Here is a 47,193-nt window from a genome sequence, read left to right on the forward strand (position 1 = left end):
CCCGGTAGATTACCGGGTTCATGCCCTCAAGGCTGCCTAATTAAATAAAGTGTCTAACTTTTTGGGTTCACTTCAAAAACTAGAGTCCTCTTTCAAATAAAACAATCTTAACCAAGAGCTTGTAAAGCCCCTGCCGTAATCGGTTTTGTCCCTATTTACTTAAAGGGGTCCTACCACATAGCCATCAAGGTAAGATATCATAATACCCCCAGAACGAAAATTTTGTGTATCTTACTCGTTTTTATCGTTTTGGGGTAACTCGTTATTGCTAGCTTGATGGCGATGTGGCTGTACCCCAATCGGAGATAATGTTGCTGGATGTTATAGCAATCCAAGTCCAGCAACTACTCCTGCTATAATTGCAATTGGGCCAATTACTCCTACGATTTGTTTTACGATCATTATTCAATCCTCCATTATTTTATTTAGTATCTTTTTCCCATGAACCGTGACGCCGTAAGTCTGCGTCACCTTTAATCCTATTTTTCTTTAAATCTTTGACGAGCGCTTGAACGCCTCCATAGAACATTGGGTTATCATTAGTTTCCAAATCATACCCATATGTTTTTAGCTGATCTTTTGTTTGTTCATTCAATTCAGCTTCTGAATAAAACTTATGCGACTCGAAAATCACTCGTTTGCTTTCAATGGATTTCTTAATTGATTGGTTATTTTCAAAATAGTTCCCCATTACTTGCATTAGCACTTGTGGAATTCGATTTCCACCCGGTGTACCGATGGCCATTATCCATTCGTCACCTTCTCGAATAATAGTTGGCGCTGTGAACGTTCTCGGGCGCTTTCCTTCTTCGATTTTATTAATTCCTTCACCGAACGTACTAAGCGTATTATTTAAAAAGAAACCATCTACATATTTACCGCTTCCGAAAAAGTTACTGAGTGTGTTCGTTGTAGAGACAACCGTTCCATCACCATCTATGACAACGAAGTGGGTTGTACTTTCGTGCTCTTCCACGTCACTAACTTTCGTTTTGTTAGCTTGGGTTTCATTAATTTGTTTAATTAATAAATTTACGTAGTGATCATCCACCCAGTCATCAGATGCTTGTTTAATAAATGATGGGTCAGCCATCTTTTTCAAACGATCTTGATACGCCACTTTCGAAATTTCACTGAGATAATGATAGAAAAGGCTTGGGTGTTTCTCTTTTAAACTCAAAACATCTTCTTTGTCGGCCATTTTCAACATTTGAATTAATGTTGCACCTGAAAACGGAGGAGGTGCGCTGATGATTTCATGCCCTTTATAAGTCGTCATTAAAGGCTTTCGTTCCACAGGCTTATACTCACGTAGATCACGTACTGAAATTTCTGTTTCACCCTGTATTTCATCTGCAATTTCACCTTTATAAAAAGCATTTGGTCCTTCTTCTTTGATGGTTTGCAACGTGTCTGCTAACTCCGACTGCTTTAAAGTATCACCAGTATCAATCGCTTTTCCATTTGAATAAAAGCTTTTTAGTTCTTGCTCATCAATGTTGCCGCTATACGATATGAGATGATCATGCAAATCTTGATCCACCGTAAAACCTTTTTCTGCATATCCAATAGCAGGATCAATTAACTCATTCATCGGCAACGTCCCATATTTGTGATGAATATAATCCATACCAGCGACGAATCCTGGTACACCTACTTCTTCACCTTTATCATCATTAGGTGCTACCTCTCGGTAATCAATAAATGTCGGAGAGGCATCGGCACGATCGATTAACATTCCTCCGCCTCCGCCAATTCCTGAGGCATAAGGTTCAACAACTCCAAGCGTATACGAAATCGCAATAGCAGCATCAACAGCTGTTCCCCCGTTTTTTAATACATCCATTCCAACTTTCGTTGCAAGCGGATCTGATGTACTAACCGCATATTCTTGTTTCGGAAACATGAATTGATAAGCATATACACCGACTACGAGTGAAAAGATGAGAATGGATGCGATTATTACGTTTCGTTTTTTCATCATCTTTCACCTCCTTCATGTACAGACCTACTGAAGTTCGTTTGAATATACTTCTTATTATTAACAGGCGTATCATTTGTTTGTTTATTTTTACGTTCTTTTGCTCGTTCCACAACGTGTGAGTGATCTAACTTAATTTCAAATTTATCTTTCTTTTGTTCTAAACGTGCTTCGTTTGATGCATATTTCGTTAAATCATTATAAAAAGATAAGTCACCCAAATACTTCTCTTTTAATGAATCAATATATCCTTCAAAATTAAAAGATACATATCGAATAGGTGTTACTGGTGTGAAAAAAGCTGGCATATTAAACCCTCCTTTAAATTTTTAAAGATGCGAAATTATCCACATCGATTTAAAACGTTTTTAAACGGCTTTATTTTTGTTTTTAGAACATTTAAGACTCATACCCTTACCTTTGACCAAAAAGTCCCGCAAAATCGATTCTGTGAAGCCGTTTTTTAGTTATCTGGGTTATAAACCGATAAATGGTGACGGATCAATCCGAGATCCATTTTGAAAAATCTCAAAATGTAAATGTGGACCCGTTGACGAACCCGAGTTGCCACACTTCCCGACTACATCACCCATTTCCACAACCCAGACTTACACTTAAACCGGATAAATGGGCGTATGTCGTTTTAGAACCATTTCCATGATCCACCCACACATAAAGTCCGTATCCTTCTTTATGATTATTCGGGTTTTGCCAACCGGCATAAACCACCTTACCGTCTTTTGAAGCTGGGACCGATTGGCCAATACTACACGCAAAATCAATTCTATCTGCATTTCCTAGCCGATCCCCACCTGGATATGACCAACCAATCCAAGTTAAAACCATGAATTGCAAATGTCCGATTGCCCCGACCGAGGAAACCATAGTTTCTAATGTTGAAAACCTGGTTTCTACCCGGTGATGAGCCGCAAGCAGATTCCACGGAACCCCGTATTTTTCTTCAGCAGCTTTATAAACGGGAAGGTATTCAGCAGGGATTTCATTTTCTCCAATTTGCGAAATCTCCCCTCCAATGATCTTTGTTTCACCTTCTTCCGTCATCGTTCCAAAGATCATGAGAAACATGAACATAAACCCGAATAACAGAAGAAGCATAACCAGCAAAGGCGAAGAAGCTAACAAACTGCCCCCAATCAACCATTTCCACCACTTAGATCCTTGGTTAACTTCTTCCTTGCCAATTGATTCAACAGCAGCCTGTTCACTCATCGATCCTCACCCCGTCCACATTCCAAGTGTCGCCATTGGCTTTAAGTAAGACAGAATAGGGAGTGATAACCTTTTGCTTTTTCCCTTCAGTATCGGTTTGCTCGCTTGTTACTTCAATATTCCATATTTGCGTTTCTTCTTGAAAATCCCCTGGTGTAGCAGAAGTATTTTTCACTTCAATTTTTTGACCGTCTAACGTTCCCCTTTTAGGGGTTCCACCACATGCCCATCAAGCTAAGGGCAAATCATTTCCCCAAAAGCGAAAAAAACGCTATCCTTTCTGTAATATCATGGAAAGGCTGGTGTTTTTTTATGAGTCGCGAAATTTCAGACGAACTTACCCTCTTTTCACAGGAACTACAACGATCCTTGGCTCCACAAGCTCTCCAAGAGCTAGCTAAAAAGGTAGGTTTTGTTCAAAGGACGAGTAAGTACCAAGCTAAAGATTTAATAGCGTTGTGCGTGTGGTTAAGCCAAAAAGTAGCGAGTACTTCCCTAACACAGTTATGTAGTTGTTTAGAATCTTCAACGGGAGTCTTGATAAGTCCTGAAGGACTCAATCAACGATTTAATCCTTCGGCTGTCAAGTTCTTAGAACAGGTATTTACTTCCTGCTTACTCAAAAGCTATATGCCTCTCAGGCTCTTCCTCATCGTTACGCTTCTCAGTTTCAGCGTATACGAATCTTGGATTCTACGACCTTTCAACTCCCAGACATGTTTGCCTCAGCCTATCAAGGATCTGGAGGCAGTGGTCATACAGCTGGCGTAAAGGTTCAATTAGAATATGATCTCCTCAGTGGTCAATTCCTGCACGTTCACTCAGGACCTGGTAAACAAAATGATAAAACCTACGGTTCTACGTGCTTACAAACGGTAGAAACGGGTGACTTATGTATACGTGATTTAGGTTATTTTGACTTGAAAGATCTCTATCAAATGGGTAAGAAAGGAGCCTATTATATCTCTCGCTTAAAATTAAACACTCGGATTCATCTGCGAAATTCTAATCCCGAATACTTCAAAAATGGAACGGTCAAAAAACAAACCGAGTATATTCAATTGGATATGGAAGAGATTATGCATCAATTAAAACCAGGACAAACCTATGAGATCTCTGACGTTTACATTGGCCAGTATCAAAAGTTGCCGACTAGAGTCATTATCCACCGGCTTACGGAAGAACAAACCCGAAAACGGTGGGAAAATCAAGCCCTAAAGGAGAAAAAGAAAGGGATTGTCATGAAAGAACGCAGTAAACGATTGAGTGCTATGAATGTATACATAACCAATGCTCTACCCGAAGATGTTGCAACGGAACATGTTCACGATCTTTATTCCTTACGTTGGCAAATCGAATTACTCTTTAAAACTTGGAAATGCTTCTTTGAAATAGATGATTGTAAAGAGATCAAAAAAGAGCGATTAGAATGTCATCTCTATGGTCAACTGATTGGCATTCTTCTCTGTTCCTCTACCATGTTTCAAATGCGACAACTACTCCTCATCCAGAAAAAACGAGAACTTAGTGAATATAAAGCTATTTATATCATCAAAGACTATTTTTTACTGCTGTTTCAAGCGATACAAAAAAGCACCCAAGAGCTATCAAAGATTCTACTTCGCCTGTTTGTCCTCCTACAGAAAAACGGGCGAAAATCCCACCGTTATGAGAAAAAGACAGTCTTTGATATATTGGGTGTTGTCTATCAGTATACCATGTGTCACAAGAGTGCAGCATAGCGAAAAAAAATGACCTATCAGAGGCTTATTTGGCATGTCTTTCTTTAATTGCATGAACGATTATCTTGTAGAAATAGATCTACTTTAAGTACTCTTTGGTGTTAGCTTGATGGGCATGGGGTGCCGCCAACATTTTGACATAAAACCCATGTTAATATAATAAATGGAAATGAAAAACTGGTTTCTCCCACGCTAAGTAGATATCAGCATCATTTTATATCTTTAATGGTCGTATTCAAATCAAATGAATATTCTCCAAGTAAATTTATATGTTCCCAACCTAGTCCCTTTGCTTTTAATATTTTTGTGGCCACTGTAAGGTAAACTAGTATGTCGACAGTCTGACAGCCATTTTAATGGTTGTTTTATTATTGTACATTTAATTTTATTGTTCATGCGTCCAAGTGACTGATTCACCTGTTGATGGGCAGCTTGGGAACTTTTCTCCTTGCTGAAGCACCACATGTTCTCCATCTGCATCTAGATAATGTCCTGATTCCATAACAGTTTCTCCAGTTCTATGAACGTGGCTTGCATGAGTCCAGGTTGTAGAATTTCCTGTGGAAGGACATTCAGGAAATGTTTCCCCTTGATGCAGTTCTTTTTTTTCTCCAGTAGTACAAATGTAAGCACCAGCTTCTGATACAGTTTCTCCTGTGTGGTGATGGTCTGTGATGTGAGTCATAAGAATTCCTCCTTTTGATTTAACTAAACAACAACTGATAGTTTCTCACAGACCCATTAAATTATTCATATTAAATGAAGGAAGAAATCGCAAGAAATAATGAATCCCCACGATTCCCAAAAGCACGATAAAAGCTACTTTTCCTTTTTGGAGGCTTTTCTAAAATATAAAACAAAAGGAATTGCCTACCCACTCCTCCTCTACCACTAGTTATATTAAATTCCTTTTTTGGTATTTTGTGTTTTTATAAGAACCATAGACACAATAATCAAAGTAAAAGCCGTTAAGGCTAAAAAGGGGATCGTTACAAAACCAAGCCAGTTGATATATTGGGCATTACACGGGACACCGTTAACACAAGGCTTTATTTCTGCAAAGCCAGGAACTTTTTGTATCAAGTAATGATAAATAGAAATAAACCAACCAATAATTGCCATAGGCAATACAAACTTCTTTACTGATGAGTCATTTTGAAAGGTGCCAATCCCAAGAATTAAAGCTAAAGGATACATTAATATCCGTTGGTACCAACATAGTTCACATGGAATAAAACCACGTATTTCACTAAAATAAAGACTCCCTAGCGTAGCCACTGTTGAAACAAGCCATGCTAAATAGAGAAAAAATTGTCTATTGAATCCGGCCTTAGCCTCCTTCATTATTCATTACCTTCTAGTTCTTGCTCAATAAGGCTTTTTATTTTTTCATAATCAAAAGGATCTTTTAGCATTGTCCCATTCACCACTATTGTTGGAGTTTGCTGTATCTTAAACTCTTCTACTAATTCTGTATCCTTATTTACTTCTCCCATCACTAACTCCTGTTCAATATCTGATTCCAATTTATCTGCATCAATGCCAGGTATAGCTTTAGCTACTTCTAGTATTTTCTCTTGCGTTATCCATAATCCATCATGATTTTGACTTGGCTGTTCCTTAAATAACCCTTTGTGAAATTCCCAATACGCATCTGGAGAGTTTTTAAATACTGATTCAGCAGCGACTGCACCTAACTGTGATTCATCTCCATGAAATAGTACATTTATATAAGAGAATTTCACTTTTCCATTATCGACATAATCTTCAACTAATTTAGGGAAAACCGTTTCTCCCCATGCCTTACAAGATGGACATTTAAAATCACCAAACTCTACAACGGATATAGGGGCATCGGCTTCCCCTATAGTCGGTTGTCCTTCAATAGGCGGCTTTTTTCCTGTGGTAGATACATTGGTTGTTTTTGAGTTCAAATTATTGATAACAACTAGTGCAGCGATTATAGCCAATATAACAGTGGTAAGTATAACTGCAATTTTAAAACTAGAATTCTTACTTTTCATCTCATTTCACCTCTTATTGTATTTTTAAATGATGCAAACTTTATTGGATGCTGACCATTAAAGTTAAATAACCCGTTACGACGCATAGTATGCTCATTGTGAAACTCAATAGGATAGGAGCCTTTTTTATGTATGACAATATGGTTAACCCTAAAAAGGATAATCCGGCTATCAATAACATCGCGCTATCAATGCCTAAATCTAGGACAATTTCTAAATCACGCGTTATGGTTCCCTGATAGAAAAGGTCAAACAATCGTGAAACTCCTGAAGATGCTACTGTCGTTTCAACACTAAAATAGCGAAAGTAATATACCGATAAAATAAACTACTAAGGTTTTTGGTACCTAATTCCCTATTTTTAAGTACTATAGGATCGATATTTGATTGATCTTGAATATCTATTGTTTCCATTTTACCCCTCCACCCATCCGTATATCTTACTTAAAGAATCAAACTTTTGGTTTATTTTTCTAGTTTAGAGTAAATGATTGGACGTCACCAAAAAGTATCGCCATTTTATATGTTTCCATTTTTGCAGTCTTAGCTACCTTCTTTACGACAGTTAAATATTCGTAAACGAAAACACTCTAATTAGATTCACCAATTACCCCAAATACATGTGTGAATACAAAAATCCGAAGAGAAAACGGTTTCATTTTTTTAAAAAAATAGTCATGTTAATACAGCTTGATATACAAATCTATTTTCGTTTGGCTGTATTGTCTTATTTCATCGTTTTATGATAATTCTGTTCTATTTAATAGTAATAGATTGAGAGACATTGTTTACAGTAACTTAGAAGCCTTGCTTTTGGTAGAACAATTTCAGTTGTCATATAATTTCTCCTTTATTAAAATTATTTCTAAAATGAAAAAAACGATGAAATTGTATTTTGTAAAATATTTATATTTAATAATAGTAATTGTTAGTGTATACACCATGTCAATAGCTTACAATAGGTTAGTTTTCGAGTATTATATAAAAAAAATGGTGTTAGACCATATTTTTGCAGGGGGGCTGCCTAACGAAATAACTTGTCTAACTTTATGGGGTCAGTACAAAATGAGTGCTCTTTTCACTTCCACCTTATCGCTCCGTCACGACCCCTTGTACGTTGCGACATTTAATTCATAAACTCTTCCAGATCCCGACGACACAATTCTACTTTCTTTTTTACCAGGCTTCTTTCTCTGGTCATTCGAGGGTTTCATCGTTCTTACCAAAAACAACAACCGATTATTCGAATGCTTTATTTAAAATCTTTCCTAATTTCATGAACAATCTTTAGTATCCCAATTTTCGTCTTAACTATTTCGATTTTCAGATCCTTAAAATATACCCACTTTAGCTAAAGTGGCCTACTTATACTTATTTAGTCCCGAATTTAATTGTGTAAATAGTGATTTTTCAATGGAGAAATACTACTCTTTGGGCTGGATTATAAATTGTTAGTTAACAAAGTCGAATAAGAAATATGTTAGTACAGCACATTTCTTATTCGACTTCATTTTCCTCCATCATTCCACTTGCAAACAGCAACGATGCTAAAGCCCAGAATAAATTAGTACTTTGTTGATAATGCTGGTGGACCAGAACGTGGTCCGAATGGGCCTTCGTCTAACCATTTTCCTAATTTCGGAATATGCGGCGCTAAGAAAGCACTAATTTCTCGTTTTAGCTTAATCTCTTCATTTGTACCTTGAATATGTTCAAGAGCTAAGTTTGAACATTCACGATTATATAAACCTGCGCTTAGACGCTCATTCGCTGCTGCTTCAATAGCTGTTCGAGCTTCTTCAACCGTATCAGCTTTTAATGCGTGTGCAATACCTTGTACACCTACTATTGCATCAGGTACCCCAGAGTTTAATCCGCGCGCGCCGAATGGAGCGAATAAATGGGCAGCTTCACCAGCTAAAATGACGCGACGATTTTCATCTGTGTAGCTTTCTGCAACTACTTGATAGAATGTATAGGTTGAAATCCATGTAATACGTTCTGTATATTTCGGATCCATTACTTTTGGAAGCCATTCGCGTACGCCTTCTTCTGAACCGTAGTACGCACGATCATCTTCATCAAATAGCTGTAAGTCGATACGCCAGCCACCTGCAAATGGTACATACATCACATTACGGCCACCAGCATCTGGATGTTGATAATGGAAAATACGTTCCACTGGAAGTGGACTTTTTTCGTCTTCTTTTACATCCACTACGACAAACGCATCACTTGTACGTGGCCCTTTGAATTTGATGCCGACAGACTCTCTTACCTTAGAATGTGCACCATCTGCTGCAACAACATATTTTGCTTTCCAAGTACTCTTTGCGGTTTCAATTATAACGCCTACATTTGAAGGGACTACGTCTTTCACGGGTTCTCCCCATATAAACTCTATATTGGCAGCTTGACATGCTTTAAATAACGCTTTTTCAATTTCACGTTGATGTAAACTTGAGAACGCTGGAATCGTATTTGGTGCTGGTGGCTCATAAACACGTTTATAGATCGATTCGCCTCGATAGCACGTTTTCTTGACAGGCCAAACCACACCGATATTCGCTAATTCAAAACCTAAGCCTGGAGAAATACTTTCTAATAGTTTTAAAGTTTCTTTATGAATATAAATCGCGCGACTGCCTGCACGTTCACGTCCTTCTGGCTCTGCTTCAATAATTGTTGTCTGAATACCTTGGCTGTGTAGTGCAAGGGCAGCCGTCATACCAACTGGTCCTGCACCGATAACTAATACTTCACGTGTGTTTGTCATTTTTACCTACTCCTCTAATCATAGTTTATTTTTCACTTGTTCTGGAATTGCTACTGCCTTTGCACGCCCTTCTGCTGTTGAAGCCCATACTCGCATTTCATAGCCTTCCGCCACAAGTTGATCTTCACAATAAAATTGATGTGATAATTTGAACACTTTTTCTTTTAATAGTACGACTTCTGAGTACACAATCAGTTCTATATTGTATAGAACGGGTCGTTTAAACTCACAATGCGTTTCAATTAAAGGTAATGCCACATTCTCTTTAAATAAAACATCTGTGGGGTGTCCAATCGCTGAGAAAAATTCATGTGTTGCTTCATCCATCCATTTATAAAAATTTGGATAATATACAATGCCCGCAGCGTCCGTGTCGCCCCAATGTACTTTTACTTTATACTCCATTTAACAACCTCCTTCTTATACAGTTACTTTAGATGTACGATTGTCAATAACGCGACGAGCCTTCATTGTAAAACGGGACAAGGAATTGTCTTTCACTTGCTCCACTTCTATTCGTAGACCTACACGTTTGCGTAATAATTGTGCCAAAATTGGTATTACTTCTTCTCGCCTTTCAATTTGAATTTTCACTTGATTCATTTCAAAATCTGTATAGTAAATAATTCGGAAATTTTTTAATCAAATCGAATTTACGAACAATGGCTTCAAGGGATGAAGGATAATTCCATACTATTCCCTCCTACTACTCTTCTATTAATTAACGTTTTTATTTTTCTCATAATTCGAAAAATAACTATACTAAAAACCCCACAATCTATTTCTGCATAATTTCAGAAGATTATTTACAGGGATACATATATGTGTTCAAGTCATAGCTCTGTTTTATAATCGCTCCCAAATAGATGCTATCCCTTGCCCCCCACCAATACAGACAGCAGAAGCTCCATACCTTTTGTTACGTCTTTTTAACTCATAGGCAAGGGAAAGAGTAATTCTTACGCCACTAGCCGCAAGTGGATGACCTAGAGCGATCGCACCACCATTCACATTTCCTTTCTCTAGGTCAAAGCCTAATTCTTTCTGGCATGCTAAATACTGAGCGGAGAAAGCTTCATTGATTTCAATTAAGTCCAAATCCTCCACTCTTAATCCTGCTTTTTGTAAAGCATTTTGAATCGCCGGTACTGGACCAATGCCCATGTATTTTGGATCGACACCAACAACATCCCAGGCAACTAGTCTAGCAATGGGCTTCAGACCTTTTTCGGCAGCATATTCGCTAGATGTGACAATAACAGCAGCAGCACCATCAACCATACCACTCGCGTTTCCAGGTGTCACAACACCATTTTCGATAAAGCGGGCTTTTAGTTTACCGAGCTTTTCCATGCTTGTTTTCCGGACATGCTCATCTTCTGCAACGACTCTGCTTCCTTTTCTTTCCTGAACCGTTATCGGAACGATTTCTTCCTTCAAATAGCCTTTTTCCATCGCTGCCAGCGCCCGCTCATGACTTGACAATGCATGACTGTCAATCTCCTCACGAGTGATCCCATATTTTTCTGCTAGATTTTCCGCAGTAACAGACATACTGCACTCACCAAACGTGTCATATAATCCATCCCACACCCAATCTTCTATAACAGGCCCACCCAACTGGCTCCCCCATCTCATTCCAGGAATGACGTGCGGGACTTGACTCATGCTTTCTGTTCCACCGGCCAATACCACTTTTGCTTCGCAGGACATAATATATCGTGCAGCCGTTAATATGGATTCTACACCAGTTCCGCATAAGCGATTGATCGTCAATGCAGGTACATGGATGGGAAGTCCTGCCTTTAAACCCACATGACGAGCGAGATAATGTGCATCTTTACTGGACTGCTGGACATTTCCAAATACGACTTGATCGATTTCCTCTGGGTGGATTTTCGCTTTATGAATCGCTTGCCGAGCTGCTTCTACTCCTAAATCTGTTGCGGAAATCTCTCTAAATGAGCCTGAAATTTCCGTGAATGCAGTACGTGCTCCTTCTACTAGTACGACGTTGCTCACCCTACACATCTCCTTTTTAATAGAACGCTTTCATTTCAAACACTCATTTTTACTTTTTATATAAATCCTCGGTCAGTTCTGCTTTTATATCGAATTCAGGTAACGATTCTTCGGGAACCAATTGAACATCAGCTGTGAAAAACAGTTTAGACTGCAGCACAAATTCAAGTTCTTTTTTCAAACCCATTTTTTCTTCTTCAGTCAAACCATTGGAACAGTGCTCAAGTACTCTAAGTCGAAGCCAACTTTCTCACTTAACACTTCAATTGTGATGTCCTCAATTATTTCAACAACTTTGACACCATCTTCAGTAAATTCAAATACTGCATAATCGGAAATGAATAAGTCCACTCGTCTAATCCCACTCGTTTTATACGTTAAGTTTTGGACAAGCTTAGACTCTCCCTTTTTATTAAATAAAGTTGCAGCGATAATTACTTTCTTAGCACCTGTCACTAAATCCATTGCTCCGCCAACGCCCAAAATCGGTTGATTTGGTACTGCCCAGTTGGCAATTTCTCCATATACGTCGACCTGTAGTACACCTAAAATTGCAACATCCACATGCCCCCCGCGAATGAGCGCAAAAGAATCAGCACTACTAAAAAAAGACGCCCCTTTTAAATAAGTCACTGGCTCTTTACCCGCATTAATTAAATCGATATCAAGATTCTCTTCTTCAGGAGGTGGCCCTATGCCAAGCAATCCATTTTCTGACTGTAAATAAACCTCTTTATCACCTAAATATTGTGTAACTAATGTGGGGATACCAATCCCTAGATTAACAACTTGTCCTTCTTCCAATTCTTCTGAAATGCGTTTGGCAATTAAATGTCTTTTATCTTGACTCAACATATGTTCATCCCTTTTTTACAAATTTGCTTTCAATGATGTAATCTACGTAAGCATGTGGTGTCACAATATATTCAGGATCTAATTCTCCAACTTCGACGATTTCATCAACCTCAGCGATGACAACTTTTCCCGCCGTTGCAACCATCGGGTTAAAGTTTCTCGCCGTCGTATGGTAAATTAAATTCCCTAGTTTATCCGCTTTTGCAGCCCTTACAAGAGAAACATCACCCTTAATGGCCTTTTCAAAAATATAGCGCTCCCCGTCAATTTCACGCTCTTCTTTACCTGCTCCAAGCCCTGTTCCTACAGCTGTTTTCGTGTAGAAACCACCAATTCCAGCACCGCCCGCTCTAATCGCTTCTGCAAGTGTCCCTTGAGGAATTAAATCAATCTCTAACTCCCCCTTTTGCCAAGCAGTGACGGCCGGCTTATTCGTTGTGAAAAATGAGCCAATTATCTTCTTGATTTTTCCTTGAACGAATAATTTATGCAATCCCAGACTATCTTCACCTAAATTGTTGCTTACAACTGTTAAGTCACTAATATCAGTTTCTAATAGCTCATTTATAATCGTTAAAGGGCTTCCAGATAAGCCAAATCCACCGACTAGTAACTTATCACCACTTTTAACTAAATTTCTTACTTCACTTGTATCAATAACCTTTTTCATTTTATCCCCTCCAAATGTAAGCGCTTTTCCACTTGCTATTTCGAATAATATCACCATATTTTTTCATTTTGAAGCTTACTATTCTTCTATGTTGTAATTTACTTATTATTTAGAATAATCAATCAAAAATATTTTCTAGGTCTTTCAGATTATAGTGAAAAGGTATCTTTTTTCATCCAAAGAAGGACTGTTTCTTATAAGAAACAGTCCTAATCACTAACCTTTCTTCATTGCTTTTTATTACTAAGGATTAACGCGGTGAATGATTAAAGGTGCCGGACATGGAAAAGTTGTTTTGATTTTTCGGGCAGCCCGTAAACTTTTCCAATAATTCTTCTTTATTAATATTTCTTGTAGAAGGATTTTTCCAATTCAATCGCAGCTTCCATCATCATTTTTACATATTTATGAACGGATGATGGCTGTATACGTTGCTCAGGACCAATTAATTCAATGGCAGCTATAATGTCTCCGCCTTCATTTTTTACAGGTACAGCAATTGATGTTATTCCAGAGGAAAAGTTGTTATAACTAATCGCGTACCCCTTTTCCTGAACCTGCAATAATTCCGTTAAATCATACTGAAGCGTAGCTGCTTTATTGAATGACGCTCCCGTGGAAATAATTTCCTCTATTTCGTCTTCCGGTTTATCGGAAATTAACACTTTTCCTGCGCTTGTACTTAAGATGGGATGAGATTTCCCTGAGTACGTCAATCCGTGATAAACAGGGCGATCAGAATCTACTGTATTAACATAAAAAGTTTGATTGTCATATAAAATGCAGATTGATGCTGCCTCATTCGCCTTTTTAGCCAGTGAAAACAGAATTGACGCAGATGCATTATATAGGTCCAAATCTTTTATTAAAACCGTAGAGAAGTTATTAAATCTTTAGCCTATCTAAAAATGTTAGCGTTTACATTTAAGGGAGAATTGCAAAAGAAAGAATATGCCCCCTACTAGCAAAGGTATTTTCTAAAGCAGAAGTTTTGTTAGTTCTTGATGGCGATGTGGTAGGACCCCTTGGAATTTACTTAGATTTGAAATGAAGGAGAAACTGACTAGAAACGCTCACCGATTTGTGATAGGGGAAAGGCTGTCAAACCTGTGAGTATATCCACCAAAGCAATTTGTTAAATATTTGTAGAGCGTAAAGTTGATTATTTATTTTAGGAGGGATTTTATAAAATGAATTCAATCAATCAATCGATTGAGAGTACAACAATCAAAAAAACAATGATTCATATTTTACCATTCACCTTTATATGTTATGTCATTGCTTATTTGGACCGCGTAAATTTAGGCTTTGCAGCTTTGGAAATGAATGCAGATCTGGCGTTATCCGCAGAAGCTTTTGGTTTATTGTCAGGTATTTTCTTTCTTGGATATTTCTTATTTGAAATACCGAGCAATATGATCATGCACAAAGTCGGTGCGAAAATCTGGATTGCCCGAATTATGATTACATGGGGCATCATAGCGATTTTAACAGCATTTGTACAATCAGGTACACATTTGTATATTACTCGTTTTTTTCTCGGAGTTGCTGAAGCAGGCTTTTTCCCAGGAATTATTTTATATTTCACATATTGGTTTCGAAGTAAAGAAAGAGGGCGTGCTTCCGCATCTTTAGTGCTAGCCTTGCCGATTGGTACGATCATAGGGGCCCCATTATCAACTTGGATTATGGATAACATTGCATGGAATGGGATGGCTGGCTGGAGATGGATGTTTATTCTTGAAGGATCTCCAGCCGTTATTTTAGGGATTGTTACGCTATTTTACTTGAGTAATCGTCCGAAAGATGCTAAGTGGTTGACAGATGAAGAAAAAAATTGGCTAGAAAATGAACTGGATAGGGAAAGAAAAGAAAGCCTTGCGGTAAATAAAGTATCAAAATTAGAAATGTTTAAAGATTCGAAGGTTTGGAAATTAGCTTTCATTTACTTTGCGAATTATTCAGCGATATACGGTCTTGGTTTTTGGCTTCCGAGTATCATTAAATTATTTGCCACTAGTTCAAGCAATATGGAAATTGGCTGGTTAACGATTATACCGGCACTTATCGGGATCCCCTCGATGTTACTCTTTGGATGGAGTTCTGATAAAAGAAATGAGCATAGGAAACATTTGATTGCAAGCTTCCTTATTGCCGCTGCAGGTTTTATTGCGTGTGGGTTTGCCAATAGTGCAACGATGATGATTGTAATGATTTCCTTTACTGCGATTGGATTGTATGGATTTGTAGGTTCTTTCTTCTCATTTATGACACTGTTCTTTACAGAATCTACCGCACCAGCCGGCATTGCAACGGTTAATGCATTTGCTAGTTTAGGAGGCTTTTTTGGCCCAATGATTTTCGGACAGTTAGCCCTTTCAAACGGAATGTTCGTAATTGGTGCATTCGCGATTCTTGCTTGTGCGGTTATCCTATCGCTGAAACAAAAAGGATTAAATCTCGTAAGTGGAGATGAGGATATAGAGAAAAATGCCATTAATCAGTAATATGGGGTGAACTGTACTCGTGACAGCAGCAACACAAGGAAGCAGATTTGAGACCGACAACATTACAAGGTTGTTACCAGGACCCCAATTACGAAATTGCTATAGTAAATTAAGATTTAATGTTGATATTGACGCATCAACAGGAATAGTTTTGAAATTCCAACAAAACATTATTTTCAAATGTAATAGGGTCTCCAACTACAATTGCACGGAAGTTAACATTAAGGGTGTTTAAGACCGTAGATTTCATAGAATCTAAGGTTTTTAGAAACTAATTCTTTCAACCCCTTACTTTTGAACTGTGCCCCATTTTACGGACAGTATAAAAAAGTGCCTAAGCGGCTAATAAATGGTCCCGGTATTGTACCAGGGCCATTTTTGCCAAATGTAATCGGTAAATCAGGATTTTCTCGATATTCTTTTCTCTTAATGTCATTAACAACTCTGGAATATTCTCCTAAAGGATATATTTTTTCAACGCCCCTTGTTATTTGTTCTCTACAACTAATTTTATTTAAATTGGTTACATACAAAGTTTGGTTCTGGTGCAACAACAGAAATACTTGAATAACATAGTGGAGCAGGATCATCGCTTTATAAAGAAGTGAGTCCGTTCTATGCTAGGATTAAAAACATTTCGAACAGTCAAATAAATCATCTCTGGAGTGGAGGTGATGCATATGCTGAAAAAAGGACAACTTCAACAAGGGGTGAAGTCTGTCCAAAGTGAGATTGAATTTATACATAAATTATTTGGAGTGGCCTCATAATTCATAGATGAAAAGGATATTGATATTCTACGTTTCTAACAGGTCATATTTGCACCAGAACCTTTTTATGTCTTTCCGATAATGCCAAAGAAAATTCAAAAACAGAACGTTCTTCAGAATCTTTAACAGGAATCAGTTCTCAGCATCCCCATTATGAAAGCTTTTGTCCTATTGATAATTCGTTGATCCCATGCCCTTAATTTTTGTTTTTACATGTATGTTTATTTTTGATTTTGCCAGAGTGTTCCCCCATTCTTCTTGTACTTTTTTCCACTCTTGATAAGTGTAGGCTCTTGCATACAGACCAAGCCCTAATGGATCAATTTGAGACTTTTGTATTTTTTGAATTAATTGATTGGTTTCATTCTCAAGCTCATTTGTAATGCTTTTTTCAAGCTTTGCATAATCTTTTCGGACATCGAATGGAAAGAGTTGTTCGGATAGCGAGATTTGTAAATCTACATTTATATCAAATACAAAGCGTCCATTGAACTTTACTTTCTTCTTTACTTTCAAATCTGAAATGGAGAAGCTGATGTATGGTTTGCCCTTACTGGCGGATTCCATAGAAACTGGAATAGTTATGGAATAATCACCTTTTTGTTTACCTTCTAAAACATTTAATAATTGATTTTCTTCAGGTGTTATTGTTATTTTATACTGGCCGGACTGAGCTAGCAGTGCGGAGCCTGTTAGCTCGATTCTTTTTTTCTTTTTGATTTGGGTGATCCACGCCGTTCTCCCTTTGTCCTTCATTTGTCTGTGAAAATCCTGGAGGGTCGTGTCTTTCACAATATTCCTCTTGGCGGCAGCATCAATTAAACTTGTTAAATATAGAGATAGTCGCGGTTTATCTGTTGGTTTATTGAAAATAACATCTGCAACAGATCCATCTACAGCGACAACACGTGCGGTTACTGTATTTTTAGGATCTCTGAAGAAAGGATCGAGATAGTCAAACCAATCCTTCTTTTTAAGCAGTCGTTTTCCCACCAAAAACAATTGCGTTTTACTTCCTGATGTTAATCCTATTACCCTCGCATCAAATTTTTCTCTTGAATGTCGGAGGGTATATGATTTAACTTCATACACTTCTTCCTTATCTTTTGCCTCTTTACTAAATATCGGGCTTGACATATATACTAATAAATTATCCTCTTCATCTAAATCGAGGCCTAAAATAAGTGAGACGCTAACTTCCTCTATTGGTGTAGCATCCATACACCCAGAGAGTATCATTACAAGGATTAAAAGACACAATCCTATTTTTCGGCTCATGAAAATCTCCTCCGTGAAAATCTCTCATATCCCAAACTGTAAATCCATAAAAAAACGGGAAACACATATGCTACCGCAATCCCGGCATTCGAAAGCCATTTTTGCCAGGTTGTTACTTGCATCCATGTTGGTTGAAAAAAAAATGTGCTCACGACAAGTAAACCTAACAAAACGGGCACATATAAACTATGATCCTGCTTATTCATTAATTGACTGAAACTAAAGACCGTACAGTACATGTACAAGATCCAGGCTCTTGAGGAAAAAAGGATCAAAATATTCAATATAACCACGTCAAGACGTTCAATAAACCGGAATTCAATCACTTTGAGCATACTAAGGACAGGCTGATTAAAACTTGTAATGCTATCCGGACTAAAGAACACAAAACAGCTAATGGTTAAAAAGAGATAAAAGAACATCGATAGGGTGTTGGCAATAATAATTCCATGAATGGCATATTGCTTTTTCTTTAAGAAAGGATAAAAGAAAAAGACAAGTTCAAACCCTAGGAACGAATAAATGACCGGCGGCACGGTAGCTGAAATTGACTTCCAACCAACTTTAAACAATGGAAGTAAATTCAAGAAACTTCCATCTTTTAATGGAATCAAAAAAATTAACGGGATCCACATCGTCATATAGAAAATCAATTCATTATATCTTCCAATCACACGGAGACCATTCCTGACTATAAATAATACCGGGATTGAAAATAACAACACAATTAAGTAGTCAGGTGTTTTGGGAAGAAACCATGCTTTTATATAAAGAAAAGTGTTAATAAATATGATCAAAGAAAAGCATAAAGTGTATCCAAGAATAATGAAAATAGCAACTTTACCCAGTATTTTTCCAAAAAATCGGATAAGAAGATCGTAAAGCGTGTCGTTTGGGTACTTCTCAGCCGTTTTCACCATAATAATACTGGCAGCAACGCTTAATATCCAACCAATGATGAGGCCCATCCAGCCGTCTGTTCCAGCCTTTTCGGCAACAACTTTAGGAAGCGACAAAAAACCGACTCCCATCTGGGTCCCAACAATTAAAAAAATATATTGCAGGATGGTGATTTCATTATGAGTGTATTTTTTCATTTTCCTCACCTTATCTTTTAGGCTTTCCCTGACGACTGGATTGAATGGTCCTTACACTTTTTGGTCGTGTAATCATTTTCCATAAAGGAAAACGAATAAATGAGTCCTTCATATCAGCAAACCGGAAAGGAGCTAATGGGCTTGCATACGGAGTTCCCAGCGATTCAAGACTAATTAAATGGGCAATCAACGTCATGGCACCAATCATGATTCCGGTACTTCCAAACATGACTGCTAATAACATCATGGGAAATCGCAGCATTCGGATAGCCGTCCCCATGTCATAACTTGGAATGATAAATGAGCCGATTGCGGTTGCAGAAACGACAATCACCATAATATTGCTTACTATACCTGCCTGAACAGCTGCCTGTCCGATTACAATTCCTCCCACAATTCCAACCGTTTGGCCTATTGGAGCCGGAAGACGAACGCCTGCTTCTCTCATCATTTCAATGGTAACCTCCATCAGGAGTGCTTCTATGATTGGCGGAAAGGGCACCACCACCCGTGATTCGGCTATGGATAAAAAAAGCTTTAAAGGAATGACTTCGTAATTATAGGATATAATGGCTACATATGTTGAAGGTAGAAATAATGTGATCATAAAAGCGAAAAAGCGCAGCAACCGTATCAATGATGCAGCTAACCAGCGTGTGCTGTAATCATCAACACTCTGAAGAAATGCCATTAATGTTACCGGAGCAATTAAAACAGATGGCGAACGATCGACGATAACGGCAAATCGACCTTGAAGAATTTGTGAAGCTGCTGCGTCCGGCCTCTCGGTTAATATAAACTGAGGAAACGGGGAATATGGGTTATCTTCAATGAGTTCAGATAGTTCACCAGTATTAATTATCACGTCCATTTGAATTTGTTTGATTCTGTCTTCAAGTTCCTGCAGTACTTCTTCACTAGCAACATCCCCCAAATAAACGATAAAGACCTTTGACTTTCCGCGAACACCGACTGTAAGTTCCTTTATGATCAATTCTCGGTTAGGAATATACCTTCGCAACATTGCTACATTCTGACTTCCGGTCTCTACAAATCCCTGGTGGGCACCTTTCAGTGATGTTTCTAACTTCGGATCTTCAATCGCTCTTTGAGGCCATCCTTTTGTATCCAAAAGAAACGCTTTCGTTTCCCCTTGGATGAATAAGGCGCTGTCACCTGCAAAAAGTGCATTTTCAACGGATTTCCATGAATGGACGTCTTCAACATCCCCTACAGTTGTAGGCAATCCCTTCTTTGGGTCGAAAGAGGATTGCATCACGGCACTTAGAACGTTATTGCTTATTGAATTTTTATCTGTTAAACCATCTACGAATACTAAAGCTGCCTTTGTTCCCTTTCCGGCGAATTCGAAGTGGCGAATCACCAAATCCGGAGCATGGTGAAACATCTGCTGAAGTACTTGTATATTCATCGATAAATCAGGATACAGCGGATAATGATCTATCGAACTAAGTGTTTCTGAATAAACATTTTGGTTTGTTTGCTGGTATTTTGAATAACGTTTCCTTTTAAATAAACCGGAGAAAAAAATATGAAACGCCCCCCTTTCTCTCAGATTTATCATTTCTCGCATAAGAAGAAATATACTCTATGCTGTAAAAAAAATTAGATTATGACGGAGGCAAGTAAAACGTACGCCAGAATTAAAATAAACGTTTAATTATATTTTTAAAAAATGGAGTTTAACTTTAAAAACTTCAAAATGAAGTAATAGAAATAGGTGCATCCTACTAAAGAAGAGCATCTCTTCTTCTATGAGTAAGCATAAAATATCCTCACCTTCAAAAAGGATAGGGATTGAATTACTATTTGGTACAAGCCAACACGATTACAAGTGCGTTCAATGAATCGTTTGGAATCGAAAAATAGGCTACGGCAATCATCCAGGCTATCGTTACGGCTGTCATCATTTTTGGCGGGATTAAAATGATTGCAAAAGCATCTGTTGTCACCTTGCAACCCGGTGGCTTCAATGTTTTCCTGTGCTCTTCCCTTCTAGAGCTACAGATGAGTTTTAATTTCACTTAATCACTGCCTTAATTTATTTTAAATTCTATAGTATATAACTCTTAACATTATCAAAACCTATGACTAGCAACACATTACATTCATAGGAGCTGACAACATGGCTAGAAATAACAACAGTAATCAATTAGTAGTTAATGGTGCAGAACAAGCTCTAGAACAAATGAAATACGAAATCTCTAGTGAATTCGGTGTTACACTTGGCGCTGATACAACATCTCGTGCAAACGGATCTGTTGGTGGAGAAATTACAAAACGTTTAGTGCAAATGGCTGAACAACAATTAGGCGGAAGAACTCGTTAATCGAAATCATATGTAATGTTAGGGATAGTGATTGGACTATCCCTATTTATAATTTTACAAACTTCAAAAAAAAGAAACAGAAACATCAGTAGCTGTTATTTTGCTATGTCGCAGTATGAATATACTGTGCTTGTAGAGCTATCCTGCCCCTTTAGTTCCATAAGAAACTCCTATGGCGGCGCTCCTCGCCGCCACCATCTTCTACGAAAATCTAAACTCAAAAATAGAGTCTAATCATTGCTTCAACAACCTCCCTTATTGATGTAAAGCACGTATTCCCTGACTTTCTTTGAGTGTGGGGTGTTGAGAAAGTATCTTCCTGAAAAGAACGAGACTTATCTTTTTATTCAGCTACCTAAGCCAAGTGAGTATCCAAATGTTTTAAAAATTACTGCTGGAGATTACTGGTGTATCCAAAATAACGGCTGGTCTATTGATTCTGCTACTGAAATTTATAGTGAGGAATGGATATCTGATGAAGAGTTTTTTGTCACCGAATCTGAAATTTATGGGAATAATAAACTCTATCATCAATTAAGGGGACAGACCAACACTACCAGAACAGACCATACCATTGTCCTGATGCCTATAAGATAGAGTGGAAACCTAACCATCAAATAATCTGGAACTTCTTTAGACGAAATGGATTTTCAGAGGAAGCAACCGCAGGTATCATGGGTAACTTAGAGCAGGAGTCTCATATGTAGCCGAGGGCAATACAACGTAATAAACGAAATAAGGAAGATTGGAGTTTATGTGGAAGGGGGACTTGCTCAGTGGGAAACCAAACATTGTAGTAAACATGGGGGAGGGCGTTGGGGTATATTGGAAGCAAAAGCTCATGGTCGTCAGTGGGATTTAAACTTTCAACTTGAATATATTTTGAAAGAATGGAATGAGCGTTGGATGCAGAATTTAATGCGTCAAAAAGGTTATAGTATGGAAAAATTGAAACACACAAAGGACATAGAATATGCAGTTAGAGTTTTTCTGAAGGCATTTGAATTGGCTGGAACTGCACTTATTAATTGCCGCTATGCATATGCTCATGAAATTTACAAGCGATTTGCTAGAGCAAGGGTATAAAGGATAAGGACTGTTGCTTCCCGCTCTTAAAATGGGTTAATAGTCCAACATATCCAGTATCATCAAAAAGATAATTGATCAAGTGGATTAAAAAGACATTACCAATATTAACCTTTATTAGGTGGTCAAATTAGAATAACCGATTGAGGCAGTCCAGCCTATATTCAATGGATTGGGCCCACACTTGGGTGCTACCGAGTTTTTAGAATTAGACAAAGCATTACCGAGAAACAAGGACTAAAACGATAAAGATACGTACGCAATTGACAAAAGCTTCATCAAACTTAAAGAATTCACTAAAAAACAACTAGGGCACTCTTCCAAGGTTTTTTCAGACCTTCATGAGTGTCCCCTTACTTACGAGTTTTTTGGAACAAATAATAAATTATTTATAATATCGTGCTTAATCGATAAAAATCAAATAAACGCCAATCCCTTATAGATATGGGATTGGCGTTTTGGCGTACTTTTTAAAGTTACAAATATGTTAAGTTCATTTTATAAACAACATTTTAAGAAATGTTTTTCAATTCCTCTGTTAATCGTAGGAATTCTTCTTTGTTTTGATCCTGTAATGACTGGTCAATCTCTTTTCGGATTTGCTCTTTTCGGAAATTAAGAAGGGCTTTCTTTATCACCATTTCAGCAAATTCAGAATCCTTGACGTTTATTTCAGGTTGTGGTGTTGTATTAGCCAAATTCTTTTCCATAGGAAACCAACTCCTTGACCTTTTTTTTATTATACCAAAAATTTTCAGATTATTCAAATAATTAGCCAAGTAGTTCCAATTAAATAATCCGTTTGCTCAATGAAAATGAGTCAGTGAAAAATATAAGTGAAAAAACAGGTGTAACAAGATTTTTATATATTTTGCGGTGGGGTTCAAAATTACTTACACGCTATGTGTTATCCCCTTTTTTAAAAAACAATGTGCTGCGTCTTCTTAAGTATTGCCTTTTCCCCTAAATTCCAGAAGTCTATTTTCATGGTAGTTCAATAAGAAAAAACCGGAAATCACAGATAGTTTTCGGTTCAGGCGATACATTCTTCAGGAGACCAATGTGGGCGTTTAATGACAGACCCAAATTTGTAAGCTCCAGCAATAATCTGAAAGGGAAGGCGATAATCAAAGGCCACTGCCTCCTACATCACGTGGAATGGAGGCTTCTAACATAAAAAAAGATGACGGCAATGAATATTGGACTTGTCTATAGCTGTCTTTATTATACTTTTCTCATAATACATAGCATCGGAAAGGATACCTTTTTTATATTCTTGCTAATCTCCATAAAGTAACCTGATGAAAGATCATCAGGTTGTGAAAGCTTTATGCAAAGCCCTAGAAACTTTGGTGAAGTAGGTATTATCTAATTCGAAACCAATAAAGCTCCGATTTAGATTTATAGCAGCTTGTCCTGTTGACCCTGAACCCATAAAACAATCTAATACTGTTTCACCTTTATTAGAATGAGTTGCAATTATTTTTTCGAGAACATCAACTGGCTTTTGACAAGGGTGAAATCTCACTTTTCCACTAACTATAGGTGCTTCATAAGAAGCCCTATCATAATAGGAATTAAACGTTCTTTTTGTGCCTTTAGTATAGGAAATAAAATATTCCCTTGAGTTTGACAAATAATTGACTTTCGCATTAATGGGGACAGGATTCGTTTTTTCCCAAATTCCTATTCTTTTTTGTTTCAACTTCAGCTTATCTGCAACTTTTGATATATCAGTTATTTTAAAAATATCGTAAAAGATAACCATTGTTCCACCTGGAACTAGTACTCTTTTAAATTCTTGTAATAGGGAAAACCAATTTAAACTATTCTCTTCTAAATCCCATTCACCAAATTCCATTGAAATTGAGCCATATTTTTTTTGGTCATCGCCGCCACTTTTAAAATTCGTCTTTCTAGAAATAAAATATGGCGGATCCGTACAGATTAAATGAATAGAATTACTTTCAATTTTTTTTATTTCATTAAAGACATCGCCATTTATTAATTTCAATTCTCCTGCTGATTTACTTACAGTCATTTTATTTATCCCCAAACTTAATTTAATTCTCTTAGTTGCCTAAGGTGTTTGAATTAAATTCAATTTGTCTAATAAAAAACAAGGGGAGACTTGATCTTTTTAAAAAATTAATTATTTTTTCCATAAACGTCACAAAAAAAGCCTTTATAGGGGGTTTTAAGTCTATAACTTTTCTCTAAAAAAATTAAAATGAAAAAGCCACCATTAAATGGCAGCTTAATCTATAATGTATCCCTTTTGGGAATAAAGTATGGATATTAAATGTAGAACGTATTCAGTATGTTTTAATAGATTTGGAGTCCGGATAATTATTGTGGACATAATTTTTAGGGGTTCACTAATAAATCTTTGAGATAGCATCTTTCATTTTCATGTTTAAAGGGTGAGCAAGAACAATTAGCGTATAACTGAAATTCAATATCCATATATTGGTGGAATAGAACGTGGCGAGATGAATGTATCATTTAGAAACTTTTGAAAAAAACCTAAACTTATCATCATCTGTCTTTTTTAATATTCCAGCATCCCCTAATGTTATAGTGATTGTAATACTTTATAAGAACTTAATCTAAAGCTTGGATCGAAGTGTTTACCATTGCCGCTTAGGAACCATATTCTCTCTAACTACAATAAATTTATGTACAATTCCTTTCGGTAACGTATACTACTGATATCCCACTACTACTACTACTACTACTACTACTACAACATGGATTTTTTAGGTGCCCGTGTTGTAGTAGAAAACAGGGTCTGTTATGAGTCATTTATTACTAACGATATAACTTCAAATCCTAATAAATTTTTATTGAAGTATACACCCTGAAAACCCCTACTATATAAGGGTTTGAACAAATATCCGATTCCTAGTATTCATAAGCAGATATCTGTACAAACCCCGACTAAATAAACATCGGTAATGTGACGTTCCCTTAGGCGGATATCAAGGTCCGTTCCTGCAAATGCCGAATAACGCGTTTCATCTATATAATGAAAATGAACATTCTTTTGATTTTTATTTGTTTCATATTCTTCTTTTAAAGTCCCATATAGGTCTCTACCCATTGTACCGCTAATATTATGCGGTGGGAACAAATTCGATTCAGGATGTAAGCGGTCTCCATTTTCATGTAAATCAATCGCGAAGACCGTGTATTCCCCTTGTTTGATAAACTCCTTGGTTATCCTGACTAGTGCCTTCTCGATATCCTGTCCTGGCTTCCCGCAGGTCAATGAACCCCCGTCTGCCACGAAGTCATACGTATAATCGATATTGATCAATGCCTTTTTATCCATTTCACCTATTCCCCCTTAATAATAAATAGAGTCCATGACAATCTCTGCATTAAATCGGTAAAGTTGTGAAGGCCGATACGAATTCCGTTTTGTTTTCTTCTGGATACCCTTTTCATCCAAGACTTTCTCCAAGAAGGGGAGTTTAGGGGCTTTTGCATAAAAAAGTGAATCCGCGCTGATTTTTGCATCATCTCTAGCTATCAGCAACACCCGTTGCAGTTCAGAAAGTGTAAATTCATCCGGCAGGAATTTTTGGGCTATCGTCGTTTGCACCATTTCTTTTTTCAGTAAGTTCATCGCGTCGTTAATGATTGTATGATGATCAAATGCAAGCTCTAATTGTAACGCTTCCTGTATCGTGAACAATTCAACCTCAGCTGCATCGTCATTCGCTTTTCTTTGATTGAGAAAATCTTCCTGGACAATGGCGTAAAAAGCATTGGATATGATCCATCCCCTGGGATCGCGCCCTGGGCGGTCATAAACACCGAAATGCTTGACATGGAATCCAGCTACGCCCGTTTCTTCTTTTAATTCCCGTTTAGCTGCTTCATAAGCAGTCTCCCTAGCATTTACAAAGCCTCCAGGCAATGCCCATTTATCTCCTTCAACATTTGGGTGTCCTTCCTTATCTTTCGTCGCACGTTTGATTAACAATAGCTTTAAAAACATTTCAGGCGGCGCTTTCTCTGCCGTTTTCTGCGAAGTAATAGTAAAGATCGCAATGTCTGCTGTGTATCCATCTGGAGTTATATATTTCTTTTTTTCCTGCTGAACCATGGCAACGCTCACTTTCTTTCACTAAGTATGAATTGAGTAATTAGTAAATCAATAATTACTAATTATAGTACTCTTCCTTATGTGATTTAGCAACTCTAAATAAGAAAATTTTTCTTATTATTTGAAAAATCATTTTATTTTCATACATGATAAATAGCCCGGTCATGATGACCGGACTTGTTTCTTGAATTCATTAGACTGGATAGACTCCATGTTTACGATCGGTAAATGTCAATTGTTTACTGCTATATGCTTCAAACCGGGCGCTCAATTCATCACGCAGGTCATTTGGCTGGATGATGCCATCAACAATCATCTCGGAGGCTAAGCGGTAGATATCAATGTCTTCATTATATTCATTGCGCTTCTGTTCGATGAATGCTGGGCGATCCTCCGCTTCCATCGCATTGATTTTATTGGCATAGACTGCATTGACCGCAGCTTCTGCCCCCATGACCGCAATCAATGCCGTCGGTAAGGCAAGTACGCAGTCCGGTTCAAAAGCGGGACCAGCCATCGCGTAGAGTCCAGCACCATAAGCTTTTCGGACAATGACAGAAATCTTGGGGACCGTGGCTTCACTCATGGCCGAAATCATTTTCGCACCATGGCGAATGATGCCTGCCTGTTCGACCTTCGTTCCAATCATGAATCCTGGAATATCCACCAGGAACAACAGCGGTATATGGAAAGCATCACATAAATTGATGAACTTGGCCGCCTTATCGGCTGAATCATGGAAAAGGACGCCTCCCTTGACACGCGGCTGATTGGCTATGATCCCAATCGTCTGTCCATTTAGCCTTGCAAGCCCGGTAATCAATTCGGGGGCAAATAGCTTCTTGATTTCACAAAACGATTGCCTGTCTATAATCCTATCGATCAGGTCGTACATATTAAAGGCTGCATTCTGGTTTTTTGGAATCAGCTCTTCTAATGTTTTTTCGAATTCAGCTGGCAGCTCAGGCTTTTTGGCTTTAGGCTTTTCTTGATAATTTCCTGGAAAATAGCTTAAGTATCGGCGTGCAAACGCGATGGATTCTTCTTCTGACTTAACAAGCACATCCCCGCATCCTGAAACAGAACAATGCATTTTCGCCCCGCCCATTTCCTCTTCGCTAACCTTTTCGCCAATGACCATTTCTGCCATTCTCGGTGATCCTAAATACATCGATGCATTACCGTCAACCATTACGACAATATCGCAGAAAGCTGGGATATATGCCCCTCCCGCTGCAGATGGTCCGAACAATAGACAAATTTGCGGAACTTTTCCCGATAACTTTACTTGGTTGTAAAAGATTCGTCCTGCACCGCGGCGTCCCGGAAACATTTCTACTTGATCCGTAATTCGAGCACCGGCAGAATCGACTAAATAAAGGAGGGGCAACTGCAACTTATCAGCTGTTTCCTGAATGCGAATGATTTTCTCGACGGTCCTTGCTCCCCAGGAACCTGCTTTTACGGTCGAATCATTGGCCATGACACAGACCCTCTGACCATTGATTTTTCCTATACCTGTAACCACACCATCTGCGGGAAGACCATCACTGGCACAATTTGCAAAGAAAGCGTCTTCTATTTCAACCCCTTCATCAAAAAGCAGCTCTAACCGTTCACGTACGAAAAGCTTTCCTTTTTCAGCATTTTTTTGATGATATTTTTCTAAACCGCCTTTTTTAATCGTTTCAACCGTTTCGGTTAGTTTATCCGTCGTTACCATCCATGTTCCTCCTTCAATTGAAATCATCGACCCGTAAATACCGGTTTGCGCTTTTCCTTGAATGCTGACAGACCCTCCAGTCGGTCACGGGTTTTTAAAGTTGTCTGATAGCAGTCTTTTTCAATTTGCAATCCTGTTTTCAAGTTAGTATCAGCCCCTTGATTGATAGCCGCTTTTGCTGCCCTGAGTGCTAATGGGGCATTGACCGCAATTTCCCCAGCCAGTTTTTTCGCTTCCTCAAGTAATTGTTGTGGTGGATATACATGACTGATGATTTTCATGGCAAGTGCCGCTTTTGCGTCCAATCTCTTCGCCGTATAAATCAGTTCTTTCGCCGTTGACATTCCGACTATACGGGGCAGGCGTTGAGTACCGCCGGCGCCTGGGATGATTCCTAATGCCGTTTCTGTCAGTCCCATCTTTGCCGTTTCCGATGCGATTCGTATGTCACAGGCCAGCGCCAGCTCCAGCCCTCCTCCAAAAGCCGGGCCGTTAATTGCAGCGATTACTGGGACTGGAAGGTTTTCTACAGCCGTAATCGTGTCACCAATCAGTTTGACTGTCTCCTTGACTTTATCATCATTCATCCCAGCCCGTTCCTTAAGATCCGCACCTGCACAAAACGCCTTTTCCCCAGCTCCCGTTAAAATGACGGTTCGTAAATTGGACTCTCTTTTCAGTTCATCCAGCCCTTCGAATAAGCAATGAAGCAATTCGGTGGATAATGCATTGGCAGCATCCGGCCGATTCAAAGTCACGATGGCAATTCCCTTGGCATCATGACTGATCTCTACTAATGAAGTCATCGTTTCACCTCAATTCAACTTATTGCGCGTTATATACAGCCATCTGATGGCTAGGCAATGGTTTTTCCAAAAAGCTTTGCATCATGGACGCAGCCTTCATTAGTTTTTCTTGATTGATTCCCGTGTGAATTCCCATTTTATGTAGCATATGAATCAGGTCATCCGTAGCCACATTGCCGCTCGCACCTGGTGCATATGGGCATCCTCCCAAACCACCGAGAGAAGAGTCGAAAGTGTCCACTCCATATTCCAGTGATTGGAGTACATTTGCGAGTGCCATGCCACTTGTATCATGAAAATGGAGGGCAATTCGGCTTATATCATATCTTTTTACAGCCTGTTCAAGGAACAAGGCAACCTGTATTGGTGACGCGACCCCAATGGTATCACCCAATGAGACCTCACTGATTCCGTAGTCAAATAGTTGATCACAAACACGGAAAACCTGTTCGGACGAAACCTCCCCTTCATAAGGACAGCCGAAAACGGTTGAAACATAGCCCCTAACCGTTTTCCCGCTTTTTGCTGCAGTCCCGATGACATCCTTCATTATTGGAAAGGTATCGGAAATCGATTTATTGATATTTTTAAGATTATGGGTTTCACTGGATGACATGAACACGGAAATTTCATCGATATTGGCTTCAAGAGCCGATTCCAGACCCCTTTGATTGGGTACAAGGGCCGCATATGTGGTCCCGGGATTGCGCTTTATTCCCTTAGCCACAAGGGCCGCATCACTCAATTGGGGAATCCATTTTGGATGTACGAAAGAAGTCACCTCTATATAAGATAATCCTGTATCAGAGAGCTGATCGATCCAATCCATTTTGCTTTGCGTAGGTATAATGACCTTTTCATTTTGCAGCCCATCACGCGGTCCAACTTCCTTAATTGTCACTTTTTCAGGCCAGTTCATCTTACCCCTCCGTCCCTTTATTCAATGACGGCCAATATGTCGCCTTCATTTACAAAATCCCCTTCATTCACTTTAAGTTCTTTGATGGTGCCAGCTTCCTCAGCTGCAATGGGGATTTCCATTTTCATGGATTCCAAGATAATGATGTCCTGTCCGTCGGTAACACTTTGCCCCTCGCTCGCTACGATTTTCCAAACGCTTCCTGCCATGCTTGCCTTTAATTCTGCCATCTTACATTCCTCCTGATCATTATGTTTTTAAAATATGCGTTATACAGTCAATTTTTTAATATATTTCGCAATGAAATCCGTAGTCGTATCTCCTTGGGAAAAAGCTTCATGAGAAATTATTTCCATCAGCAAAGGAAGGTTTGTTTTAATTCCTTCTATTTTATAGTTTGCCAGCGCTTCTATTAATCTCTTGATCGTTTTATTCCTCGAATCGCCGCTCACTACCAATTTGGCGATCATCGGATCATAAAAGTGGGATACGACGGAAGTTCCATGAACCGCCAATTCATGACGGATCCCTTCACCTTCCGGAAGTTCCATGCTGGTGATTTTCCCCGGTGCTGGATAGAAGGTTTTCGGATCTTCAGCATATATTCGCACTTCAATGGAATGTCCATCCTTTTTAATCTCTGCTTGAGTGAATTCCAGTTTGTTGCCCGATGCAATTTTAATTTGCTGTTCGACTAAATCCAGTCCCGTAATTTCTTCGGTGACAGGATGCTCAACTTGTAGGCGTGTATTCATTTCCAGGAAATAAAAATTTTTATCCGCATCAACTAAAAATTCGAGGGTACCTGCATTGCTATAACCAATGGATTTTACCGCTTTCACAGCAGCCATTCCCATCCTGTTTCTTGTTTCTTCGTCAAGGAAAGAAGAGGGAGCCTCTTCCACGACCTTCTGGTGGCGCCTTTGAACGGAGCATTCCCTTTCCCATAAGTAAACAGCATTCCCAAAGGAATCCGCCAATACCTGAATTTCGATATGACGAGGCTTCTCAATCAATTTTTCTATGAACATATCTCCATTGCCAAAAAACAATTGAGCACGTTTTTGATTCCCTTCGAAGGCTTTGTAAAGTTCCTCTTCATTAGCAACGGCCTGCATGCCGATTCCCCCGCCGCCTGCTGCTGCTTTTAACATGACTGGATATCCAATCCTTTCGGCAACGGCTGCCGCTTCTGCGCTATCTATTAATGGACGTGAAAATCCTGGCACCAATGGAAGTCCCGCTTGCTCCATCTTTTTCCGTGCTTCGACTTTATTGCCCATCTGCTGGATGACCTCTGGTTTGGGACCAATGAATATCAAGCCTGCTTCTTCGCATGAACGTGCGAAATCTGCATTTTCACTAAGAAATCCGTAACCAGGATGAATGGCTTCCACTCCGGTTTCTTTAGCGATTTCCAAAATCTTATTGACGTTTAAATAGCTTTCCTGTACTCTCGGGCCCCCCAATAAATATGCCTCATCTGCCAATTCCACAAATTGCGAATCCGAATCTGCTTCCGAATGGACGGCGACAGTAAGTATTCCCAACTTCTTGCATGTACGAATAATACGTGATGCTATTTCTCCTCTATTTGCGATAAGAATTTTTCGAATCATTCGGTATCCTCCTTATTTGGTGCGTTCCGATAGTAGGTCAAGAGTTTGTTGCCTAAGCCTATACTTTTGGATCTTTCCGGATGCAGTCATTGGATATGCATCGGTAAATTGAATGTAACGGGGAATTTTATGAAATGATATCTTCCCTTTGCAATATTCTGTCAGTTCTTTCTCCGTAAGGTTTTCTCCCGGTTTCAAAATGATCCATGCCGCTACCTCTTCCCCATACTTCCGATCTGGGACACCGAGTACCTGGACATCGACAATTGCAGGATGTTGATAGAGGAATTCTTCTATCTCACGGGGATAAATATTTTCCCCCCCGCGAATGATCATATCTTTCAACCTGCCTGTTATCATGCAATAACCATTCTCGTCCATCACCGCTAAATCTCCCGTATGTAGCCAGCCTTCCCGGTCAATCGCCTGTTCAGTTGCTTCCGGGTTATTATAATACCCCTTCATTACATGGTATCCTCTTGAACAGAGTTCCCCCTGTTTGCCCCGTGGGACCTCTACTCCAGTTGCCGGATCGATAATTTTCACTTCCACTTTCGGCAATGCTCTTCCCACTGAGGAAACACGAAGTTCGATTGGGTCGTCCGTTCTTGTCATCGTAATTCCTGGAGATGATTCCGTTTGACCATAAGTAATCGTAATTTCAGAGATCCCCATCTTATTCACCACGCTTTTCATGACTTCGATCGGGCACGTGGAGCCTGCCATGATTCCAGTCCGTAACGAACGTAAATCATACTGGTCGAAGTCATCGAGATTAAGTTCGGCGATGAACATCGTAGGTACACCGTGGAGCCCCGTACATTTTTCTGCTTCAACGGTCTGTAGGACTACACGTGGATTAAATTCCACAATAGGCACCATCGTTGCCCCTACAGTAACAGAGGCCATCGTACCAAGGGAACAGCCGAAACAATGAAAAAACGGAACGGGGATGCAAAGCCGGTCATCCTTTGTAAGCTTCATGCATTCCGCAACATTCAAGCCGTTGTTGACCAAGTTTGAATGCGTCAACATCACTCCTTTTGGAAATCCTGTCGTCCCAGATGTATATTGCATATTGATCACATCACTGGAAGACAATTCCCCCATCCTCAGGTCCAGCAACTCTTCCGAAACGGATTCGCTCCCGCTAATGACTTCATCCCACGAAAACGTGCCAGGATAACGCGTTTCACCCAAAACGATGATATTTTTCAATTTTGGCAGTTTCTCAGATTGTAATTTTCCTGGTTCGGCATTTTTCAATTCAGGTACAATTTCATACAACGTATCTATATAGGAATGATCCTTATATTGTTCCATCACGATTATCGTCGTCGAATCCGATTGCTTAAGCAGGTATTCCAGTTCACTTGTACGGTAATTGGTATTGACCGTTACCAGCACCCCGCCCATTTTCGCTGTCGAAAATTGGGATATAAGCCATTCTGGTTTATTGGACGCCCAGATGGCGATATGTTCCCCTTTTTTAATATCGAGTGCCATGAACCCCCGGGCCGCCTTTCGGCAAATCTTTTCAAATTCGCGATACGAATGACGAAGGCCAAGTTCATGGTAAACCACCGCTTCATTATCACCATATTGTTCAGCTGTCTTTTCAAGCAGTTTTCCGATAGTAACATCTAGCAAATCGGACATCAAACTCCTCCTATCAAATAAAAGTAAGAATGAACGCTTTTTGCTGTATGGATAACATCTGCTTCCCATCTGATTGAACCCAAGCATCATTGTTCATCTTCGTTCCGAAAAGATTAACAGCCTAATTGTCTGGCGATTACGATCCTTTGAATTTCGGATGTGCCTTCCCCGATTTCCAATAACTTAGCATCTCTTAAATAGCGTTCCACTTCATATTCACGCATGTATCCAGAACCGCCATGTATTTGAATCGCTTGATTGCTGGCCCTGAACGCGGTCTCACTTGCAAAAAGCTTGGCGTATGCCGCTTCCTTTGCAAAAGGTTTTTTATTGTCTTTTAACCATGCAGCCTTATATACCATATTCCTCGCCAATTCGATTTCCATCGCCATGTCTGCCAGCTTGAATTGAATGGCCTGGAAATTTGATATGGTTTTACCGAATTGAATGCGCTCTTTAGAAAAAGCTAAAGCTCTGTCAAAGGCAGCCTGAGCGATACCGACGGCCAAAGCTGCAATGGAAATCCTTCCTCCATCAAGCGTGAATAAGAATTGTTTGAACCCTTTGTCTGGATCTCCCAATAAATTCCCCTTTGGCACCCGGACATTATCCAGAATGATTTCACACGTATTGGAAGCCCGAACTCCCATTTTTTCATAATTGCTATTGATCGTAAGCCCATGGGTATCCGTTGGCACGATGAATGCGGAGATGATGTTCTTGCCCCTGGAATCTTTGCCCGATACAGCGGTAACGGTAATGGTTCTTGAATAGCTGGCATTTGTTATCCATGTTTTCTCGCCGTTAATCACATATTCATCACCTTCTAATACGGCAGTTGTTTTCGTACCGCCAGCATCCGAACCCGCATTAGGCTCTGTCAACCCGAAAGCTGCCAAAGTTTCACCGGTCGTGATTGGAACCAAATATTTTTGCTTCTGTTCTTCGGTTCCAAAATAGTAAATTGGGCTTGCTCCAAGTGAAACGGCTGCTGCATAGCTTAAGCCGGTTCCTCCGCATGCCTTGCCAACCTCTTCAACTGCAATGGCATACGAAATCGTATCTCCACCCGAGCCGCCATATTCTTCAGGGAACGGAATTCCAAGCAACCCGAGTTTCCCCATTTTTTTGAATGCATCTTCCGCAAACATGGACTTTGCATCCAATTCTATGGCAATTGGTTTAATTTCCTTTTCAGCAAATTCCCTAACCATTTCCTTAATCATCTGTTGTTCTTTCGTAAGTGAGAAATCCATTTGTTCATTCCCCTTTCTATTAAGACCGACTAGTTGGTCTGTACAATTCAGGTTTTACTGTTTAATCCACAACCAATTGGTTTTTCAGTAAAAATGGCCGGGTTATTTCCTCTTCTTTTTGTTTATTCGTCAATAGTGCCTGTAGAATTAAATCTACGTAAATATCACCAATTTCATTTATGGTTTTTCCGCCGTCCCTTTTGTACCATTTGTAGGACCAGTTCACCATGCCCAGAATCGACATCCCGGTAATTTCAACCGGTAATTCGCTGCGGAACACTCCCTTGTCAATGCCTTCTTTGATGACGGAAAAAATAATTTCTTTATATATTTGACGTTTTTTTTTGATTGCTTCTACATAAGGTGGTTTTAAGTAAATGCTTTCTTGATAGAAAACTGAGATGTGTGGTTTATAGAGGTCAAAAACTTTAACGAAAGATTGAATGATCTTTTGCATTTTTTCTGTTGGATGGGTACTTGCTGAAATGGCTTCCTGTGCTTTAGTTAAAACATATGAAATAAAGTAATCATGAATGACAAATAAAAGCTCATCTTTGGACGAGAAATGGTGATAAAATCCACCCTTGCTAGTCCCGCATGCCTTGACGATTTCGTTAACGGAGACACCATGAAAACCATGCTGTTCGAAGAGTGTCAACGATGTTTCGATTATTTTTTCTTTTAACTCCGTAAGTCTGCACCCCCTTGTATCCGCTTACATTTAACCCAGCAAGAAAGTTTGATTATGTATAAACTGGATTTATTTAGATTTTACCAAATATTTAAAAATTGTCAATTTTAAATATAAACAAAAAACAGCCCTCATGACCAAGAGCTGTCAACCTGCTTTATTTAATATGTCTGAACAATTTACCATTCACACTTGACTATTTATTATTCTTCGCCCTGACTGGCTTAACCTGGGCTTTTACAAGCTGCCATCCATTGTTATACTTCCATACCGATTTGATTTCCAGGATCGAATCACGTTCATCGGAACCTTTCACATGTTGGATCCCTATAAACCCCTTTCCTTTTCCCAAAACGGTCTTGAGGTCCAGTGAAGAGTAGGGATCAACCAAAAGCTCTGTCGGTTCATTTAGTTTTCCATTTAGATAAATGCCCATTTCATCATAAGCTTGTTTTCTGGAACTGACATCTATCACCACAGGCTTTTGACCTTCTATAATGATTTCCGCTTTGTATCCGTCAAGAAATTGGGCCATTACAGGAACGGGTGGAGGGATTTCCAGTTCCTTCGCTTTTCCATCCTTGAACGTATAGGCATAACTGGTTATCAACCGCTCTCCACCTTCCATCAAAACCGTGACCAATACATCCTGGACCCCATCATCATTCAAGTCGGCAACCTTGAGGTCTGGATTATATCCAGCTTCAAGCGGGACGCTGATTGTACGGCGATTGCTTTCCACACTTAACTCAATTTTCTTCAGGAACTTGCTTCCTTCCTCATATGGCAAACCCTGAACCTGGATGATGTCTATTTTCTGGTCACCTGTTACATCTCTTTTTGTTGAAATATAGGTGCCATCGACCTGAAAATTTTTATCATGTGCTTCAACCGCTTGATAGCTCAAAAAGAGTGAGATGACTAAAACCGCATATTTTAGCAGATCTAACATTTTCATAGTGATAACCTCTCTTTTCCAAGATGAACTAGTTTGACATTTGTCTCCGTTTTAACTTTCGGCGCTGATCTTTCATGAAGATGGACCAGAAATAACCTGGCACCAATATCACAAAGCCCACTATATATGTGGCAAACACGGCACGGAATGAAGTCGGGTCGGTAAATCCTGAAAGGATCGTGACATTTGGATAAATGATATAAGGTAAATGTGCGATGCCATAAACATAACTGCCGATTAAATAATGATGATCGCTATAACGGCGCGGCGCGGCACCCCATACCCCCCCTGCTTAGAAAAATTTTCATTTTTGTCTAAGCTGTGCGAGAAGACCAAGAATGCACTCATAATACATAATAGGACCAAGATTAGGCTTGCGGGAACGATCAAGGCTTCCCCAATCGGGAATACTGCATCTGGAAATAAACTGCAAATAGCGATAACAAGACCAACGACAAAAGTATTAGTTACCTCCCAAGTTGGTGATAAATAGCTATTCGCTATCTTCTTAGCATTGGTTTCTTCCTTTTTAATGTAAGTCTGCCCAAAAGCCAGCGCCAAAATCCATGGACTCGTCCAATCACTTCCATGAACCCAGGCCATAATAGTGACAGTTGCACACCCGCAATCGTACTAGTCGGAATGCCGACCCCAAGCAAACCCCCTAATGTTTTGGTTCAGCGTTTAGCCATGACGACATACTGTAAATCCTTTGTCTTTTGATACATCAATTCCGCTGCCAACATCATCATCGGCAACCCGACGCCAATCGTTGCAAATATGATATGTACAGCCATATTCGTCCCGAACATCGTACGGGCCATTTGTATATGATCCATACTGTCTTCCTTTCTAACCTTTGCTCTTGGTAGTATCTCCTCTGTACAGGAAAATATTTAATAATATTCCACAAACTATATTTTCATGGTTCTGCAGAAAGACAGCATTTTACTTGATGATGTTTTTGGTTAATTGTTTTATTTAAATATTCTATCGGGGTTATTATTGGGATATATTTACTCGGTTGATTGCTTCTTAATCTTGCTTAGATCGCATGTACGGACGGCATTTTTAGTATAGTTGTGCAAATAATAATATGAATTGATAAATCCCCAATCAATTTATCAATTTTTCCTAAATAAGAAATATCCATCTTTAATGATTACTTTTTACAATAATCCTGCCTCATTATGGTTATGCGCCCATAAACGGGTCACCAAACAATCACCATTGCGAATCCTTCACAATTCTCTAAAGAACTGTTCATTCATTTTTATATTCGATTCAATCAAAATACACACATATCCTACAATATAGTAGTCTATGTGTGTATTTGCGGGTGGTGTTTGACTTTTGCCCAATTTTCCTTAAAGCACAGGTACTAGCCTATATATTTATGTTTAATCCATAGAACTCCTTTGACGTAAAAAAGAACAATACAATAAAGTATCTTTTTTGCAAAAATCGCCCTATGTTTCTTGCGATAGGTTATTGCACCAGAACGGAGGATTTCTATAATTAAAAAACTCTACCATATCGTAGAGCTTTTTAAACATATGTTCATTAACTAGCACTTTTCTATCATTATAAAAAATAGGATTACTCCGTTTTTAACAATTTGAAATTCTTGCTTAATTTATTTATTCCGCTTTACTCTGTTTAATGCACTGAATATTCTAAATATTGAACGCGTGCCTTTACAAGACTCTGGTTTAGAAAAATTCATATTCAGGATACTAATCCTAAAAACCCTTTGGACCTTTTTATCAATCACTTCCTGTGATTAATAAATCATCCTGTAACTGAATTAACACTGTTTCATTACTTACATTTTGATTTTTTGTTACTTCAATTGAAACAACATGACCACTTACACTAGTCTCAATTTCCACTTTTTTATTGTCCGTTGTATGAACTACCATTAGTTTTTCCCATTCATATACATAAGAGCCTTGACTAACAAATATGTTTTCAACTTTTCCACAACAAGGACTATAGACAGTTTCTATAACTTTTTTCACCTTAAAACCCTCTCTTTCTATTGAAATGAATTAGAAATTCCAAATATCATACTTACACCGAGCCATGTAAGCAGCTAGACGCATATCTATTTATTAATTTTGTGCTATGGATGATATCTTTTGAAAAGAATGACCATGCCATTTTTTCTGTCCAATAATAGCCTGATCGTTTTGCAGCCATTCAAACTATGATGCCGCCATTCCACCAGAACCATAATATCTTTGGTTGTTCCAACATTTTACTAATCGCTCCCACATACCCTCGAATTAACCGATCTAATTCAGGGGAGGGCATGATACGGGAGGATCGCAAACCGCCTTTACTTCGATAAAGCAGTTACTTCCGGATGAAAACGAACTCGTCCCTTTGTAGGCCAGACCAATCATTCTGCTGAGAACGATAGCCGGAGAAAAGACTGGATTGAACTAGTAAATCTAATGCTTCACTTGCTTATTGCCCGGCTTTTCAACTTGAACGATATTGATAAGGGTTGCCTCTTACCTTGCAGGTGATGAAAGTTAAGGATAATCTACATTTAAAAACATAGCCACATCTTTGCTTTTTTGTTTTCTTTGTTTCCGCATACTTGCTCGATCTAAGGCCGTTTCATGTAATTTTTTTTCTTCTTCTGTCTCCGGAATAACATTTGGAACACGTGTGGGACGTTTATGTTCATCTAGTGCAACAAATGTTAATAGAGCAGTCGCTGCAATTCTACGAACACTGCTTTTTAAATCTTCAGCAATAATTTTCACAAAAACCTCCATTGAAGATGTGCCTGTCCATGCCACATAAGATATAAAACACACTGAATCTGTTGTACGTATGGGATGTAAAAAGTCAACTGAATCTGTTGAAGCAGTTACACATTCACTCCGACTATGACGTGCTGCAGAAATCGATGCTACTTGATCGACATCACTCATCAATCTGCCGCCGAATAATGTATTATGATTGTTCACATCATTTGGAAATATACGACTCGTTCTTATGACCCTTGATTCTCTGCAATATTTCGCTTCTATAAACCCGTCCTCCTAAAACATGGGACCTGAAATCATCACCTATGTAAACTTTTAGTATATGGTTATATTATGATACAATTTTGCGCTTTTTAATCTTAAAACACTATCGGCGTATGTAGCCTAGTGTTCCGAGAATACGAAGCTTGCTTTAAAATATCATTCACCATATGCTGTTGCTCAAGCTCTTTACGAAGCATTAAAAGCTCCTCCTGCTCGAGTAAACTGTTTTCATTCTCTTGGTAGGATCCAGACTTTTCATACTGGGTGAATCCACCGGTCAAGGGAGGACGGGATCGTATTATTCCTTCACTGTGCGCTTTCAGAGAAGATTTATGCTTATATTTTTCTATTTAAAAAGAGTGGTTGTACCTATCTGTTTAGTTTCCCAGAAACGAACGCTAACATAAAATAACTTTCTATGGTATCTTCACCCATTTTAATAAACCCATCAATTATTTAGAAAAGAAACCTTTAAGGGCAAAAGCTATATTTTGTGGTCTTTCTGCCAAGCGACGCATAAAATAACCAAACCAGTCGTTACCAAAAGGAATATACACACGCATTGTATATCCTTCTTTAGCTAAACTTAATTGCATGTCTGTCCTAAATCCATATAACATCTGAAACTCAAATTGGTTACGTGGAATATTGTTTTTTTGAACAAACTCTTTTACACTGGCAATGATACGATGATCATGGGAAGCAATCGCCGTATAGCTGCCACTCAGCAAATGCTCTTCAATGATTCTCATATAATTTTTATCTACTTCTTCTTTCTCTTGATAAGCCACAGAAAGAGATTCTTGATAAGCTCCTTTAACTAAACGAAGGGGAATTCCTTTTAATTCTTTTACGTCCTGTTCCGCTCGATATAAATAGGATTGAATCACTGTTCCTACATTATCATATGTTTCGCGTAATTCTCTCAGGATATCTAACGTGATTTGGCAATGTGCATGATCTTCCATATCGATTCTGACAAAATTGTTGTATTTCCTGGCTGCCTCAAGTATTAGACACATATTTTGAACACAAAAATTCCGATCAATGTCCAAACCAAGTTGGGTCATTTTTACAGATAAATTACTATTTACTCCTGCACTCCCCATAGCTTCCAACGTTCTTACGTTGTATTCCGTTGCCTCTATTGCCTCTATTCTACTTGAAACAAATTCCCCTAAATGATCCAGTGTACAAATCAAGCCTTTTTCATTTAATTCTTGAACTTTCTTAATCGCACTTTTGATAGTATCTCCTGCCACAACTTGGGAAGCCCCAAATCGAAGGCCCCATTTTTTCGCAGCTTTATTTAACGCTTTGTTGTTGGAAGCGTGAAGAAAAATATTTTTTGAAACATCTGCCAGCATGAATATATCCCCCTAAATGCATGTCCTTGTTTTATTAAATGGGGCAACCTTTTTAAATTGCCCCAGCCCTTATTAAAGTGTTTCGCTAGTTGTTTTCGCTTGCATGTGCAGAATCAAATAATCAGGGCCCCCTGCCTTCGAATCCGTTCCAGACATATTGAACCCACCAAACGGATGATACCCAACGATTGCTCCTGTACAACCGCGATTAAAGTATAGATTACCTACGTGGAATTCTTCTTTTGCTCGTTCAATATGATCAGGAGTGTTAGAAAGTAACGCACCCGTTAAGCCGTAGTCCGTGTTGTTCGCTATTTCCATCATATGATCGAAATCGCGCGCTTTACAAACAGCTACAACAGGTCCAAAAATTTCTTCCTGCATCAGACGTGCTTTTTCATCAATATCCGCAAAGATGGTCGGTTCAATAAAATACCCTTTGGAGTCGTCCCCTTCTCCACCAGTCATCAACTTGCCTTCTTCCTTTCCTATTTCAATATATTTCATGATTTTATCGTAAGAAGCCTGGCTGATGACGGGTCCCATATAGGTATTTACATCTTCAGGGCAGCCATTCGTTAAATCTTGAGTTAATGCCACTGCTTTTTCAAGGACTTCGTCATAAACATCCTGATGTACCACCGCACGTGAACCAGCCGAACACTTTTGTCCGGAGAATCCAAAAGCAGAATAAACAATCGAAGCGGCCGCTACATCCAAATCCGCGTCTTTATCTACGACTACAGTATCTTTTCCGCCCATTTCGGCAATCACACGCTTTAACCAAATTTGACCCGGATGCACTTTTGCCGCGCGTTCATAAATGCGGCAGCCAACTTCACGTGAACCCGTGAAGGAAACAAAGCGAGTTTTCGGATGATCAACAAGATAATCCCCTATTTCCGCGCCCCCTCCTGGAATATAGTTAAGTACGCCATGAGGAAGACCTGCTTCTTTCATGACTTCAACGAATTTCGCTGCAATCACTGGTGTGGTATTTGATGGTTTCAGAAGAATCGTGTTTCCGGCAACAATCGCTGCAGCTGCCGTTCCGGCCATAATAGCTAATGGAAAGTTGAATGGAGAAATGATGACACCTACACCCAGTGGAATATAGTTGAACTTGTTTGCTTCTCCATCTCGACTTTTTACAGGTACTCCGTCTTTTAAATGCATCATTTGACGGGCATAGAATTCAAGGAAATCAATGGCTTCAGCCGTATCTGCATCAGCTTCTTTCCATGGCTTTCCAGCTTCTTTAACTAGATAGCCTGAAAATTCATGTTTGCGGCGACGAATGATATCCGCGGCACGAAATAAAATGTTAGCACGTTCTTCTGGTTTTTCTTTTTTCCATGTGTTGAATGTAGACAATGCTGCTTGCATTGCCTTCTCGGCCAATTCTTTATTCGCTTTAGAAACTCGACCGATTACTTCTTCCTTATTTGCTGGATTTATCGATACAATTTGTTCATTTGTTGTAATGAATTCTTCTCCAATGACAAGTGGATAATTTTTTCCTAGCTCTGATTGTACAACCTCTAAAGCTTTTTTAAATTCACTTTTATTTTCTTCAAGTGTAAAATCTGTAAATGGTTCGTGTTTATATGTTTTAATGTCCGTATTATTTGTTGTAATCATGTTTTTCTCTCCCTTAAAAAATAAATTTGTATAACCGATGTAATAGCGCATCATCTTAAGTTAAAAGTATGAATAATGTTCAACTGATAGTTGCTGCCTCTAATTTCTTCTTTTACTTTTGTTTGTGAAAAAAGTTCGCTAATCCAATATCTCCTCCTTCATTAACGGAAAATTTATAATAAAAATAATATTCAAAAACTTAATATGAACATATTATAATTCCATTTATACACTTTTGTATACTACTTTCAACAAAATTGTCTAAATAATTTAAAATTAAACACTTTTGTTCAATTTAATATTCATTTTTTAAAAAACAGATTATTATACTAGCTTATGAAGCTAATCTAAACAGTATATGGTGAATTCATTTTATCTTGGGGAGAGTTCACCACCTATTAACCCGTTTTTTTTCAATTGCATAGCTTCTAAACCACATAGTATGTAAATGGCTGTAGGAATGCCTTCAATCATAACAACGGAACGAGCTCGCTTTTTGATTTAAGTTTTATAAATAACTTTAAAGTATACATAAGTGTTTAGTTTATGTTCCATTCCGGGAAATAAATAGACAAATATGCACAAAATGTATTATCATATAATTCTTAATATTTTTTCATCTTTTATTTGGAGTCTATATGCATTTTAATTTTTTAATTCTAATAAGTAGAAGAAATAAAAGAGGAAGAATTGTTAAAGATTTGTTTCTTGTTTTAAGGGTTATCACTTTCTGTTATTTTTTTGAAAGATTTGAATCCCCTTAATTTTTTTGGTTTTTACGTTATGGAGAGGATGTAGGATATGAATCATCAACAACCTGAATTAAAAAAAGAGTTGAAAATTCGGCATATTACCATGATTTCTCTCGGAGGAATCATCGGTGCTGGGTTATTTGTTGGAAGCGGCCCGTTAATTAATACGGCTGGGCCAGGTTCTATTTTCTCATATGCGCTAGCAGGATTACTGGTAATTTTGGTGATGCGGATGCTTGGGGAAATGTCAACGGCAAATCCATCAAGTGGCTCTTTTTCCACTTACGCCCGGGAAGCGATCGGCCCATGGGCCGGGTACACGATTGGCTGGTTATACTGGTTTTTCTGGGTAATTGCCATTGCAGTTGAAGCGATAGCAGGTGCGACAATTATTCAATATTGGTTTCCTTCTTTGCCTTCTTGGTCAGTCAGCCTTATGCTTACTTTTTTATTAACCCTAACTAACATCTATTCTGTTAAATCATTTGGTGAGTTTGAGTATTGGCTGTCCATGATCAAAGTTGTCAGTATTGTTCTCTTTTTAATTCTTGGAGGTGCCATTATATTCGGTTTCATACCAGGTATAGAATCACCTGGTACTTCAAACCTTCTACATAGAGGTGGATTCCTGCCATCTGGAATAAGTTCTGTGTTTATAGGAGTTGCCCTTGTTATGTTCTCTTTTATGGGGAGTGAAATCGTGGCTACTGCAGCTGGGGAAACCTCACATCCTGAAAAAGCCATGAGGGTTGCTACAAATACTGTTATCTATCGTATCTTAACTTTTTACCTAGGTTCAATTTTAATAATCGTAACAATTCTTCCATGGGACTCTACCAGTTTGATGAAAAGTCCTTTTGTTTCTGTCCTTGAACTTTTAAATATACCAGCTGCAGCTCAAATCATGAACTTCCTTCTTTTGACGGCAGTGCTTTCTTGTTTGAATTCTGGTATTTATACGAGCTCACGTATGTTATTTTCGATGGCGAAAAATGGAGATGCTCCCCGAATGTTTTTAAAGGTAAATAAGAAGGGGATACCCATGAATGCGATTTTAGGATGTACCGTTATTGCTTATATCAGTATTGGATTCAATTACGTTTCTCCAGATAAAGTATTTCTGTTTTTAGTTAATGCTTCCGGAGGTGTAGCCCTTCTTGTTTATCTAGTGATTGCCTTCTCTCAGTTACGTATGCGAAGAAAATACGAAAAAGAAAATCCTGGAGCACTTAAGATCAGAATGTGGTTATTTCCTTATTTAACATATGCCACGATTATTACGATCACTAGTATATTTATCTCGATGACATTTATTGATTCCTTACGTTTACAATTCTTTTTAACGCTACTTCTCACTATCCTGATTGTCGGTTCTTTCTTTGTCTTAAAGAAAAAGAAACCATCGGATTTATTATCAACGAACAAAGAAAAAAATGCCTCATAAATAATGGACGCTATTTGAAATTAGACACGGGCTGGCGCATTAAAAAATCCCAACTCAGATTAGTCATTTGATTTACCCCTGTCAAGTAGACAGTCATAAAAGACTACAGTCATCGAGATTCGATATTCATTCGGAGCTCGGTGGCTGAGTCGTTTTTGGAATCGTTTTTAGCTGTAATAATAGATATCCTCCCAGTTTTTAAAAATGATTTTGATTCAACATCTCTTATTTATAATGGGGAAAGAACGATTCCACTAAGACATTATCATGTTGGTTTCATTTAATGCCAAGATATTGAAGTCGTAGATTGTATGCATGGGCTGTGCATTAGAAGCCTTGATCCGAATGGAGAATGGTTCTGTACTTCTCAACATGATTCTGGGTTCCTCCATTTACAGATTTACATAACGCTTTTTTCAGCCTGTACTTTATAATAATCTCACTCTGATACCTTTCAATTGAATTGGTATCCTTCGTTTCATTGCTGCCTTCCCCATTCAAATACATCTGTACAGCTTTCATTTTTTTCCTTTGAATATTTCTCGAACTTTTCCCTTTTTTAGCCTATAATAAAATCCCCTCCAGGTAGTGGTGTATTTTCCACGATTGTTTGTGGTCTTTTTACACGGTCTACCTTAAGGGGATATTATCAAAGCAGTCTTTCCAGAAACTAGCTCTCGTTTTTTTGTTATCGGTGATAACAAAAGTTTCGATAGAGAGCGTAACTGGGGCATAATAAAATGCAAAATAAAAATAAATCAGTTTAATCCGTATTCTTTAATCTTATTGTAGAGCGTTCCTCTGGACATGCCGAGTAATTTGGCAGCCGCACTTTTGTTTCCATATGTCTTGCTTAAGGCTTCTTGAATCATGTATAACTCTTCTTTTTCCTCTTCCTGAAATGATGTTTCTTGTGGGCATGAGATAAGGCTATTATGAACATAATAGCTACTAGTTATGTTTTTTTGAAGATGATTGCTTTTAATAATATTTTCATCATTCAGAAGGATAACACGTTCCACAACATTCCGAAGTTCACGGACATTTCCTGGCCATTCATAGTTAACTAATATAGTTATAACTTCCGATCCAATTTTCGGAACTGGTTTCTTATACTTAGAACTGAACTCTTGCACAAACTGTTCAACTAATTTGACAATATCTTCTGGCCTTTCACGTAAAGGAGGAATATCAATGTTAATTACAGTTAAGCGATAATAAAGATTTTCGTTGAATTTCCCTTCCTTTACCATTGCTTCTAATGCCTGAGATGTAGAGGCAATTACACGTGTATGTGTCGTCAATAATTCCGTTGTCCCTACACGATAAAATGATCCATGTTCTAAGTAGTGCAGAAATTTTTCTTGAATGTCTAATGGCATTTTATCAATTTCCTCAATGAATAATGTCCCATTATGTGATTGTTCAATTTTTCCATTTTTCCCCGTCTTCTTATCTGCTGTATAAACTCCTTTTTGATATCCAAATAATTCAATCTCCAAAAGAGTGGAAGGAATGGCTGAACAATTAATAGATACAAAAGGGCCGGTTCGCTTTGAACCGCCGTAATGAATAGCTTGTGCTAACATCTCTTTTCCTGAACCCGGTTCTCCGGTTAACAGAACCGGAATGTCTGCGTAGGCAACTTTTTGCGCTATCTTCACGGCCTTTTGAATTTCTACATTTACTCCAATAATAGAGGAAAAAGGGTTGTCCTGATGGATAAGCAACGGTAACGAAGAATCAAGTTCCTCGTTTAAACGAACAATTTGAGTAATATCATGTTCCGTTGCAATGCCTCCAATGACTGTATTATCCTTTATGACTGGGGAGGCATTTACTAATACGTGATTATCATTATTAGGGCGATGATAAGCCCCGCGAACGGGACGTCCCTCATTTAATATACGATGCAATATAATGGACTCTGATTGAAAATGCTCTCCAATCTTTTGACCAAGGATATTTTCACGTTTAATGCTGTATGTTCCCTCGGCAACGGTATTCCAGCAGATGACTTTCCCCTCTTGATCCACAGCTGTGACTGCGTCATTAATGGTTTCCGCCAATGTAGAAAAGTATGCGGATAGCTCCTCATTTTTCAATTCCAGCAGTTGGACCCATTGGTTTGCAGTTATGATTCCACTAATTCCTTCTTTTTCCGGATCTTTAATCAGGACCGGTCTGCTCCAATCAGTTTGTAGCATAGAAAGTTCATCTATTGTAGAAATGGTAGAGGGAGTCCACTTTACCTTTTCAATCCACTCGATTACAGACAGTGAATCATCCATTAATGCCAGAAAATTGCATTCATTCTTTGAAACAATGTAGTATTCCTTCGCTGAAATGATTACAAAATCATACTTTAAAAAGTTATTCTTTATATCCATTAAAGTTGTATAGGGTTTCACTATAGTGAAGGAGTCGTATAGAGTAATTTCTTCCATTTTAAACATAATAAACCCCTTTTATTATATATTTTATGAGAAAGTATAAGGATTTATACAGTATCATCTTCTAAAACAATCATAAAACAAATATGTTTAAATAAAAACTAATAACTTTATTATAATATAAACTTCACTCTATGTTTCTAACGATTGATTTTCTGTAATGGAAATAAGGAATACTAAAAAAAACTCTATCATAGAATAGAGTTTCAGTTTGTAGACAAAAGGGGTTCGGAATTAAAAAATTCCGAACCCCTTTTTGAGATTCCCTTTGAATTTTTTCCTGAAGTTAGGAGATTGGGGCTCTACGAGCCCACTATGTTAGGCCATTTTTGGACCTCGCCATGTCCAATTGGCCA

At 38.5% G+C, this 47,193-nt stretch carries 44 protein-coding genes and 5 pseudogenes; 8 read left to right on the plus strand and 41 right to left on the minus strand.

All coding sequences use genetic code 11. The features are described 5' to 3' along the window. Positions 1–421: 421 nt before the first annotated feature. The 5 genes from ACFX4L_RS17620 to ACFX4L_RS17640 all read right to left on the minus strand — a co-directional run bounded on the left by ACFX4L_RS17620 (position 422) and on the right by ACFX4L_RS17640 (position 3,386). Positions 422–1,984 carry a gamma-glutamyltransferase family protein gene (locus tag ACFX4L_RS17620; protein WP_377405747.1) on the minus strand — a complete coding sequence of 521 codons (1,563 nt, stop codon included), beginning with the start codon at positions 1,982–1,984 and terminating at the stop codon, positions 422–424. Then, the gene (locus ACFX4L_RS17625) at positions 1,981–2,289 is read right to left on the minus strand and encodes a hypothetical protein (protein ID WP_125161340.1); all 309 of its coding nucleotides are present in this window, start codon (positions 2,287–2,289) and stop codon (positions 1,981–1,983) included. Before ACFX4L_RS17625 ends, ACFX4L_RS17620 begins: the two co-directional genes overlap by 4 nt. A gap of 168 nt (positions 2,290–2,457) precedes the next feature. Beyond that, entirely contained in the window at positions 2,458–2,574 is a 117-nt protein-coding gene (locus tag ACFX4L_RS17630) for a M23 family metallopeptidase (protein ID WP_081109057.1), read from the minus strand. Then, complete coding sequence (locus tag ACFX4L_RS17635) at positions 2,567–3,211, minus strand: M23 family metallopeptidase (RefSeq protein ID WP_377383346.1); 645 nt, start codon at positions 3,209–3,211, stop codon at positions 2,567–2,569. Before ACFX4L_RS17635 ends, ACFX4L_RS17630 begins: the two co-directional genes overlap by 8 nt. Continuing rightward, on the minus strand, positions 3,204–3,386 hold the full coding sequence (locus ACFX4L_RS17640; protein WP_061466433.1) for a hypothetical protein: 183 nt from the start codon (positions 3,384–3,386) through the stop codon (positions 3,204–3,206). The genes ACFX4L_RS17635 and ACFX4L_RS17640 overlap by 8 nt, the downstream gene beginning before the upstream one ends. Positions 3,387–3,523: 137 nt before the next feature. Between ACFX4L_RS17640 and ACFX4L_RS17645 the strand changes: the two are divergent. Continuing rightward, positions 3,524–4,953: pseudogene (locus ACFX4L_RS17645) on the plus strand (IS4 family transposase). A gap of 385 nt (positions 4,954–5,338) precedes the next feature. Here ACFX4L_RS17645 and ACFX4L_RS17650 read toward each other — a convergent pair. The 12 genes from ACFX4L_RS17650 to ACFX4L_RS17705 form a co-directional block, all read right to left on the minus strand. Beyond that, complete coding sequence (locus ACFX4L_RS17650) at positions 5,339–5,638, minus strand: hypothetical protein (protein ID WP_230137289.1); 300 nt, start codon at positions 5,636–5,638, stop codon at positions 5,339–5,341. Positions 5,639–5,853: 215 nt separating this feature from the next. After that, on the minus strand, positions 5,854–6,297 hold the full coding sequence (locus tag ACFX4L_RS17655) for a disulfide oxidoreductase (RefSeq protein ID WP_377383344.1): 444 nt from the start codon (positions 6,295–6,297) through the stop codon (positions 5,854–5,856). Further along, a complete protein-coding gene (locus ACFX4L_RS17660) occupies positions 6,297–6,977 on the minus strand; it encodes a DsbA family protein (RefSeq protein ID WP_377383342.1) in 681 nt (226 codons plus the stop codon). The genes ACFX4L_RS17655 and ACFX4L_RS17660 overlap by 1 nt, the downstream gene beginning before the upstream one ends. A gap of 40 nt (positions 6,978–7,017) precedes the next feature. Continuing rightward, on the minus strand, positions 7,018–7,233 hold the full coding sequence (locus tag ACFX4L_RS17665) for a hypothetical protein (RefSeq protein ID WP_377383340.1): 216 nt from the start codon (positions 7,231–7,233) through the stop codon (positions 7,018–7,020). A 1,308-nt stretch (positions 7,234–8,541) separates the two neighbouring features. Then, positions 8,542–9,753, minus strand: coding sequence for an FAD-dependent monooxygenase (locus ACFX4L_RS17670; protein WP_377383338.1), 1,212 nt, complete (start codon positions 9,751–9,753; stop codon positions 8,542–8,544). A gap of 18 nt (positions 9,754–9,771) precedes the next feature. Then, entirely contained in the window at positions 9,772–10,158 is a 387-nt protein-coding gene (locus tag ACFX4L_RS17675; protein ID WP_377383336.1) for an acyl-CoA thioesterase, read from the minus strand. A gap of 15 nt (positions 10,159–10,173) precedes the next feature. After that, positions 10,174–10,356 carry a hypothetical protein gene (locus ACFX4L_RS17680; protein WP_377383335.1) on the minus strand — a complete coding sequence of 61 codons (183 nt, stop codon included), beginning with the start codon at positions 10,354–10,356 and terminating at the stop codon, positions 10,174–10,176. Between the two features lie 243 nt (positions 10,357–10,599). Further along, positions 10,600–11,775, minus strand: a complete 1,176-nt coding sequence (locus ACFX4L_RS17685) for an acetyl-CoA C-acetyltransferase (RefSeq protein WP_377405749.1) — start codon at positions 11,773–11,775, stop codon at positions 10,600–10,602. A 49-nt stretch (positions 11,776–11,824) separates the two neighbouring features. Next, a complete protein-coding gene (locus tag ACFX4L_RS17690) occupies positions 11,825–11,962 on the minus strand; it encodes a hypothetical protein (protein ID WP_377383334.1) in 138 nt (45 codons plus the stop codon). Between the two features lie 14 nt (positions 11,963–11,976). After that, on the minus strand, positions 11,977–12,630 hold the full coding sequence (locus tag ACFX4L_RS17695; RefSeq protein WP_377383332.1) for a 3-oxoacid CoA-transferase subunit B: 654 nt from the start codon (positions 12,628–12,630) through the stop codon (positions 11,977–11,979). Positions 12,631–12,634: 4 nt separating this feature from the next. After that, positions 12,635–13,300, minus strand: a complete 666-nt coding sequence (locus ACFX4L_RS17700) for a CoA transferase subunit A (RefSeq protein WP_377405751.1) — start codon at positions 13,298–13,300, stop codon at positions 12,635–12,637. 341 nt (positions 13,301–13,641) lie between these two features. Beyond that, entirely contained in the window at positions 13,642–14,157 is a 516-nt protein-coding gene (locus tag ACFX4L_RS17705) for an IclR family transcriptional regulator (protein WP_377383328.1), read from the minus strand. Between the two features lie 333 nt (positions 14,158–14,490). Between ACFX4L_RS17705 and ACFX4L_RS17710 the strand changes: the two genes are divergently transcribed. Continuing rightward, positions 14,491–15,807: an MFS transporter gene (locus tag ACFX4L_RS17710; protein ID WP_377405753.1), complete on the plus strand. Its 1,317-nt coding sequence runs from the start codon at positions 14,491–14,493 to the stop codon at positions 15,805–15,807. A gap of 545 nt (positions 15,808–16,352) precedes the next feature. Then, positions 16,353–16,577: pseudogene (locus tag ACFX4L_RS17715) on the plus strand (DDE-type integrase/transposase/recombinase); the annotation flags it as partial. Between the two features lie 168 nt (positions 16,578–16,745). Here the strand turns inward: ACFX4L_RS17715 and ACFX4L_RS17720 are convergent. From ACFX4L_RS17720 to ACFX4L_RS17735, 4 genes are all read right to left on the minus strand, one after another. Continuing rightward, positions 16,746–17,855 carry a Ger(x)C family spore germination protein gene (locus tag ACFX4L_RS17720; protein WP_377383325.1) on the minus strand — a complete coding sequence of 370 codons (1,110 nt, stop codon included), beginning with the start codon at positions 17,853–17,855 and terminating at the stop codon, positions 16,746–16,748. Beyond that, positions 17,852–18,952 carry a GerAB/ArcD/ProY family transporter gene (locus ACFX4L_RS17725; protein ID WP_377383323.1) on the minus strand — a complete coding sequence of 367 codons (1,101 nt, stop codon included), beginning with the start codon at positions 18,950–18,952 and terminating at the stop codon, positions 17,852–17,854. The genes ACFX4L_RS17720 and ACFX4L_RS17725 overlap by 4 nt, the downstream gene beginning before the upstream one ends. Before the next feature lie 10 nt (positions 18,953–18,962). Then, positions 18,963–20,537 carry a spore germination protein gene (locus tag ACFX4L_RS17730; RefSeq protein WP_377383420.1) on the minus strand — a complete coding sequence of 525 codons (1,575 nt, stop codon included), beginning with the start codon at positions 20,535–20,537 and terminating at the stop codon, positions 18,963–18,965. A 241-nt stretch (positions 20,538–20,778) separates the two neighbouring features. After that, positions 20,779–20,997 (minus strand): hypothetical protein, encoded by a 219-nt coding sequence (locus ACFX4L_RS17735; RefSeq protein ID WP_377405755.1) that lies wholly within the window; start codon positions 20,995–20,997, stop codon positions 20,779–20,781. A gap of 101 nt (positions 20,998–21,098) precedes the next feature. On the opposite strand from ACFX4L_RS17735, the gene ACFX4L_RS17740 reads away from it, so the two are divergent. The 4 genes from ACFX4L_RS17740 (at position 21,099) to ACFX4L_RS17755 (ending at position 22,388) form a co-directional block, all read left to right on the plus strand. Continuing rightward, the gene (locus ACFX4L_RS17740; RefSeq protein WP_214750194.1) at positions 21,099–21,302 is read left to right on the plus strand and encodes an alpha/beta-type small acid-soluble spore protein; all 204 of its coding nucleotides are present in this window, start codon (positions 21,099–21,101) and stop codon (positions 21,300–21,302) included. Between the two features lie 303 nt (positions 21,303–21,605). Then, the gene (locus ACFX4L_RS17745; RefSeq protein ID WP_377383320.1) at positions 21,606–21,899 is read left to right on the plus strand and encodes a hypothetical protein; all 294 of its coding nucleotides are present in this window, start codon (positions 21,606–21,608) and stop codon (positions 21,897–21,899) included. A gap of 23 nt (positions 21,900–21,922) precedes the next feature. After that, positions 21,923–22,009, plus strand: a complete 87-nt coding sequence (locus ACFX4L_RS17750) for a phage tail tip lysozyme (RefSeq protein ID WP_377405769.1) — start codon at positions 21,923–21,925, stop codon at positions 22,007–22,009. Positions 22,010–22,058: 49 nt separating this feature from the next. Continuing rightward, the gene (locus ACFX4L_RS17755) at positions 22,059–22,388 is read left to right on the plus strand and encodes a phage tail tip lysozyme (RefSeq protein WP_377383318.1); all 330 of its coding nucleotides are present in this window, start codon (positions 22,059–22,061) and stop codon (positions 22,386–22,388) included. A 512-nt stretch (positions 22,389–22,900) separates the two neighbouring features. Here the strand turns inward: ACFX4L_RS17755 and ACFX4L_RS17760 are convergent. The 19 genes and pseudogenes from ACFX4L_RS17760 to pruA all read right to left on the minus strand — a co-directional run bounded on the left by ACFX4L_RS17760 (position 22,901) and on the right by pruA (position 42,188). Beyond that, entirely contained in the window at positions 22,901–23,098 is a 198-nt protein-coding gene (locus tag ACFX4L_RS17760; protein WP_377383316.1) for an IDEAL domain-containing protein, read from the minus strand. Between the two features lie 602 nt (positions 23,099–23,700). Beyond that, positions 23,701–24,429, minus strand: coding sequence for a DNA-methyltransferase (locus ACFX4L_RS17765; protein WP_377405757.1), 729 nt, complete (start codon positions 24,427–24,429; stop codon positions 23,701–23,703). Positions 24,430–25,302: 873 nt separating this feature from the next. Continuing rightward, positions 25,303–25,722, minus strand: a pseudogene (locus ACFX4L_RS17770) (cysteine hydrolase family protein); the annotation flags it as partial. 15 nt (positions 25,723–25,737) lie between these two features. Further along, positions 25,738–26,502, minus strand: coding sequence for an NUDIX domain-containing protein (locus ACFX4L_RS17775; protein WP_089363868.1), 765 nt, complete (start codon positions 26,500–26,502; stop codon positions 25,738–25,740). 193 nt (positions 26,503–26,695) lie between these two features. Then, entirely contained in the window at positions 26,696–28,225 is a 1,530-nt protein-coding gene (locus ACFX4L_RS17780; protein ID WP_167555981.1) for an acyl-CoA carboxylase subunit beta, read from the minus strand. Between the two features lie 23 nt (positions 28,226–28,248). Continuing rightward, positions 28,249–29,031 (minus strand): enoyl-CoA hydratase, encoded by a 783-nt coding sequence (locus tag ACFX4L_RS17785; RefSeq protein ID WP_061463064.1) that lies wholly within the window; start codon positions 29,029–29,031, stop codon positions 28,249–28,251. Positions 29,032–29,050: 19 nt separating this feature from the next. Next, positions 29,051–29,950 carry a hydroxymethylglutaryl-CoA lyase gene (locus tag ACFX4L_RS17790; protein ID WP_377405759.1) on the minus strand — a complete coding sequence of 300 codons (900 nt, stop codon included), beginning with the start codon at positions 29,948–29,950 and terminating at the stop codon, positions 29,051–29,053. A gap of 17 nt (positions 29,951–29,967) precedes the next feature. Beyond that, on the minus strand, positions 29,968–30,180 hold the full coding sequence (locus tag ACFX4L_RS17795) for an acetyl-CoA carboxylase biotin carboxyl carrier protein subunit (RefSeq protein WP_089363871.1): 213 nt from the start codon (positions 30,178–30,180) through the stop codon (positions 29,968–29,970). A gap of 39 nt (positions 30,181–30,219) precedes the next feature. Continuing rightward, positions 30,220–31,569 (minus strand): acetyl-CoA carboxylase biotin carboxylase subunit, encoded by a 1,350-nt coding sequence (locus tag ACFX4L_RS17800; RefSeq protein WP_377405761.1) that lies wholly within the window; start codon positions 31,567–31,569, stop codon positions 30,220–30,222. 12 nt (positions 31,570–31,581) lie between these two features. After that, complete coding sequence (locus tag ACFX4L_RS17805; protein WP_284472073.1) at positions 31,582–33,219, minus strand: AMP-binding protein; 1,638 nt, start codon at positions 33,217–33,219, stop codon at positions 31,582–31,584. A 122-nt stretch (positions 33,220–33,341) separates the two neighbouring features. Further along, positions 33,342–34,484 carry an acyl-CoA dehydrogenase family protein gene (locus ACFX4L_RS17810; protein ID WP_284470859.1) on the minus strand — a complete coding sequence of 381 codons (1,143 nt, stop codon included), beginning with the start codon at positions 34,482–34,484 and terminating at the stop codon, positions 33,342–33,344. A 61-nt stretch (positions 34,485–34,545) separates the two neighbouring features. Then, the gene (locus tag ACFX4L_RS17815) at positions 34,546–35,157 is read right to left on the minus strand and encodes a TetR/AcrR family transcriptional regulator (RefSeq protein ID WP_377383416.1); all 612 of its coding nucleotides are present in this window, start codon (positions 35,155–35,157) and stop codon (positions 34,546–34,548) included. Positions 35,158–35,371: 214 nt separating this feature from the next. Then, on the minus strand, positions 35,372–36,133 hold the full coding sequence (locus ACFX4L_RS17820) for a hypothetical protein (RefSeq protein WP_377405763.1): 762 nt from the start codon (positions 36,131–36,133) through the stop codon (positions 35,372–35,374). A 28-nt stretch (positions 36,134–36,161) separates the two neighbouring features. After that, positions 36,162–36,704, minus strand: a pseudogene (locus ACFX4L_RS17825) (cytochrome d ubiquinol oxidase subunit II); the annotation flags it as partial. Further along, a pseudogene (locus ACFX4L_RS17830) lies at positions 36,703–36,972 on the minus strand (cytochrome ubiquinol oxidase subunit I); the annotation flags it as partial. The pseudogenes ACFX4L_RS17825 and ACFX4L_RS17830, both read right to left, overlap by 2 nt. 927 nt (positions 36,973–37,899) lie before the next feature. After that, the gene (locus tag ACFX4L_RS17835) at positions 37,900–38,154 is read right to left on the minus strand and encodes a biotin/lipoyl-containing protein (RefSeq protein WP_377383305.1); all 255 of its coding nucleotides are present in this window, start codon (positions 38,152–38,154) and stop codon (positions 37,900–37,902) included. A 519-nt stretch (positions 38,155–38,673) separates the two neighbouring features. After that, positions 38,674–39,180, minus strand: coding sequence for an acyl-CoA thioesterase (locus ACFX4L_RS17840; protein WP_377383414.1), 507 nt, complete (start codon positions 39,178–39,180; stop codon positions 38,674–38,676). 452 nt (positions 39,181–39,632) lie between these two features. Continuing rightward, positions 39,633–40,547 (minus strand): proline dehydrogenase family protein, encoded by a 915-nt coding sequence (locus ACFX4L_RS17845; RefSeq protein WP_377405765.1) that lies wholly within the window; start codon positions 40,545–40,547, stop codon positions 39,633–39,635. Positions 40,548–40,619: 72 nt separating this feature from the next. Next, positions 40,620–42,188: an L-glutamate gamma-semialdehyde dehydrogenase gene (gene pruA, locus ACFX4L_RS17850; RefSeq protein WP_377405767.1), complete on the minus strand. Its 1,569-nt coding sequence runs from the start codon at positions 42,186–42,188 to the stop codon at positions 40,620–40,622. Between the two features lie 801 nt (positions 42,189–42,989). On the opposite strand from pruA, the gene ACFX4L_RS17855 reads away from it, so the two are divergent. Continuing rightward, positions 42,990–44,384, plus strand: a complete 1,395-nt coding sequence (locus tag ACFX4L_RS17855; protein ID WP_268564931.1) for an amino acid permease — start codon at positions 42,990–42,992, stop codon at positions 44,382–44,384. A gap of 758 nt (positions 44,385–45,142) precedes the next feature. On the opposite strand, the gene ACFX4L_RS17860 is transcribed toward ACFX4L_RS17855, so the two are convergent. After that, the gene (locus tag ACFX4L_RS17860; protein ID WP_377383298.1) at positions 45,143–46,840 is read right to left on the minus strand and encodes a sigma-54 interaction domain-containing protein; all 1,698 of its coding nucleotides are present in this window, start codon (positions 46,838–46,840) and stop codon (positions 45,143–45,145) included. Positions 46,841–47,193: the final 353 nt, after the last annotated feature.

Source organism: Peribacillus sp. YIM B13482 (genome assembly GCF_042787975.1).
Taxonomy (GTDB): Bacteria; Bacillota; Bacilli; order Bacillales; family DSM-1321; genus Peribacillus; species Peribacillus simplex_A.

Coding starts and splice junctions, on each gene's coding strand:
- ACFX4L_RS17620 (WP_377405747.1), bottom strand. CDS start 1,984: ATGATGAAAAAACGAAACGTAATAATCGCATCCATTCTCATCTTTTCA.
- ACFX4L_RS17625 (WP_125161340.1), bottom strand. CDS start 2,289: ATGCCAGCTTTTTTCACACCAGTAACACCTATTCGATATGTATCTTTT.
- ACFX4L_RS17630 (WP_081109057.1), bottom strand. CDS start 2,574: ATGGGTGATGTAGTCGGGAAGTGTGGCAACTCGGGTTCGTCAACGGGT.
- ACFX4L_RS17635 (WP_377383346.1), bottom strand. CDS start 3,211: ATGAGTGAACAGGCTGCTGTTGAATCAATTGGCAAGGAAGAAGTTAAC.
- ACFX4L_RS17650 (WP_230137289.1), bottom strand. CDS start 5,638: ATGACTCACATCACAGACCATCACCACACAGGAGAAACTGTATCAGAA.
- ACFX4L_RS17655 (WP_377383344.1), bottom strand. CDS start 6,297: ATGAAGGAGGCTAAGGCCGGATTCAATAGACAATTTTTTCTCTATTTA.
- ACFX4L_RS17660 (WP_377383342.1), bottom strand. CDS start 6,977: ATGAAAAGTAAGAATTCTAGTTTTAAAATTGCAGTTATACTTACCACT.
- ACFX4L_RS17670 (WP_377383338.1), bottom strand. CDS start 9,753: ATGACAAACACACGTGAAGTATTAGTTATCGGTGCAGGACCAGTTGGT.
- ACFX4L_RS17675 (WP_377383336.1), bottom strand. CDS start 10,158: ATGGAGTATAAAGTAAAAGTACATTGGGGCGACACGGACGCTGCGGGC.
- ACFX4L_RS17680 (WP_377383335.1), bottom strand. CDS start 10,356: ATGAATCAAGTGAAAATTCAAATTGAAAGGCGAGAAGAAGTAATACCA.
- ACFX4L_RS17690 (WP_377383334.1), bottom strand. CDS start 11,962: ATGGGTTTGAAAAAAGAACTTGAATTTGTGCTGCAGTCTAAACTGTTT.
- ACFX4L_RS17695 (WP_377383332.1), bottom strand. CDS start 12,630: ATGTTGAGTCAAGATAAAAGACATTTAATTGCCAAACGCATTTCAGAA.
- ACFX4L_RS17700 (WP_377405751.1), bottom strand. CDS start 13,300: ATGAAAAAGGTTATTGATACAAGTGAAGTAAGAAATTTAGTTAAAAGT.
- ACFX4L_RS17710 (WP_377405753.1), top strand. CDS start 14,491: ATGAATTCAATCAATCAATCGATTGAGAGTACAACAATCAAAAAAACA.
- ACFX4L_RS17720 (WP_377383325.1), bottom strand. CDS start 17,855: ATGAGCCGAAAAATAGGATTGTGTCTTTTAATCCTTGTAATGATACTC.
- ACFX4L_RS17725 (WP_377383323.1), bottom strand. CDS start 18,952: ATGAAAAAATACACTCATAATGAAATCACCATCCTGCAATATATTTTT.
- ACFX4L_RS17730 (WP_377383420.1), bottom strand. CDS start 20,537: ATGATAAATCTGAGAGAAAGGGGGGCGTTTCATATTTTTTTCTCCGGT.
- ACFX4L_RS17740 (WP_214750194.1), top strand. CDS start 21,099: ATGGCTAGAAATAACAACAGTAATCAATTAGTAGTTAATGGTGCAGAA.
- ACFX4L_RS17760 (WP_377383316.1), bottom strand. CDS start 23,098: ATGGAAAAGAATTTGGCTAATACAACACCACAACCTGAAATAAACGTC.
- ACFX4L_RS17765 (WP_377405757.1), bottom strand. CDS start 24,429: ATGACTGTAAGTAAATCAGCAGGAGAATTGAAATTAATAAATGGCGAT.
- ACFX4L_RS17775 (WP_089363868.1), bottom strand. CDS start 26,502: ATGGTTCAGCAGGAAAAAAAGAAATATATAACTCCAGATGGATACACA.
- ACFX4L_RS17780 (WP_167555981.1), bottom strand. CDS start 28,225: ATGGTAACGACGGATAAACTAACCGAAACGGTTGAAACGATTAAAAAA.
- ACFX4L_RS17785 (WP_061463064.1), bottom strand. CDS start 29,031: ATGACTTCATTAGTAGAGATCAGTCATGATGCCAAGGGAATTGCCATC.
- ACFX4L_RS17790 (WP_377405759.1), bottom strand. CDS start 29,950: ATGAACTGGCCTGAAAAAGTGACAATTAAGGAAGTTGGACCGCGTGAT.
- ACFX4L_RS17795 (WP_089363871.1), bottom strand. CDS start 30,180: ATGGCAGAATTAAAGGCAAGCATGGCAGGAAGCGTTTGGAAAATCGTA.
- ACFX4L_RS17800 (WP_377405761.1), bottom strand. CDS start 31,569: ATGATTCGAAAAATTCTTATCGCAAATAGAGGAGAAATAGCATCACGT.
- ACFX4L_RS17810 (WP_284470859.1), bottom strand. CDS start 34,484: ATGGATTTCTCACTTACGAAAGAACAACAGATGATTAAGGAAATGGTT.
- ACFX4L_RS17820 (WP_377405763.1), bottom strand. CDS start 36,133: ATGAAAATGTTAGATCTGCTAAAATATGCGGTTTTAGTCATCTCACTC.
- ACFX4L_RS17845 (WP_377405765.1), bottom strand. CDS start 40,547: ATGCTGGCAGATGTTTCAAAAAATATTTTTCTTCACGCTTCCAACAAC.
- pruA (WP_377405767.1), bottom strand. CDS start 42,188: ATGATTACAACAAATAATACGGACATTAAAACATATAAACACGAACCA.
- ACFX4L_RS17855 (WP_268564931.1), top strand. CDS start 42,990: ATGAATCATCAACAACCTGAATTAAAAAAAGAGTTGAAAATTCGGCAT.
- ACFX4L_RS17860 (WP_377383298.1), bottom strand. CDS start 46,840: ATGTTTAAAATGGAAGAAATTACTCTATACGACTCCTTCACTATAGTG.